The following is a 55,712-nucleotide window of genomic DNA, read 5'->3' on the forward strand; positions in this document are numbered from 1 at the left end:
ACGCGCCTCAAGACCATCACGACCCGCTGGCCCACCGGTATCCGCGCCGGGGCTGATTTCGTCATGCCCACGATGGAATAGGACTGCATCGTTGTCGACCGGTGCGCTCCGGCGCCGATCGTGTCCAGGCCCATCGCGCGAGTACGCAGTGCCGATCACCTTATCGGCTGAATCAAATCTGCCGAGGATCAAGCCGGTGTTCACAGCCTGACGACCAATACCCATTCGCGAAGGACTGGTTCCGGGCGTAGAACGGACAGACGGGTTTCGACCCGATCACGCCGTAGGAGCGTGTTGGCTGGACACTTGAAATCGGACGCTCACGGCGTAGCAGGCATGCGGCTTTGTCGTAGAGCGAATTTTTAGATCCAAGCCTTTCAGTGGCCGTCAGGTGTGCTGGAGAATGTAGAGCCGGAGAGCCCCGGCGGCATTTAGCATGTGGGCGCGCATGCGCTTAGCGGCAGCATCACCGTCGCCCTCCATAATCGCTGCGAGGATCTCGCCGTGTTCGAGGTGCGAGCTGTGGATGCGTTCCCCGTGGCGAAGCTGTGTACGCCGAAAGGCTGACAGCCGCGTGCGGATTGCGACCGCCTGCTCTGCGAGAAAGCCGTTGTGCGTGCTCTGATAGAGCGTCTCGTGGAAGGCCCGGTTAAGCCCATCATAGACGTCGTAATCCCCGTCCCGGGCGGCCGGAAACGATTGCCGGTGCAGGTCCATGAGGGTGCTGAGTTCGAGGGGCTGGATGCGGTGCGTCGCCATGCGGACGCACATGGCCTCGATCTCCGCCGTCGCCTCGAACATCTCCATGATCCGATCGGGAGTGATCGGCGTGACGACGACGCCGCGGCGCGGACAAACCTCTACGAGGCCGCTAAGCGCGAGTTGCCGAAGGGCTTCACGCACGGGCGTCCGCGAGGCTCCGAACTGCTCGGCGATCTGCTGTTCGTCGATCGTTGTGCCGGCAGCGAGCGTCCCGGACGCGATCTCGTCCGTCAACACATTGCGAATGCGGTCTGAGAGGAGTTCGCGCGCCTCGACCTGGCTCTTCATGAAGTGCTCGTAATGATGGGCATATGCTTTGGATTGACGTGCTCGTTCATCGGAAACGGCCTTTCTGACGGGAGGGAAACCGGCCGGCGCGGGCTCGGCGCGGGGTACGCAACGAAGGGGGGAGGGGGGTCAGCGCCGCTTTGGCAGGCGCTTGAAGCTGCTTTGACGCTCCACCTGCGGGGCCGCCTTGGCCTTCGCTAGGTCACGCGAGAAGTGCGGAAAGAGCGACAGCGCCTCGCGCAGATGATCCACGTTGACCGTCCGGCTACCAGCCGCCTCGGCGACGGCACGGGCGATGGGCAGCACCTTGCCGATGCCGTCCGCGTGATGGGTCTCGGCGAGGGTGCGGCACAGCCGGAGCGCTTCCGGGTCCTCGACGGCATACTGGCCAGCGAGTAGGTCCGCGTCCGCGTCGAGGATGCAATCGATCTCTTCCCGGATCGGCAGGCGCCTAGCGATCTGCCGGATGGCGGCCTTCTGCGAGTTGACGAATTTCAGCACCTCGTCGTTGCCGAGGAACAGCATCTGGACGTGGGCCTGCTCGCTGATCGCCAACAGGTCGCGCGCCACGCGGTCGGCAAGGTTCTGTGCCTCGTCGAACAGTAGGACGGGAAATTCGCTGGCTCGGCTGCACAGGAGCTTCATCGTCGCAGTGACGCTGTACATGGTGCCCACACCGACGTGAGGAGCGACCTCCTCCAGCAGCGCCATGGTCGAGTTGCCCATCACGCCGGTGACGGTCACGAGGCCAACGGGCGGCCCTTCCATCGTGCCCGAGCGGCGGACCGCCTCCTCCAACGCACGCGTCTTACCGACGCCAGGCGCCCCGGTGATGAGCCCGTTATGTCCGAACCTTACACAGCGATCGATCGTGTCGAGCACGACACGGGCCGCCGAGGTCATGACGAACGGGGTGTCCCGGCTGGCGTGAGCCTGACGGCGGGCTGCGAACGCCTCTTTCTGGGCGGCTTCGGCCGCGCGCTTTGCAGCGATCTCCGCACGCTTCTGTGCGATCCGCTCCTGACACAGGCGCTCTTCGCGCTCTTCCTCCTCGCGCTGCAATCTATCCGCGAGGATGCCGCGCTGGACGCTGAGGGGAAGGTGGGCGTACTTGGGATCGAGCATGGGGGTGAGGTCGTTCATCACAAGCCTCTGGCGCGTTCGATGCGTTCCAAGGTGGCCCTAAGCTTGGCCTGTTTCTCCTCGCGGTCGTGGTTGCGCCGCTCGGTCGGGCTTTCCATGATGCGCCGGCCGATCTCGGCGCGGTCTCCACCTAGCTCGATCGTGCCCTTGCTCGCCGGCACCGGCGGCGCGGACTGACGGCGACCGGAGGCGACCATCTCAGCCACCACATCGATGCGATTAAGGTCGGCCGCTTCCGACCGGATCGCGTCGCGAGCCACACCCTTGCGGCGGGCGGCCTCGGCGGCCCCGGCCGGATCGAGACGGGAATAAACCTGATCGGGGCGGGCGATGCCGATCAGCGCGCCCTTAACCGTAAACACCGGCACGGCTGGCCAGCACAGGTACTTCGGCAGGCGAATGCAGACCCTGTCGCCGGTGTGGCGGGCCAGCTCGTCGCAGTAGAACCATTCTCCGCCGACGGTAATCTTGCCGTCCCGAACCGTGCGCGTGGCCTCGTCCGAGAAAGCCATCATCAGGGCCAGGTCGTTCACGTCTGTGCGCTGCCAGCCGGCAGCGACCGCCTTCGCGTAGACTTGCTCTGGCGAGCGGTCGTCGAGTTCGCCGGTCTGCCGCTGCGTGTTGTAGAAGTTGAGCAGTCCAACGAAGTCGTTGGCGAAGTTGTCGAAGCTGCCGTTGAAAGGGGAGGGCGCTTTGCCGAGGTTCGCCCGCCGGGAGTTCATGCGGTCGCCGCCGATGTAGCCAGTCATCGGTGAGAGGATCTTCTGCTCGATGACGCGGAACGCCCCTTCAAGGATACCCTTGGCTGCCGCGTTGTAGGCGGTCGCCCGGATCAGCGCCCTGCCCCGGCCGAAGTCCTCGTAGTCCAGGCCGGCGAGCTTCAAGGCATCCGGCAGGAACTTGGCAAAGCCGTACTCGGAGCCGTTGTCGAGGTAGAGCTTCGCCGGCATGCCCCAGCACGGGTCCTGCGTCATAGCGATGAAGCTATCGATGACGTCGCTGTTGCGGATCGCCGTGCCGGGCTCGCACAGCACGAGGTCTATGCGCACGCGCCGGGTGCTGGCATCGAGCCAGGAGATGCCTTTGGGCGTCGCCAGCGTGCCGTTTGGGCGGGCGACATAGACATCGAAATGGTGGACATCGCCGTAGACGAGTTCCATCGGCGCGAACCCGGCCGAGGTTAGGCGGACGCGCGGGCGCTGATCGTCCCACGCCTTGATGTCTGTGCGGTACTGATGGACGCGCCGGGCGCTCCGGCCGGCCTCGACGACGCCTTTGGGCAGTTCGCAAGCTGGCATGATCTCGCCGGAGGTGCCGCTGATCCCGGCTTTGAGGGTGAGGTCGGCAAGGTATTCGCCGGCAAGGCGCTGGACGACACTGTAGGCCGCCCCGCCGCCCCATAGGTCGCGAATGTGCTGCCGGACCTTGCGGGCGATCTCGGCGCGCAGAGCATCATCCAAGCCGGCGGTAGCAGCGTCCCAACGCTTGGTGAGGATCAGCCGGCTCTCCGGCTTCGTCTCACGGCGCTTGCGCATCAGCGCCTTCAGGCCGCCGGCCGTCGCCTTGCTGACCTTGCGTTCGATGTCCCGTAGGCTCGGTGTGAACCATACACCGTGCGGGCTGCAAACCTCAGCACCAGCCAGCGCCTCCATCGCGGAGCGTCGCTCACGTGAGCCCTTCCGGTGCGTCAGAGCGGGCCAGAGGAAATGGGCCCACCACTCGGCCGCTTGAACGGCCTTTACTGACGGGTTCAACTGCCCTTCAACAGGCGTTTGCACGGTCTGAAGGCGGAGCTGAAGTGCCGGGGGGAGGGTGGTTGCGAGGACCCTCCACGAAGCCCCGGCCCTCCCTCCCCGTCCGTGGCAGACGCGAACCGTCAGACAAGAGCCCCGCCACAGTTGTGCTTTTCCCGAGGCGATCCGAGCAAAGGCGTGCCGAACCTTGCGTTCAGAAATCCCAGCGGCCTGAGCTACTTCGGCGGCGCTGACCCAACCATCCATGTCAGGCAGCCGTATCCAGGACGTCCCGAATAATTTGGGCCCTGATGGCTACAGCTTTGCGGCCTAGAGACCGCCCCTTGAGCGCTTTGTAGGCGAGCTGACGACAGATGCCGCGGTTCTTGAGGTACGTGTTGAGGGAACTGCCTCGCGAAATAAGGACCGAACGCACCCGCACATACTCGGCCTCATAGGCTTGCGCGGTATCGTGCAACACGATGTCCATGATAGGCTCCGACGATGTAGCCGAAACGGAAACACTCCTGTAGCCAATATGTCAACTTCATTCGATCGAGACCCATCGGTTCCGCCTAGCACACAGGCGCAGAAGCTTAATGCTGCCGACGTACTTGATAGGATGAAAGAGATCTATGGAGTTGATACAGATACCGCACTAGCTGATGCGCTGCATACTACCAGACAAAATGTATCAAAGTGGAGATCGCGAAACTCCATCCCGTATGCTGAGGCGGTAGCTGCCTCGTACATGCGGAACGTCTCAATAGATTATATTTTAATGGGTCGTGGCGGCACAGAACGAGGGCAGGGGGCAGTTCAAGAACTAGATATAGGACTTCTCCGAGCGATACTTCTCAGTTTTCTGGCCTTTGATTGCATCAAGATCATAGGCGGAGATACAGTTTCCGAATTGAATGAAATGGCTAAAGCCATAGCGTTCCGATACAAGCGGGCAGCTGAGGCGGCCCAACACCTTCAGCACAACGACGGCCTCGATGCTGAGACAGCCCGCGCTGTAGCCGTTGCGGCAACTAAACTCATCTCCTCCGACGGGACTTTGTTTGGCCCGCGCCTCAACCCTGTTGACCAAAGCGCCGACGATTGAGTCGCCTGATAGCTACTGGGGTCCGCAATAGGGTCCGCAATCGACGATCGCTTGCCGACAAGGTCCGCAAGAATGTGTTTTGTTTCAGAGCGTTACGCATAATTGGCGACTTCTCTCTTGGTTGCCTAGGGCCCGCAATGCTGCTGGCACAAGCCTGTGTGTTTGCACGCTTTTTCGCGATCACCGCCAATTATCGACGACAAGCACGCTGCCAACTTCGCCGCGCCGCCCCAGGACCCCGGTCCGGCCCCCGAAACGCCGTTCGCATAAGATATATTATGGAACCTGAGGGCGCAGATCCGGGGCAGGGGACCCGTGCTCACGAACGGTTCACCCATTCCCGTCACGGCGTATTCATGCAATCTCCACACCGCCGATTCACGCAACCGACAGTTCCCGGGTACGGAACGGCCACCGTTGGTGCTAAACCGCTGGCGGATGTCACAATTCCTCCCCATAATACATGATACCGGGCGCCGTCCGAGCGGATGCCCGCCCGAATCGATCCTCTCCAGAGCGAACGCGATGCCGATTTTTGCGCGCCCTTCCGCAGCCTTGAGCCTGGCCATGCTGGCCCTCGGATCCGTCTCGCTCGCCGCCGGCCTGCCGGCCCGGGCGCAGGCCGAGCCGCAGCGGACCGCCCTGGTGCAGCAGCCCCAGGCCGCCGCGGCGGAGCCTTCGGCCCGACCGGTCGTCCGGACGGCGATCCCGCGCCGGGCGCTCGCCCGCCTTCCCCGCCTCGCCGGCCTCATCGCCCAGGGCCAGGCCATCCGCATCGTGGCCTTCGGCTCGTCCTCGACCGAGGGCTCCGGCGCCTCCTCGCCGGCCACCACCTACCCGGCCCAGCTCCAGCGCGACCTCGCGGCCCGGCTGAGCGTGACGGGTGCGGAGCATTCCTCCGTCACGGTGCTGAACCGCGGCAAGGGCGGCGACGATTCCGAGGCCATGGCCCGGCGGCTGGAGCACGACGTGCTCGCCGACAAGCCGGACCTCGTGATCTGGCAGACCGGCAGCAACGACCCGATGAGCGGCGTCAGCGTCGAGCGCTTCGCCGAGCTCACCCGGGCCGGCATCCTCGCCATGCGGGCCACCGGGGCCGACGTGGTCCTGATGGACCAGCAATGGTGCAAGAAGCTCTCGACCACCGACGGGGCCGAGGCCTACGGCGCCGCCCTGCACGCCATCGCCACCGAACTCAACGTGCCGGTGATCCGGCGCAACGCGATGATGCGGGCCTGGGCCGCGCAGGGGCTGCTGACCCCGACCCAGATGATCGGCCCCGACGGGCTGCACATGACCGATGCCGGCTACGACCGCCTGGCCCGGGCCGCCACCGCGCAGCTCCTGGCCAATGCGGGCCTGCCGCAGGATGCCGGCGCCCAGAACTGAGGCCGGACCGGGGAGGCGGCCGGGCCGCCCTCCTCCGCGCGCCGCTCACGGATCCAGCGTGACGCTCAGGCCGTCATAGGCCGGCACGACGTTCGGCGGCAGCTTGGCCGCCAGGGTCGCGTAGTCGAGATCCGTGTGCAGGTTCGTCAGGATGGCCCGGCGCGGGCGCACCGTCTCGATCAGCGCCAGGGCATCCGAGACCGAGTAGTGCGTCGGGTGCGGGGTCTCCCGCAGGGCGTCGATGATCAGCAGGTCGAGGCCGTGCAGCCGCGCCTGCGACGCCTCCGGCATCAGGCTGACGTCGGGCGCGTAGGCCGCCGGGCCGAAGCGGAAGCCGAGGGCCGCCTCGTTGCCGTGCTCCATGCCGAAGGGCAGGGCCGTGACCGCGCCGCCCGGCCCCTCCACCACCGTCGTCTCCCCGTCCGCCAGGTCGTGCATGTCGAGGATCGGCGGATACTCGCTGCCGGGGGGCGTCTCGAAACAGTAGCCGAACCGCGCCTCCAGGAGGCTGCGCGTCCGGGCATCGGCGAAGACCGGGATGCGCCGGCGCATGTGGATCACCAGGGCGCGCACGTCGTCGATGCCGTGGGTGTGGTCGGCATGGGCGTGGGTGAACAGGATCGCGTCGAGGCGCTGGACCGCCGCGTCGAGCAATTGCTCGCGCAGGTCCGGCGCGGTGTCGACGAGGAGGGTGGTGGCCGTCCCGGCATCGCCCTGCCGTTCCACCAGGAGCGAGCAGCGCCGGCGCCGGTTGCGCGCCTCCCGGGGGTCGCAGGCGCCCCAGCCGTAGCCCACGCGGGGCACCCCGCCGGATGAGCCGCAGCCGAGGATCGTCAATCGCAATGCGCCCATCGGCACCTCCGCCCCGTTGGTACCGGAGGGGGCCTGGGCCTGTCACGCCCGATCCGGCCCCCCTCCCCGGCTCAGGTCGCGGCCTTGTGGAACAGGCGGTGGAAATTGGCCGTCGTCAGCGCGGCGAAGTCGGCCACATCCATCTCGAGGGTCTGGGCGAGGGAGCGGGCGGTGTCCGCCGTGTAGGCCGGCTCGTTGGTGCGGCCGCGATGCGGCTCGGGCGCCAGGAAGGGGGCGTCGGTCTCCACCAGGAGCCGGTCGGGCGGCACCGACCGGGCGATCGCCCGCAGGTCGTGGGAGCGCCGGAAGGTGACGATGCCGGAGAAGGACACGCAGAAGCCGAGTTCGACGCCGACCTCGGCGAGGCGCGCGCCCGACGAGAAGCAGTGCAGGACGGCCGTGAAGGCGCCGCGCGCCATCTCGTCGACCAGGATGGCCTCCATCTCCGCATCGGCGTCGCGGGAATGGATGACCAGCGGCAGGCCGGTCTCGCGGGCGGCCGCGATGTGGCGGCGGAAGACCCGCTCCTGCACCGCCTCGGGGGCGGCGTTGTCGTAGTGGAAGTCGAGGCCCGACTCGCCGATGCCGACGCAGCGGGGGTGGTGCGTGCGCGCCACGATGGCCTCGGTCGGCACGTTGGGCTCCTCGCCCGCCCCGTCCGGGTGGGTGCCGACGGTGTGCCAGATCTCCGGGTTGGCCTCGGACAGGGCCTCGTAGGTCCGGGCCCTGGCGACCCGCGTGGAGATGGTCAGCATCCGGGTCACGCCGGCGGCGCGGGCCCGGGCGATGACATTGGGCAGATCCTCCGAAAAATTCGGAAAATCGAGGTGGCAGTGGCTGTCGACCAGCATGAGGGGAGACTCGGGATTCCTGGAAGTTTCAGAGCCGGCGGCCGCTCGGACCGCGGGAGAGCCGGGCCTCAGCCCGCGCCGTCCTTTGCCCTGACGTAGCTCTTCAGCACGGCGTTGATCTGGGATTGGTAGCCTTTACCGAGACTTCGGAAATGCCGCAGCACCTCCAAATCGAGGCGCAGCGTGATCTGCTCCTTGGTCTCGGGCTTGGCAACCGGCAGCATGTCCCAGAAGCCGGGGGGGATTGCGCCCGCATCCGGATCCTGCGCAGCGCGGCGCGCGGCCTCGTCGTCGCTCATCGCCTTGAAAGTCGTGCTCAGAGGCTCGGCGGGGGGCATGGCATCAAGGCTGTCAAACCGCACCGTCGTCGTGGAGTCGGAGATCTTGGTGTCAGAGATCTCCGATCCGGAAATCTCGGGCCTGGATGTAGACTTCGCGTTCATGCCGTCCTGCCTTCCATGCCGAGATGATCCGGATATCGTCCCCGCGCGGGGTATGGATCACGCAGGGCACGCTCCCGTCGTACTCCCCGAGGCTGATGAAGCGCGGCTCGCCATAGGAGCGCCGCCGGTCCTCACAGGTCAGTACAAACCCGCGAAAGACCTCGTCGGCCTGTCGGAATCCGATCCGGTGCTTGACCTGATTGGCCGCATCCTTGTCCGGGTCCCATTGAAAGCCCATTCCGTACCGTCGTTACGAAACGTAGTGCGCGGAAGCTCGCATGACCAGCCCTCAGGTCGAAGACGCCTCCGGCTCGACGAAGCGCGGGAACAGGCCGACGGGGGCGGGGAGCGGCGTACCGGGCACGAGGCGGCCACCCTCCCCCACATCGGTCAGGCGGCGCCTGTCCGCCGGAACGGCGAGGAGGTCGAGGAGCCTGGCGCCGGAGCCCGGCATGAAGGGCTGCACCAGGATGCCGATGGCCCGCAGGGTCTCGGCCACGACGTAGAGCGAGGCCGCCATCCGGGCCGGATCGGATTTCCGCAGCACCCAGGGCTTCTGCGCGTCGAAGTAGCGGTCGGCGGCGGTGATCACGGCCCAGATCTCGGCCAGCGCCGTGTGCAGGGCGAGCTTGTCCATCGCCGCCCGCACGGTGGCGGGCAGCGCGTCGGCCAGGGCCAGCAGCGCCCGGTCGTCCTCCGTGAGGACGCCGTGCTCGGGAACCGTCCCGGACAGGTTCTTGGCGATCATCGAGAGCGAGCGCTGGGCGAGGTTGCCGAGGCCGTTCGAGAGGTCCGCTGTGTAGCGGGTGATGATCGCCTCGTGGCTGTAGTTGCCGTCGCCGCCGAAGGGCACCTCGCGCAGCACGAAGTGGCGCACCGCGTCGACCCCGTAGGTCGCGATCAGGTCCATCGGGTCGACGACGTTGCCGAGCGACTTCGACATCTTCTCACCCTTGGAGAGCAGGAAGCCGTGGCCGAAGACGCGCTTGGGCAGGGCCAGGCCGGCCGACATCAGGAAGGCCGGCCAGTACACCGCGTGGAAGCGGACGATGTCCTTGCCGATGACGTGCAGGTCCATCGGCCAGAATGCCCGGCGTGGATCGGCGTCGTCGGGAAAGCCCGTGACGGTGAGGTAGTTCGTCAGCGCGTCGACCCAGACATACATGACGTGGTCGGGATGGCCCGGCACCGGCACGCCCCAGTCGAAATTGGTGCGGCTCACCGAGAAGTCCTTGAGGCCGGAGCGGACGAAGCTCGCGACCTCGTTGCGCCGGGTCTCGGGGCCGATGAAGTCTGCTTGCGCCTCGTAGAGGGCGAGGAGCCGATCCTGGTAGGCCGAGAGCCGGAACAGGAAGTTCTCCTCCTCCATCCAGGTCACCGGCGTGCCGGTGGCCTTGGCCACGGGGACGCCGTCGGGACCAGTCTCGAGCTCGTCCTCGGCGTAGTAGGCCTCGTCGCGCACCGAGTACCAGCCGGCATATTTCGACAGGTAGAGGTCGCCGTTGGCCTCCATCCGGCGCCACAATTCCTGGGCGGCGGCATAGTGCTCGGGCTCGGTGGTGCGGATGAAGCGGTCGTGGCTGCAGCCCAGGGCCTCGGCCATGGCGCGGAAGCGCGCGGACATGTCGTCGACGAGTTCGCGCGGGGTGATCCCCGCCTTGGCGGCCGTCTGCTGGATCTTGACGCCGTGCTCGTCGGTGCCCGTGGAGAACAGCACGTCGTAGCCGTCGAGGCGCTTGAAGCGGGCGATCGCGTCCGTGGCGATCACCTCGTAGGCGTGGCCGATATGCGGCGCGCCGTTGGGATAGGAGATCGCGGTGGAGAGACCGAAGGTCTTCGCGGTTGCCGGGTTGGTGGCGGTCACGTCGAGGGATTCCCCGGATGCAGGGTTCACAGGATCAGGCCCCGGAATCGGGTCCTGGGATCACAGGACGGCGGGAGTCTACCATGCCGCGTCAGGCGGCGTCGCGGAGCGCGCCGGCCAGGTCGCCGAACAGGGACAGGACCAGCGGCCGGCGGTCGAGATTGTAGGTCGCGGCCTCCCGCGCGGCGCGGGCGATCTTGTCACACACCTCGACCAGGGCCGCAAGGCGGGCGGGCGGCTCGTGGCGGCGCCGGTCGAGCTCGGCCGAGACGAAGCGGAACACCGTGTCGAGGCTGGCCGAAAAGAGCTCGTCGGATTCGCGTGCCGAGAGTTTCTCGGCCAGCGCCAGGATGCGGCGCCAGTCCGGATGGTCGAGGCGGGCGAGCAGGGTCTCGACCTCCGCGACGAGGCCGGCCCGGGCGGGGTCGAGCAGGGCGACGGCCTCGGCGACCGAGCCCTCCGCGAGCTGCGCCGCCCGGGCGAGGGCCTCCGGGGCGGGCTGCACGAAGGGCGGGGCGAAGCCGCCGATCACCCGCGCCACCTCGGCCTCCGCGAGCGGGCGCAGGGTCAGGGCCCGGCAGCGCGAGCGGATGGTCGGCAGGAGCCGCCCCGGCGCGTGGCTGACGATGAGGAACAGGCAGCGGGGCGGGGGCTCCTCCACCATCTTCAGGAGCGCGTTGGCGCTGTTGGCGTTGAGGTCCTCGGCGCTGTCGACGATGCAGATGCGGTAGCCCGCATTGCCGGCGGTGGAGCCGAACAGCGCGAGGGCGCCGCGGGCCGCATCCACCGAGATCCGGGTCGCCAGGGTCTTGGCGTTGGCCGGACGGGTCCGGCGCAGGGCCACGAGGTTGGGGTGCGACAGGGCCGCGACCTGGCGCGCCGCCGGATGGCCCGGATCGACGGCGAGGCTCGCGGGTGCGCCCGCGGCCGCCGGGTTGGCGATGAGCCAGCGGGCGACCCGGTAGGCCAGCGTCGCCTTGCCGATGCCGCGCGGGCCGCCGATGAGCCAGGCGTGGTGCAGGCGCCCCGCGGCGATCGACTCGACGAAGGCGGCCTCGGCCTCGGCATGGCCGACGAGGTCGGCCTGCTCGCGCGGGCGCGGGACCTCGGTCAGGTCGCCGGGCTCGACATCCTCGGGGGCGCGCTCAGGCCGCATCGCCGTGCTCCGTCCCGGGGCGGTCGTCGCTCCGGCCATTCTGCGCAGGCAGCAGTCCGGTCTGCGCAGGCAGCAGCCCGGGCAGGCGCTCGGCCACCACGGCGCGGATCGCGGCCTCGACGGCATCGGCGGGCAGGGCGGCCTCGACGATCGCGCAGCGCCCGGGCTCCTCCGCCGCGATGGCGAGGAAGGCGTTGCGCAGGCGGGCATGGAAGGCGAGGGCCTCGGCCTCGAAGCGGTCGACCGCGCCGTCGGACCCCGCGTCGCGGCGCGCCCGGGCCCGGGCGAGCCCGAGCTCCGGGTCGCAGTCGAGGATCAGGGTCAGGTCGGGACGGGTCGGGCCGACGACGACGCCCTCGAGGGCGCGCAGGGCGGCCGGGTCGAGGCCGCCGGCCGCGCCCTGGTAGGCCCGGGTCGAGTCGGCGAAGCGGTCGCAGAGCACGATCTCGCCCCGCGCCAGCGCCGGGCGGATCAGGGTGTCGAGGTGGTCGATCCGGGCGGCGGAGAACAGCAGCGCCTCGGCGAAGGGGCCGTAGGGCTTGGCCAGCCCCGCGAGCAGCGCCTCGCGGATGCGCTCGGCCTTGGCCGAGCCGCCGGGCTCGCGCGTCGTCAGCACGGGGCGGCCGGATTCCAGCCGGAGTCGCGCGGCGAGGCGGCGGATCTGCGTCGACTTGCCGACCCCCTCCCCGCCCTCGAAGGTGATGAAGGTCCCTCCCCGCGTCCCGGGCGCCGTCACGACTTCGCGCCGGCCTTCTCGAACGCCTTGCGGAACAGGCCGGTGCCGACCTCCCAGGCCGCGTCGAGCGCCCGCTGCGGGAGGGTGCCGGCCTCCACGGTCTCGCCGGCATAGAGGGGCTGGTCGAGGGCCTGGGTGTCGCCGCGGGTGATGCGCAGGCGGCCGACCTCGCGGCCCTGCTCCACCGGGGCGACGAGGGGTCCCTGGTAGACCACCCGGGCGGTGATCTTGTCGCCGGAGCCGCGCGGCAGCAGCACGCGCACGGCCTTCCTGGCGACGAGGGGCACGCTGCCGGCCGCGCCGCCATACACCGAGGCCTCCGCCACGGTCTCGCCGGCGCCGAAGACCTGGCGCGGCTCGAAGGCGCGGAAGCCCCACTCCATCAGCTTGCGCGATTCCGCCGCCCGGTCGCGGGCGGTCTTGAGGCCGCTCACCACCATGATCAGGCGCTGCCCGTTCTGCACCGCCGAGCCGGTCAGGCCGTAGCCGGATTCCTCGAGGTAGCCGGTCTTCAGCCCATCGGCGCCGATGTCGAGGGTGAGCAGCGGATTGCGGTTCTGCTGCTTGATCTTGTTCCAGGTGAACTCGCGCTCGGCGAAGATCTTGTACAGGTCCGGGTAGGTCTCGATCAGGTGCAGGGCGAGCTTGGCGAGGTCGCGCGCGGTCACCTTCTGGTCGGGGGCCGAGTAGCCGGTCGCGTTGCGGAAGGTCGAGCGCGTCAGGCCGATCTCCCGGGCCCGGGCCGTCATCATGCGCCCGAAATTCTCCTCCGAGCCGGCGATGCCCTCGCCGATGGCGATGGCGGCATCGTTGCCCGACTGCACGATGAGACCGCGCAGCAGGTCGGACAGCTTGATGCGGCTGTTGAGCTGGGCGAACATCGAGGAGCCGCCGCCCCCCGCCCCGCCCCGGCGCCAGGCGTCCTCGGTGATCTGGAACTCCGAGTCCATGGTGAGCCGGCCCTGCCGGATCTCGTTGAACACGATCTCGGTGGTCATCAGCTTGGCCATGCTGGCCGGGGAGAAGAGCTCGTCGGCGCCCTTCTCGAACAGCACCGAGCCGGAATCGGCATCGATCAGGATCGCGTGGGGCGCCGCCGTCTGGAAGCTCTGGGCCAGGGCCGAGCCCGCCGCGAACAGGCTCAGAGCCGCGGCCAGGACGAGGCCCGACACCGCCGCGCGCGCCGATCCGGTCCGACCCGCGAGGACCACTCTCACACTCATACCCTGTCTCACGCCCTGCCTCACGCCGACCCGCGCATCGCCCCCACGATCAAGCGTGACGTTACAGGCATTCGCCGCCGAGATCGAACGCAAATCACGCGGGATTCCCATCGCGCGTCGATGCGTCCTGCCGGCCACGGACGCCCCGCGGGTCAGCGGGCCTCCGCGAATTGGGCGCGGGTCCGGGCCGGGGCCTTGGCCGCGACGGCCGTGCGCGCCGCGGAGGGAGCCTTGGAAGAAGCGGCGGCCTTGGCCGCGCCATCCGACTTGCCGAGATCGGCGGACTTGCCGAGGTCGGCCGACCGGCCGGAGGGCACGGCTTTCGCGACCAGCACGGGCTTGGCGGCCGGTACGGGCTTGGCGAGCGGCCCGGGCTTGGCGGCCGTCAGCGCCTGGGCGCCGACAGGCGTCTGGGCGGCGGCCATGCGGGGGGCGGGCCGCGCCCCCGCCCGGGCCGGGGAGACGTCGGCCGCCAGCCTGGCGAGGGAGGCCTTCGAGGCCGGCGCTCCCGGGGTCGCGGCGAAGCGGGCGGCGGCGCGTGGGTCGGCCTTGGCCGGCATCGCACCGGCCTGGGCGAATTTCGGTGCTCCCTTGCCGGTCTGCGGCGCCGCGGCGAGGCGGCTCGCGGCGGCGTGCGGCTCGGGCCTCGCCCCGGCGAGCCGCAGCGGCGGCGGAGTCAGGCTCAGGGGCGCGGGCCGGGGGGCGGCCAGGGTCTGGTGCGGTTCGGACGGGCCGTGCCGCACGGGCCGGAACCCGTCGGCCCGCACCGCCGTCGGCTGCAGCGCGGCCGGGACCGCCACGGTGGCGGCGCTCGCCACCAGGATGGGGGCCGGCTTGACCGGACGGGGGGCCGGAGCCGCCTCGGCCGTCTCGGCGGCATTCTCGCCGGCGGACGGCCGGTCGTCGGCCTCCTTGAAGGCCAGGGCCGGGCGGCTCGCCCGGGCGAGGCGCTCCGAGGAGACCTGCGGCGCGTCCGGGCCGAGATCGGCCAGCATGACCGGTGCCGCGCCGCGGATGGCGGCGGGCTGGCCGTCGGTGCGCAGGGTGGCGAGGAGCTTGCGGTCGTCGCTGCCGGCGGTGGAAGCCTTGCCGGCATACTCGACGCGCACCCGCGCGGTGCCGCTGCGGCGGAATTCCAGGGCCTCGGCCACCTCCTCGGAGACGTCCATCAGGCGGTTGGCATGGTAGGGGCCGCGATCGTTCACCCGCACGATCATCGAGTGGCCGTTGGCGAGGTTGGTGACGCGGGCGTAGCTCGGCAGCGGCAGGGTGGGGTGCGCGGCTGCGATGGAGTGGCGGTCGAACACCTCGCCGTTGGCGGTCATGCGCCCGTGGAAGGCCGAGCCGTACCAGGAGGCGAGGCCCTCGCGGACGTAGCCCTTGGCATCCTCGCGCGGGACGTAGGTGCGCCCCGCCACCACGTAGGGCTTGCCCGAGAAGCGGCGTCCGCCGCCCTTCGGGATCACGTCGCCCTCGTTGTAGAGGCGCGGACTGGCCTTCACGCCGTATTTCGGATCGAGGCTGGAGCCGCCGCCTGCGGTCCCGGCGAGCTTCTGCGGGGATTGCGCGCAGTTGGCGGTCGTGAGCGCCACGGCCGAGACCGCCAGCAGCCGCCAGAGCGGCAGCGGGGCCGCCCCCGGGTGTCCCGGCTTCGTCTTACGCGCCATCGCGATGATCCGCCTCAGCCCCCGCCCCGATCCACACGATACGCTTGAGAGGGACCACCGGCGGGCGAGAGCAGGACCGGATGGGCCCCCGGGAGCGGCGCGCCCCTCCCGAGACGGGCGAGAATGTCCGGGTGACGTAAAGGAAGGCTGAACGGGATCGGCTTTCGGCGGCCGGACGGAGCGGCGACGGAGGCCACGACCAAGCCTCGTGCGGCGCACGCGCTTTCTCCGGCAAGCCCCTGAACAACGGAGACAAAGAGCTTTCGCCTTGATCGCGCCCAGGGTTCGTCCGGCGCGGCGTGAGGCTGACCCGAAACATCGAGAAACCCCGGCAAATCATTGCCGGGGCTCTGGGTTTCGTCCTAGCGGCCGTCCGGCTCGTTGAGCTGGTCGATCGAGCGGGCGCCACGCTGCTTGAACAGGAGGTCGAGGGCCTCGAGCATCAGGCCGTGCATCTTGGCGCGCTCCGCGTGGGCGATGTCGCGCAGCTGATCGTAGACCGGCGGCTCCAGGTAGACCGACATCTGCCGGGCGCGCTGCTTCAGGGTGGCGTTGGGGCGCCGGAGGGCGGGGGCGCCCGTGTCGAGCTGGACGATTTCGGCGGTCTGCTGGAGTTTGCCCGACGGGGTCGAGGCGGCAACGATGGAGGCGAGGCTGAGCTTAGGCGGCTTTGGCATGCTTGCTCACCTGCATGCGCTTCTCGATCCAGCTCCAGAGCTTTCGCACCTCGAAGGCGGCCTGACCCTTCGGGTTGAACTCGGTGACGCCCTGCCCGACGCCGATGGCGTCCTGGTGGTCCGTGCGGGCGACGATGTTGACGTCCGGCAGGATGCCGAGCACGGCGAGGCCGTCGGCGGCGTCGCGGATCCGGTAGGAGCGCGGCGGGGTCTGGTTCAGCACGAAGGCGAACTTCTTCTCGAGCCGGTAGATCGCCGCCAGGGTCGGCTTGAAGGCGCGCAGGTCCGCCGGCGTCGGGCGGCACGGGATGATGCAGAGGTCGGCGGCGCGGATCGCCGAGAGGGTGCCGGCGGAATCGACGCCGGGGGTGTCGATGAAGACATAGTCGTAGGCGGATTCGCGCAGCTGGGCCATCACGCCCTCGATCTGCGTCGCGTCGATCTGCGCCACTTCCGGGCCCTCGGCGGTGCGATGGTCGAGCCAGTCGCTGACCGTGGCCTGGCGATCCATCTCGAGGATGCAGACCGAGAGGCCGCGCTCCTGGGCGGCGACCGCCAGGGAGATGCAGAGCGTGCTCTTGCCGCTCCCCCCCTTCTGGGTGACGAACGTGATGGCTTTCATCTTGGCATCCCTTCGCGAGCGTCGACGAGTTCGGGTGACGGTTGTGGCGGACGGATCCGGCAGTCCGGATCGCCGGCGGACGGGGCGGTGGCGCCCGTCCTGTGACCCAAGGATGCTGCGATCCCGGATGTCGCCGATCATGGTTAACCAACGGTTAAGCCCAGGCCGGCCGGCGAAGGACCGCAAGGAAATCTGAGGTTGCATTTCTTGCGGTCAGTGCGTCGGACACCCTTCACGCCTTCGCCGTTTCGCTCTACGATATTCGCGTGTCGGATGCCGCGCGTTGCCGAAACGGCAACCTCAGGTCGTCTCGATAGGTCCGATCCCGCCGCTGAGGAGGCCCATGACGCGATCCCCGCCGCCGGATTCGGAGGCCGACATCCCCGGCGGCCTGCAGGCGGCCCTGGCCGCCTCGGGCGTCGTCGGGGGCTGGGTGCACGACATCTGGGCGGACCGCCTCGTCGTCTCGGCCCCCGTCGCCCGGGCGCTCGGCTGGTCGCCGGAGGACGGCGCGCGGGGCGTGCCCCTGGCGTCCCTCCTCTGCCGCACCCACGAGGAGGACCGCGCGCGGGTCGACAACGCGCTCCACGCGGCGATCGCCCGCGGTGGCGCCTTCGCGCTGTCCTTCCGCACCCGGGCGCCGCGCCGGCTCGACCTGCGCGGGCGCATCGAGCCCGACGCCGCCGGCCGGCCGGTGCGGGCGCGCGGCATCGTCCTCGAACCCGCCGAGGACCACGTGGCCGGCGTCCGGGACCAGCATGCGGTGAACCGGATGGCCGAGCACGCCATCGCCCTGCGCGGGCTCGCCGACGATCTCGCCCGGCCCGGCCTGTCGCGCCTCCTCGACCGCCTGATGGTCGAGATCGGCCACGAGCTCGCCCGCCACCTCCGGGACGCCCAGGACGGCCGGCGGCACTGAACGGCCTCGCCGAAAGGCGAGGGGCAAGAGACAAGAGACGGGATCAGCGGGGCAGGGCCGTGGCCTCCCGCGCCGGGCGGATCCGGTGGCTTGCGAGGGCACGCAGGGCCGCCCCGGCCCCGGGTCGCGCCAGGGCTTCGCCGTAGGCGGCGATCAGGCCGGCGCAGTCGCGGGCGATCCGGGCCGGCGGCGTGGGCGGGTCGGCTTCCGCGCGGATCCCCGGCCCGGCCGCGCGGGCGAGGACGCGCGCCGCCGCGTCATCGGCCAGGATCTCATGCGCCGCCAGGAGATCGCCCTCCCCGCCGATGGCGAGGCAGGCGTCGGGGTCGGCGCGCCGCATCGCCCGCAGGAGCACGCGGCCCGCTTCGACCCAGGTGGCGTCGTCGGCGCCGCGCAGGATGCGGGCGAGCGTGCGCCCGGCCCGCGCCCGCAGGCGGTCGAGGGCCGCGCCCTCGGGCAGTCCGGCCCGATAGCCGTCGAGATAGGCGGCCGCGAGGGCGTCGAGGATCCCGCCCCGCTCCGCGAGGGCGTCGAGGAGCGGCAGCGCGCGCAGGATCGCCGCCCGGGCGCCGGCCGGGCTCGGATCGTCGTCGAGGGTGGAATCCGGGAAGCGGTCGGTGTCGACCAGTTCGGTGGCGACCCGCGCCTCGACCAGGCGGGCGGGGTCCGGGATCCACAGGCTGTCGGAGGCGACCCCGAGGGCCTGCGCGGCGAAGGCCGGGTCGACCCCGGCGGCCAGGTAGGCCGCCCGCTCGGCCGAGGCGTCGGCCTGCACCACCTGCCCGAACAGGCCGGGATCGTAGGGCGCGTGGAAGCCGAGGCGGCCGTTCGTCACGAGGTAGCGCCCGGCGCCCCGCACGAAGGCGAGCGTGCAGGCCGAGACGCAATAATCCGGGACGTAGGTGGCGAGGCCCCGGGCGGCGATGAGGTCGCCGATCGCCGCCGCCTCCTCGACGAGGCCGCCCTCGCTGGTGAGATGGATGCGCGTCACCTCCGGATGGGCGGCGAGCAGGGCGGCGAGGCGCGCGGCCGTCCCCGCCCCGATCTCCCCGGCGAACCGGATGTCGCGCCCGTGCGGCCCGAGGGCGATGCGCGCCGGGGGGCCGGGCACCTGCGTGTGGAAGTGCTCCTCCAAGCGCAGGGACAGGGCGGCGTAGGCCGAATTCAGGAGGGGGAGCGCCCAGGCGGCCGCCAGGACGGTGCAGGCGGCCAGCATCGCCCGGCGAATCCGCGCAAGCCCCCGCCCCCCGAACCTGCCCGCCCGAACCCCGTGTGCCGCCATCCGCAAGCCCTCCCGATCCCGGCCGGCGACAGTCGTCGTCCCGGCAGGATCGGCCGATTATTGGCCCCGCGAAGTCTCACGCAAACACCCTGCCAGTCCTGCGACAGTCACGGGCCGCACCTGGATTGGAGAAAAGGGATTTTTGTTGATGTGTCCCGCCCGCAACGGGGGAGGATCACCTGCCGGCCGGACCAGGGACCGGACGATCCTTCCGGCGGACGGTCGACTATGTCGCAGGCGGCCTCAGGCCGGCTCGGGGAACGCGGGCGACTCGGGGGACGCGGACGCCTCGGGCGAGCGCAGGAGGTAGGTGTCCATGATCCAGCCGTGACGGGCCCGGGCGGCCTCGCGGACGGCGCCGATCTCGGCGGCGACGTCGCCGAGGCGGCCCGAGACCAGGATCTCGTCGGCGGTGCCGAGGAAGGCGCCCCAGTAGATCGTCAGATCCGGGTCGAGGTGGTCGAAGCGGGGCCGGCCGTCGAGCATCACCACGGTGGCATCCGCGCCCTCGGGCAGCCCCCCGGCGATCTGCCGTCCGGTGGTGATGGTGATCGGCCCGCCGATGCGGTTGAGGGGAATCCGGTGGCCGGCCGCGAGCGCCTGGACGCTGGTGATGCCCGGGATCACCCGGACCGCGAGGTCGAGGGTCCCGCGGGCCAGGATGCGGTCGACGATCCGCAGGGTGCTGTCGTAGAGGGAGGGATCGCCCCAGACCAGGATGGCCCCGCAGCCCTCCGGGCCGAGTTCGCGCACGATCATCGCTTCGTAGAGGGCCGCCCGCGCGGCGTGCCAGGCCTCGACGGTGGCCCCGTAATCCGAGGGGTTGCGGTCGCGCTCGGGGTCCTGCGCCTCCACGAAGCGGTAGGGCTTCTCGGTGAGGTAGCGGGCGCAGATCTCCCGGCGCAGGTCCACGAGCTCGGCCTTCGCGCGGCCCTTGTCGAGGGCGAAGACCACGTCGACGGTGTTGAGGGCGCCGATCGCCTGGATCGTCATGTGCTCGGGATTGCCGGTGCCGATCCCGATCACCAGGAGAGTTCTCATCGCGCGCCGTCCTCCGCTCCCGCCCGAGCCGGGTCCCGGGCCGCCCGCTTAGAGCATGCGGCGGGCGAGGGGAACCGTCCACGCGGAGAAACCCCGTGCGTTCCCAGTCCCTTAGGGCAAGCCGGCGTGTCCGCCGGCACGCCGCGCGCGAAAACCGGCCTGTCGCCGCCCCGCCCCGTATGCTAAGCACGGCGCCGACATGACTCGCGTCCGGCACATGGCACTCTGGCTCGCTGCGGTGATCGCCCTGATCACCGTCGGCCTCGTGCCGTCCGGCGCCGAGGCCCATGGCGGCCATCCCCATGCCGCGGGCGTCGCCGCCCATGCCGCGGGCGTCGCCGCGACCGCCCTCCCCCCGGCCGGTTCGGCCGAGGTCCGGACAGGCGGCGAGGCCCGGGCGCTCGAGACCCGGGCGGTCGAGACCCGGATGCTCCTGCCCCAGGGCGCCATCCGGACGGTCGTCGTGCTGTCGGCCTCCCCGACCCGGACGCTGAGCACCGGCGCCTGCGACGGCACCGGCTGCAATGCCGGCTGCCGGAGCCCGAGCGCCTGCTGCACCGGAGCCGGGCTCGCCCCGGACAGCGACGAGGCGGCCGGCCCGCGCGGGCCCGGCGACCGCGCCCTGCCGCGTGCCCTCCCCGCCCGGACGGACGTCGTCCCGGAAGCCCTGCCCGAACCGCCCAGATTCCGCGCCTGACGCTGCCCCGCGTCCGCCAGGCCTTCGAGACTCCCCACGGGAGGCGCGAGGCCGGGACGCCGTTCCGTGTTCCCCGGCGAAAGAATCCTGGTCCATGTCCCGCTCCCTCGCGGCCGTCCTGCGCGCGCTCGCCCTCCTCGTCACCCTCGCACTCCTCGCCCCCCCGGCCCTGCCCATCCTGTCCGGGTCGGCCCAGGCCCACGAGGGCCACGATCATGGCGCGGAAGCGCCCCCCGCCCCGGCCGCGACCGCCCCGCGGGCGGAGGCCGTCTCCGAGCGTTTCGAGCTCGTCGCCGTGGTGCAGGGCACCGACCTCGTGCTCTACCTCGACGCCTTCGCCAGCAACGCCCCCGTCCCGGAGGCGAGCGTCGCCGTGATGACGCCGGAGGGCCGGCGCAAGGCCGCCGAGACGGCGCCCGGCACCTACCGCCTCGCGGCCCCCTGGCTCGCGACCGGGGACGACCACGACCTCGTCGTCGGCGTCTCCGCCGAGGGCCGCACCGATCTCCTCAACCTCGACCTCCACCTGCCCGCCCCGGCGGACGGGCCGGCCGCCGGGCCTTCGGCCCCGGGGGCCGCCGCCTCGGCCGCCACCCTGGCCGACCGCCTCGCCCGGCAGAACCCGGTCGCCCTCGCGGCCGGCGGCTTCCTGATGGGGCTCGGGGTGTTCGCCCTGGCGCGTCGGCGGCGCGCGGGTTCCGTCCTGGTCGGCCTCCTCGCGGTCGGGGCGACGCTGGCGCTCGCCCTCCTCCTCGGCGGCGCGGCGCAGGCCCATGAGGGCCACGGCCCGGACGCGAAGGAGCCGCCCCTCACCCCGGCGGCGCTGACCGGCGGCACCCTGATGGAACGGGCGCGGCGCCTGCCCGACGGCTCGGTCTTCGTGCCGAAGTCGCTCCAGCGCCTGCTGGCCCTGCGCACCGGCCTGACGGCAGAGGCGTCCGTCACCCGCAGCGCCGAGCTGCCGGGCCGGATCATCCCCGACCCGAATGCCAGCGGCGTGGTGCAATCCTCGGTCGGCGGCCGGCTGGCGCCACCGGAGCGGGGCTTTCCCCGCCTCGGCACGCGGGTGGCGCGCGGCGACGTGCTCGCCACCGTGACCCCGCCGGTCCAGGCGGTGGACGTCTCCGACATGCGCCAGCGCCAGGGCGAACTCGACCAGCAGATCGCCATCCTGGAGCGCCGGGTCGGGCGCTTCGAGAAGCTCTCCACCACCGGCGCGGTGGCGCAGACCCAGCTCGACGACGCCCGCTCGGAACTCGGCGGCCTGCGGGACCGCCGCGCCGCCCTCGACGCCATCCGGCGCGAGCCCGAAGCCCTCGTCGCCCCGGTCGACGGCGTGATCGCCGAGGCGAACGCGGTGGCGGGCGCCATGGCGGCGCCCGGCACGGTGGTCTACCGCATCGTCGACCCGGGCAGGCTCTGGGTCGAGGCCCTCAGCTTCGAGGCGCTGGCCGAGGGCAGCCGGGCCACCGCGCGGACGGGCGACGGCGGCACCCTGCAGCTCGCCTATCGGGGCACGGGGCTCGCCGACCGCAACCAGGCGGTGCCGGTCCAGTTCGCCGTCGAGGGCGACGGGCGGGGCCTGCGCCTGGGCCAGTTCGTCACCGTGCTGGCCCCCATCGGCCAGGCCCGTCCCGGCCTGCCGGTGGCGCGCTCCGGCGTGGTGCGGGCGGAGGGCGGCAGCCTCGTCTACGAGCATGTCAGCGCCGAGCGCTTCATGGGCCGCCCGGTGCGGGTGGCCCCGCTGGATGCCGACCGGATGCTGGTGGATGACGGGATCGCGGCCGGGCGCCGCGTCGTCGTCCAGGGCGCCGAACTCCTCGACCAGATCCGCTGAGAGGACAGGCCCCGATGTTCGAGACCATCGTCGCGCAGTCCCTGCGCAACCGCCTGCTCGTGCTGGCGCTCGCCGCCGCCCTGGTGCTGACCGGCCTCCTCGCCCTCACCCGCCTGCCCGTGGACGTGCTGCCGGACCTCAACCGGCCCACCGTCACGGTGATGACGGAGGCCGAGGGGCTCGCCCCCCCGGAGGTCGAGCAGCGCGTGACCTACCCGATCGAGACCCGGATGAACGGCCTGCCGGGCGTCACCCGGGTGCGCTCGGTCTCCGGCATCGGCCTGTCCATCGTCACCGTCGAGTTCGCCTGGGACGCCGACCTGTACCGGGCCCGCCAGTTCGTGGCCGAGCGCCTGGCGCTGGCCCGCTCGGAACTCCCCGCCACCGTGATGCCCCAGATGGGGCCGGTCTCCTCCATCATGGGCGGCATCCTGCTGGTGGCGGTGACCTCCGAGACCGCGACGCCGATGAGCTTGCGCGAGACCGCCGACTTCACCATCCGGCCGCGCCTCCTCGCGATCCCGGGGGTGGCGCAGGTCATCCCCATCGGCGGCGAGGTGCGCCAGTTCCGGGTGGCGCCGAACCCCGCCGCAATGCGGGCGCTGGGCGTCACCAACGCCAGCCTGACCCAGGCGCTGGAGGGCTTCGGCACCAATGCGGGCGGCGGCTTCACCGATGCGGGCGCCCGCGAGGTGCTGATCCGCGCCATCGGCCGGACCATCGACCTCGACGACCTGCGCAACCTCGTGGTGACCACTCCGGCCGGGCCGGTCTACCTGCGCCAGGTCGCGGAGGTGGATTTCGCCCCCCGCCCCCGGCGCGGCGACGGCGGCTACATGGGCAAGTCCGCCGTGATCGTCTCGGTGGAGAAGCAGCCGGGCATCGACACCGTGCGGCTGACGAAGACCGTGGAGGACGCGCTGGCCCAGCTCGGTCCCAGCCTGCCCCCCGGCATCGCGGCCGACAAGATCCTGTTCCGGCAGGCGGACTTCATCGAGACCTCCCTGCACAACGTGGTGCAGGTGCTGCTGGAGGCCGTCGCCGTGGTGGCGGTGGTGCTGTTCGCCTTCCTGATGAACGCGCGCACCACCCTGATCTCGCTCACCGCGATCCCGGTCTCGATCCTCGCCACGGCGGCGATCTTCTCCGCGCTGGGGCTGTCGATCAACACGATGACCCTCGGTGGGCTCGCCATCGCCATCGGCGAGCTCGTCGACGACGCGGTGGTGGATGTGGAGAACATCCTGCGGCGCCTGCGCGAGAACCGGCAGGAGGGCTCGCCGCGCTCGTCCTTCGCGGTGATCGTGGCGGCCTCCAACGAGGTCCGCTCCGGCATCGTCTACGCCACCGTGATCATCTGCCTCGTCTTCGTGCCGCTCTTCGCCCTCTCGGGCATCGAGGGCCGGCTCTTCGCGCCGCTCGGGCAGGCCTACATCATCGCGATCCTGTCGAGCCTCGTCGTCTCCCTCACCCTGACACCCGCCCTCGCCTCCTGGCTGCTCCCCGGGCTCAAGGGCCTGGAGGCGCCGGAGGGCCGGCTGATCCGCTGGCTCAAGGCCGGCAACGGCCGCCTGGTCGCGCTCGCCTTCGACCACCAGCGCCTCGTCATGGCCGGCGCCGTACTCGGCGTCGGCGCGGCGGCCTTCGCCGCCACCACGCTGCCGCGGGCCTTCCTGCCGGCGTTCAACGAGGGCTCCTTCACCGTCAACCTCGCCTTCACGCCGGGCATCTCGCTCGTCGAATCGAGCCGGATCGGCGCCATCGCGGAGGGGCTGGTGCTGGACATCCCGGAGGTGGACCGGGTCGGTCGCCGCACCGGCCGGGCCGAGCTCGACGAGCATGCCGAGGGCGTGCATTCCACCGATCTCGAGATCGGCATGAAAGCCGGCGGGCGGCCGCGCGAAGCCGTCGTGGCCGACCTGCGGGCGCGCCTCGGGGTGCTGCCGGTCTCGGTCAATATCGGCCAGCCGATCTCGCACCGCCTCGACCACATGCTCTCGGGAGTCAGGGCCGAGATCGCCCTCAAGCTGTTCGGCGAGGACCTCGACGGCCTGCGCCGCACGGCCGAAGCCCTCAAGGCGGAGTTCGAGACGATCCCCGGCATCACCGATCTCGCCATCGAGAAGCAGGTCCGCATCCCGCAGCTCGAGGTCCGGGTCGATTCCGGCCGCGCCGCCCTCTACGGCGTCGCCCCCGGCGCCGTGGTCGACGCGGTGAGCCGGCTGGCCAACGGGCGGGTGGTCTCCACCCTGGTCGACGGCCTGCGCCGCTACGACGTCACCCTGCGCCTGCCCGAATCCGGCCGCTCGGTGGCGGCCCTGCGCGAGCTCCTGATCGAGACGCCCAACGGCTGGGTCCCGGCCCATGCGCTCGCCGACATCACCGAGCGCGACGGTCCCAACCAGATCCTGCGCGAGAACGGGCGCCGGCGGCTCGTCGTACAGGCCAACACCCAGGCGGGGGCGGACGGCTCGGCCGTGGCCGCCGCCATCGCCGAGACCCTGGCGCGGACCACCCTGCCCCAGGGCATCACCGCGAACCTGGAGGGCGCGTTCCAGGCGCAGGGGGAAGCGACCCGCACCATCGGGCTCCTCAGCCTCGTCTCGCTGGCCCTGGTCTTCGCCCTGCTGGCGAGCCGATACCGCTCCGGCGTGCTGGCCCTCATCGTCATGGGCAACGTGCCACTGGCGCTGATCGGCAGCGTCACCGCCCTCTCCCTCACGGGGCTGCCGCTCTCGGTGGCCTCGATGATCGGCTTCGTGACGCTCACCGGCATCGTCGCCCGCAACGGCATCCTGAAGATCAGCCACATCCTCAATCTCGGGCTGACCGAGGGCCTGCCCTTCGGACCGGCCCTGGTGCTGCGGGCCAGCAACGAGCGGCTGGTGCCGGTGCTGATGACGGCGCTGGCGGCCGGCATCGCCCTGGTGCCGCTGCTGGTGGACGGCACGGCGCCCGGCAAGGAGATCCTCCACCCCGTCGCCGTGACCATCTTCGGCGGCCTGTTCAGCGCCACCCTGCTCGACGCGGTGCTCACCCCCGTCCTCGTCCTGCGCTTCGGCCGGGACGCCTTCGCCCGGCTGCAGGCGGCGCAGGCGCCGTCGGCCGATCCTGCCCCGGGCGCCCCCGCCCCGGCCCTCTTCTAGATTCCACGGAGACGAACCCCATGAAGACCACGCGCACCCTGCTCGCGACCCTCGCCCTCCTCGCCCTGACGGCCGCCGCCCCGGCGGCGGAGGACCATCACCACGACGGGGACGGCCACGACCACGGCCACGGCACCCCGGGCCACACGCACAAGGGGCAGGCGAAGGCCGGGGCCGCCTCCCCCGCCACCAAGGCGTTCCAGGAAGCCGCCATGCGCATGCACGGCGACATGGAGATCCGCTATTCCGGCGACGTCGACCGCGACTTCGCCGCCGGCATGATCCCCCACCATGCCGGCGCCGTCGCCATGGCCCGGGTCGCCCTGCAATATTCGAAGGACCCGGAGGTCCGGGCCCTGGCCGAGGGCATCGTGAAGACCCAGGAGGCCGAGGTCGCCCAGCTGCAGGCCATCCTGAAGCGCAAGGACGCGGAGGCGAAGGCCGCCGCGCGCTGACGGGCGCCCCCTGGTCGGGAACCGCCGCGGTTCTATCTGGAGCCTTTCCAGACAAGCCGGCCGAGGGCGCTTCCCGCATGAGCTTTCCCATCACGCTGACCGTGAACGGCACGCGCCGCAGCGTCGTCCTGGAGGATGCGCGCGTCACCCTCCTCGACCTCCTGCGCGAGCGCCTCGACCTCACCGGGGCCAAGAAGGGCTGCGACCGGGGCCAGTGCGGCGCCTGCACCATCCTGGTCGAGGGCGTCCGGGTGAATGCCTGCCTGGCGCTGGCCGTCAGCCATGACGGGGCGTCGATCACCACGATCGAGGGTCTTGCCGAGGGAGACGCCCTGCACCCGGTCCAGGCCGCCTTCCTCGAGCATGACGGCTTCCAGTGCGGCTTCTGCACGCCGGGCCAGATCCTGAGCGCGGTCGGGCTGATCCGGGAGGGCCAGACCGGGGGCGACCCCGAGCGGGTGCGCGAGGGCATGAGCGGAAATCTGTGCCGCTGCGGCGCCTATGCGGGCATCACGGAGGCGGTGCTCGCGGCCCACACGGTGATGACGGGACCGGACGTCCTGCCCGGCCGCCAGCTCGCGGAGGACGCGGCGTGAAGGTCTTCGACTACATCCGCGCCACGAGCATCGCCGAGGCGGTGGCCGCCGCCGGCCGGCCCGGTGCGGCCTATCTGGCCGCCGGCACCAACCTCGTCGACCTGATGAAGGGCGGGATCACCCGCCCCGACACCCTGGTGGACATCACCCGCCTGCCCGGCCTCGACCGCATCGAGCGCCGCGCCGACGGGTCGACCCGGATCGGCGCCCTGGTGCGCAACGCGGCCCTGGCGCACGATCCCGTCATCGCCAAGCGCTACCCGGCCCTGGCCGAAGCCCTGCTCTCGGGCGCCTCGGGGCAGCTGCGCAACGTCGCCACCACCGCCGGCAACCTGCTGCAGCGGACCCGCTGCCAGTATTTCACCGACACGGCCAGCGCCTGCAACAAGCGCGACCCCGGCGCCGGCTGCGCGGCGCGCGGCGGCGTCACGCGGAGCCACGCGGTGCTCGGCTGGAGCGAGCACTGCATCGCCACGCACCCGTCCGACTTCTGCGTGCCGCTCGCGGCGCTCGACGCCACCGTCGAGATCGAGGGGCCGGGCGGCGCCCGCTCCGTGCCCCTGGAGGCGTTCCACCGCCTGCCGGGCGACGCGCCTCAGCGCGAGACCGTGCTGGAGCCCGGCGACCTCGTCGTCGCCGTCACCCTGCCGCCCGAGGCGGAGCACTTCGCGGCCCACAGCCGCTACCTCAAGGTCCGCGAGCGCACCTCCTACGCCTTCGCGGTGGTCTCGGCGGCGGTCGGATTGCGGATGGACGGGGACAGGATCGGCCAGGCCCGCATCGCGCTCGGCAGCGTCGCCCTGAAGCCCTGGCGCGCGCGGGCGGCGGAAGACCTGCTGGCCGGTGCCGCCCCCACCCCCGAGGCCTTCGCCGAGGCGGCCGAGGCGGCGCTGGCGGAGGCCAGGCCCTCGGGCGACAACGCCTACAAGATCGCGCTCGCCCGCCGCATCGTCGTCCGCGCGCTCACCCTCGCGGCCGCCGGCACCCCGGACAGCGTGCCCGCCCTGCCCGCCAGCCCCTTCGCGACAAGCCCGCTCGCGACGAGCCCCCTCGCCCCTTCGGCCGGAGCCCCCGTCCATGCCTGAGCGTCAGCGCCACGGCGCCTCCATCGGCCAGCCCCTCACCCGGCGCGACGGCCATGCCAAGATCACGGGTGCCGCCCGCTACAGCGCGGATGTCAGGCCCGAGGGCCTGGCCCACGCGGTGATGGCGGTGAGTTCCGTGGCGCGCGGCCGGGTCGTCCATCTCGACGTCGCGGCGGCGCAAGCCCATCCGGGCGTGATCGCGGTGATGACCCCGGAGAACGCCCCGAAGCTCGCCAAGTCGCCGGACCTGAAGGACAATCCCTTCGCGTTCCGCCTCGACCTCCTGCAGAACGACGGCGTGCGCTACGCCAACCAGCCGATCGCGGTGGTCATCGCCGAGACCCTGGAGGCCGCCACCGAGGGCGCGGCCCTGCTCGCACCCCGCTACGAATCGGAAGCCGTCAGCGTCGCCCTCGGGTCCGGCGAGGTGTTCGCACCCGAGACCATCGGGGCCGGCTCCGCCACGAACGAGGGCTCGGGCGACATCGCCGCCGGCATGGCGGCGGCCGAGGCGCGGATCGAGGCGACCTACGACACGGCGGCGCAGTACCACAATGCCCTGGAGCCCCATTCCAGCGTGGCCCAGTGGGACGGCGACCGCCTGACGCTCCACACGCCGACCCAGGCGCTCTGGATCGCGAAGGGCCGGCTCGCCGGCCTGTTCGGCATCCCGCCCGAGAACATCCACGTGGTCTGCCCCTATCTCGGCGGCGGCTTCGGCTCGAAGGGCTTCATCGCCGCGCCGCAGGTCCTCGGGATCATGGCGGCGAAGCTCGTCGGGCGTCCGGTCAAGCTGGTGACCCGGCGCGAGCAGATGTTCGGTCCGGTCGGCCACCGCGCCGCCACGCGCCAGACCCTGAAGCTCGGCGCGTCGCGCGACGGGACCCTCACGGCCCTCGACCACCACACCCTGACCCTGACGAGCCGGCACGACGACTTCGTCGAGCCCTCCGGCATCCTCTCGCGCCACCTCTACGCGGCCGGCGCGATCGCGACCACGCACGCGGTCTCCCGGGCCGATATCGGCACGCCCATCTTCATGCGCGCGCCCGGCGAGGCCTCGGGCAGCGTCGCGGTGGAGAGCGCGCTGGACGAGCTGGCCCTGGAGCTCGACCTCGACCCCCTGGAGATCCGCCTGCGCAACTACGCGGAGGTCGAGCCGATCACCCACCGGCCGTTCTCCTCGAAGGCCCTGCGCGAATGCTACGCGCAAGGGGCGGCACGCTTCGGCTGGGCCTCCCGCCCGCGCCGGCCGCGCCAGATGCGCGACGCCGACGGGCTCCTGGTCGGCTGGGGCCTCGGCACCGCCACCTACCCGGCCGGGATGATGCAGGGCGAGGCCCGCGCCACCATCCGGGCCGACGGCAGCGCGCTCATCGAGACCGCCGCCCAGGACATGGGCCAGGGCGCCTGGACGGTGCTGGCGCAGATCGGCGCCGACGGGCTCGGGCTCCCGATCACCCAGGTCGAGCTGCGCATCGGGGATTCGAACCTGCCGAACGGCGGCCTGGCCGGCGGCTCCACCGGCACCGCCACCGGCGGCACGGCGGTCGACAACGCCGCCAAGGCCGCCATCGCCGCCCTGGCGGAGCTCGCCGTCAGCGACCGCGCCTCGCCCCTCTACGGCGCCGGCAATGCCGGCGTCACGGCCGCCGACGGCCGCCTCGCGCGCCGGGACGACCCCGCCCGCTCCGAATCCTTCGGCGCGATCCTGGCCCGCGCCGGCAGGATCTCCGTCGAAGCGAAGGGACAGGGCCAGGGCGACCCCGCCACGCGAAAGACCTACGCGATGCACGCGCACGGGGCGGTCTACGCGGAGGTGAAGGTCGATCCGGACCTGGGCCAGATCCGGGTGACGCGCCTCGTCGGCGCCTTCGCGGCCGGGCGGATCATCAACCCGCAGCTCGTGCGCAGCCAGTATTACGGCGGCATGATCTGGGGCGTGTCCCTGGCGCTGCACGAGCACGCGGTGCTCGATCCGCGCTCGGGCCGGGTGATGAACGGGAATCTGGCCGAGTACCACATCCCGGTGAATGCCGACGTGCCCGCCATGGAGGCGATCCTGGTGGAGGAGCACGACCCGCACGTGAACCCGCTGGGCATCAAGGGGGTGGGCGAGATCGGCATCACCGGCACCGCCGGCGCCATCGCCAACGCGGTCTGGCACGCCACCGGCGTGCGGGTGCGCGACATCCCGATTACCCTGGACCGGCTGCTGGGGTGAGGCGGAGGGCCGGGGCCGCCGCCTAGTCGCGGATCAGCTTGCCGGAATAGACCACCGGACCGGTCGGCTGCCCGGTGGGCGAGCCGCCGGCCGGCTCGACGGAGACCGCGAAGGTGCCGGCCGCCAGCGCGTCTCCCCTGGCCGGCAGGATCAGCGCCCTGGCGCCGGTGCCCACGAGGCCGAGGGTCCTGGGGGCAGCGCCGGCGCCGACGTACCAGAGCTCCAGGCTGTGCCCGGACGGGGTCTGCGCGCCCACCGGGCGCACCCGTGCGGTCCCGGCCCGGGTGTCGATGCTGACGAGGAGCGCCGGCGCCTCGCCGCCGCTGCTGACCACCGCGACGTAGCGCCCGTCGGCCTCGCCCGGCCCCGTGCCGGGACGCGGCCCGCCGATGGCGACGAACAGGGCGAGCCCGGCCGCCAGGGCGGCCGCGGTGCCGGCGGCCAGGCGCCAGCGCCGCAGGGATCCCTGCAGGGCGCCGATGCGGTCGTCGTTGGCGGCGGATCCGAGATCGCCTCCGGGTTGGACCTTCGTCGAGACGGCGGGAAGCGGACCGTCGGCCGCGAGCTGCCGGGCGATCGCCGGCCAGACGCCAGGCCCCGGCGCGACCGCGGGCGCCCCGAGGGCGAGGGGCGCCAGGCGGCGCTCCCAGGCGTCGCGCGCCGCGCGGGCGGCGGGGTCCACCGCGAGTTCGAGGTCCACGGCCGCGCGCTCGGGCAGCGGCAGCGTGCCGAGCACGTACTCGGCCAGGCGCAGGTCGCGCTCCTCCGGATCGGGGGTCATGGCGCACCGTCCAGGCAGCCGCGCAGGGTCGCGAGGCCGCGATGCAGCCAGGTCTTGATGGTGCTCACGGGGCGGTCGTAGCGCAGGGCGAGATCCTCCCGGGACTGGCCCTCGCAATAGGCCAGCACGATGCAGTCCCGGTGCAGCGCCTCGAGCCGGCCGAGGCAGGCCTGCAGCGCGTTGCGCCCGAGGATCGTGCCCTCGCTGTCGTGGGGGTCGGCCAGCCGCTCCACCCAATCCTCCCCGTCCTCGGTCGCCGGCCCCTGGACCTCGCTCCGCCGCCGCACCCCGTCGATCGCCCGGTTGCGGGCGATGGTACAGAGCCAGGCCAGCGGCCGTCCGGCCGCCGGGCTGTAGGAGGCGGCCTTCTGCCAGATGCGCAGGAACACGTCCTGCAGCACGTCCTCGGCCATGCCGCGATCCGACTGGATACGCAGGACGACGCCCAGAAGTTTCGGCGCCGTCCGGTCGTAGAGGACCCGCAGGGCGGCCTCGTCGCGCCGGCCGATGCGGGCGAGGAGGTCCGCCAGGACGGCCTCGCTGCCCGCGCCGTCCTCCGCCGAGGGACCATCAGGCAAGGGACCGCCACGCGGGGAACTGGCACGCAACGGCTGGGCTTCCTCTGTGTCCGACGCGAGCGCGGTCGGTCCGGGGGCGGTCCTTCGGGCGGGACCGTCTCAACACAGGTTAACCGAGGCCGCGCCGGGGCGCCACTGCGCGCCCCTCAGCGGCGCTCGTAGAGCAGGCGGGCGCGGATGGTGCCGTCGAGGGCCCGGATCTCCTCCAGCAGGCTCTCGGCGCCGGCATCGGTGACGTCGGTCTCCACCACCACGTACCCGACCTCGCCGTCGGTCTGGTAGAACTGCGCCGCGATGTTCACCCCGCGCCGGGCGAAGGTGTCGTTCAGGCGCCCCAGCATGCCCGGGATGTTGCGCTGGACGTGGATCAGACGCGTGCCGGTGGGGCGCGCCGGCAGCTGCACCTGCGGGAAGTTCACGGTGCCGATGGTCGAGCCGATGTCGGAGTAATCGACGAGCTTGCGCGCCACCTCGGAGCCGATGCGCTCCTGCGCCTCCTCCGTCGAGCCGCCGATATGCGGCGTCAGGATCACGTTGGGCAGGCCCTGGAGGGGACTGACGAAGCGCTCCTGGTTGGAGCCGGGCTCCACCGGGAACACGTCGACGGCGGCGCCCCGCAGGTGGCCGTCGCGCAGGGCGCCCGCCAGAGCGTCGAGGTCGACCACGGTGCCGCGCGCGTTGTTGATCAGGAAGGCGCCGGGCTTCATCGCCCGGATCTCGGCCTCGCCGATCATGTTGTGGGTCTCGGGCGTCTCCGGCACGTGGAGGGAGACCACGTCGCTCTGGGCCAGCAGGGTCTCCAGGCTGTCGGTGGGCTCGGTGTTGCCGTGGCGCAGCTTGTCGGTCTGGTCGTAGAACACCACCCGCATGCCCATCGCCTCGGCGAGCGTCGAGAGCTGCGAGCCGATATTGCCGTAGCCGACGATGCCCAGCGTCTTGCCGCGCACCTCCTGGGAGCCGGTGGCGGACTTGTCCCACTCGCCCGCATGGGCGCCCACCGAGCGCGGCACGATCCGGCGCAGCAGCATCACGATCTCGCCGATGACGAGCTCGGCCACCGAGCGGGTGTTCGAGTAGGGCGCGTTGAAGACCGGGATGCCGCGGTGGCGGGCGGCCTCGAGGTCGACCTGGTTGGTGCCCACCGAGAAGCAGCCCACCGCCAGCAGGCGCTCGCCATGGGCCAGGGCCGCCGCGTCGAGCTGCGTGCGCGAGCGGATGCCGAGGATGTGCGTGCCGCGCAGCGCCTCGTGCAGGGCCTCCCGGTCCAGCGCCTTGGGCACCCGCACGACGTTGGTATAGCCGGCGGCGGCGAAGAGCTCGGCGGCGCTGTCGTTGATGCCTTCGAGCAGCAGGACGCGGATCTTGTCCTTCGGGAAGGAGAGTCTTTCGGCCATGATCGTCTTCTTCTGGATGTCGCGCCCGGCGGGGCGGATGCGGCGCCGGGCCTTGGGGCTGCGCGCGGCCGTCGGGCGCACGGCGCGAGTCCCCGGATGGGCCGTGTGAGAGGCCAGTTCACGGGTCGGGTCAAGGCCCGGTCTTGAACATCGGCGGCGATTGTCAGGCCGCCCCCTTGACCCGGGGGGCCGGCGCCGGGATGCCGGGGCGATCCGTCTTCGAGCCCGTGGCCCGCCCCCGAGCCCCCGCACGAGGATCCCGTCGAGGAACCCGCCGAGGACCCCGCCCATGAGCCAGACAGCCGTGCCCGCCGACCTCCTCGGCCGCCTGGAATCTTGCCTCGGCCGGGGCGGCCTGCTCACGGGCGAGGAGGATCTCGCCCCCTACGCGGTCGATTGGCGCCGCCTCTTCCCCGGCCGGCCGGCCGCCGTGGCGCGCCCGGCCGGCACGGCCGAGGTCGCCGCCGTGATGGCGGCCTGCCACGCCGCCGGCGTGGCGGTGGTGCCCCAGGGTGGACATACCGGCCTTGCGGGCGGCGCAACGCCGGACGCCTCCGGGGGCCAGGTGGTGCTGTCGCTCGCCCGCATGAACGCGATCCGGCGGGTCGACCCCCTCGGGCTGACCCTGGAGGCGGAGGCCGGCTGCATCCTCAAGGTGGCGCAGGACGCGGCGGAGGCGGAAGGCCGCCTGCTTCCCGTCAGCCTCGCGGCGGAGGGCTCGGCCATGCTCGGCGGCGTCATCGCCACCAATGCGGGCGGCATCAACGTGCTGCGCTACGGCATGACCCGCAACCTCGTCCTCGGGCTCGAGGTGGTGCTGGCCGACGGCACCGTGGTCGACGGCCTGCGGGCGCTCCGCAAGGACAATGCGGGCTACGACTGGAAGCAGCTCTTCATCGGCAGCGAGGGCACGCTCGGCATCGTCACGGCCGCGATCCTGCGCCTCGTGCCGCGCCCGCGCCACACCGCCACGGCGCTCCTCGCGGTGCCGGATCCGGCGGCGGCCCTGCGCCTCCTCCGGGCGGCGCAGGACGCGCTCGGCGACACCATCCAGGCCTTCGAGCTGATCGCGGGCGCGTCCCTCGCCCTGGTGGCCGAGCATGCCGGCCTCGCGAGCCCGATCGGGCCGGCCCCCTGGACCGTGCTGATGGAGGCGGGCTCGAGCCTCGCGGGCCTGCGCGAGGCGGTGGAGACGCTGCTCGGCGAGGCCCTGGAGCGGGGCGACGCCACCGACGGCGTGCTCGCCGAATCCGGCCAGCAGGCCGCCGCCCTCTGGGCCCTGCGCGAGCACATCACCGAGGCCGAGGCCCGGGCCGGCAAGAGCGTCAAGCACGACGTCTCGGTGCCGATCCCGGCGATCCCGGATTTCCTGGCGGCGGCGGGCGAGGCCCTGGCGGCGGGCGCGCCGGGCACCCGGCCGAACATCTTCGGCCACATGGGCGACGGCAACATCCACTACAACGTGATCATCGGCCCCGCGCACGAATCGGACGCCATCAACCGCCTCGTCCACGACGCGGTGGCGCGGTTCGGAGGCAGCATCTCGGCCGAGCACGGCATCGGCCAGTACCGGGTCGACGAGCTCGTCCGCCACCGCCGGCCGGAGGAGATGGCGCTCGCCCGCAGGATCAAGGGCGCCCTCGACCCGCGGGGCCTGCTCAACCCCGGCAAGGTGCTGCGCGCCGTCCCCTGAGCGCGGGCCGGGCCGGCGGGAGACGCCGCGCAGTCGAGGGCCCGAGACTGTCGGAATCCGAGCCGGCGACCTATCTCCCGTCTCAACGACCACGCGACACGACGGCAGGAAAGACGCTCCCATGGCCTCGCCCGGTGACTGGAAGATCCCCGCATCCGCCCAGCCCAAGGCCGCCGATTACGGCTACGACCTCGAGCAGGCGCTCACCGCCATCGTGGCGCTCTCGACGCGGGTGCCGCCCGAGGCCTTCACCGCCGAGACGCTGGGCACCGAGCGGGCCGGCAACGGCGTCGTCATCGGCGAGGACGGGCTCGTCCTCACCATCGGCTACCTGGTGACCGAGGCGGATTCCGTCTGGCTCACCACCCATGACGGGCGCTCCGTGCCCGGCCACGTGGTCGGCTTCGACGCGGTCACCGGCTTCGGCCTCGTCCAGGCGCTGGGCGACCTGAAGATCAAGCCGCTGAAGCTCGGGCGCTCCGCTCCCGTCAAGATCGGCGACCGCGCCGTGATGGCCGGCGTCGGCGGCCGGGCGCGCAGCCTCGCCGTCGAGATCGTCGCCCGCCAGGAATTCGCCGGCTACTGGGAATACGTCCTCGACGAGGCCCTGTTCACCGCCCCCTCGCACCCGCACTGGGGCGGGGCGGCGCTGATCGGACCGGACGGGGCGCTCCTCGGCATCGGCTCGCTGCAACTGCAGCAGGGCGGCACGGCCGGACCGAAGACCATCAACATGATCGTGCCGATCGACCTCCTGACCCCGATCCTCGACGACCTCACCACCCGGGGCCGCGTCGACCGGCCGGTGCGCCCCTGGCTCGGCCTCTATGCCAGCGACGGCGAGGACGCCGTGGTGGTGATGGGATTGGCCGACGACGGCCCGGCCGAGGCGGCGGACCTGCGCCCGGGCGACGTCATCGTGGCGGTGGCGGGCGAGCCCGTCTCCGACCTCGCCGGCTTCTTCCGCCAGGTCTGGGCGCTGGGCGAGGCCGGCGTGCGGGTGCCGCTGACGATCCAGCGCGACGGCAAGCCCCTCAAGCTCTCGGTGACCTCCTCGGACCGCGCGCGCTTCCTGGTCTCGCCGCAGCTCCATTGATCCGGGCGTTCCAATGATCCAGGCCCTCCATTGATCGAAGTCCCCGGCGGGTTTATCCCGTGCCGATGACGGACAACGCCATCCACATCGTCGGCGGCGGCCTCGCCGGGTCGGAAGCTGCCTGGCAGATCGCCGAGAGCGGCCACGACGCGGTGCTCCACGAGATGCGCCCGGTGCGCGGCACCGAGGCCCATCACGGGGGCGACTTCGCCGAGCTCGTCTGCTCGAACTCGTTCCGCTCGGACGACGCCAACGGCAACGCCGTCGGCCTCCTGCACCAGGAGATGCGGACCCTCGGGTCGCTGATCCTGCGCGCGGCCGATGCGCATCAGGTCCCCGCCGGCGGCGCGCTGGCCGTCGACCGCGAGGGCTTCGCGAAGGCCGTCACCGCCGCGATCGAGGCCCATCCGCGCATCCGCATCGTGCGCGAGGAGGTCGAGGGCCTGCCGCCCGAGGCCTGGGGCCGGACCATCATCGCCACGGGTCCCCTCACCGCGCCCTCGCTGGCGCAGGGCATCCGCGAAGTCACCGGCGCCGAGTCCCTGGCCTTCTTCGATGCGATCGCGCCGATCGTGCATCGCGAGTCCATCGACATGGGCAAGGCCTGGTTCCAGTCGCGCTACGACAAGGTCGGGCCCGGCGGCACGGGCGCCGACTACATCAACTGCCCCATGGATCGCGCGCAGTACGACCGGTTCATCCAGGCCCTCGTCGAGGGGGACAAGATCGGGTTCAAGGAATGGGAGGCCTCGACCCCCTATTTCGACGGCTGCCTGCCGATCGAGGTCATGGCCGAGCGCGGCCCCGAGACCCTGCGCCATGGCCCGATGAAGCCGGTGGGCCTCACCAACCCGCACGACCCCACCGTGAAGGCCTGCGCCATCGTCCAGCTGCGCCAGGACAACGCGCTCGGCACCCTCTACAACATGGTCGGCTTCCAGACGAAGCTGACCTATTCCGAGCAGGTGCGGGTGTTCCGCACGATTCCGGGGCTCGAGAACGCCGAGTTCGCCCGCCTCGGCGGCCTGCACCGCAACACCTACCTCGACAGCCCCCGCCTCCTCGACGCGACCCTGCGGCTGAAGGCGCGGCCCTCCTTACGCTTCGCCGGCCAGATCACGGGCTGCGAGGGCTATGTCGAGAGCGCCGCCATCGGCCTGATGGCCGGCCGCTTCGCGGTGGCCGAGGCGCGCGGCGCGGCGCTCGCGCCCCTTCCCGCCACCACGGCGCTCGGCGCCCTGATCGGCCACATCACCGGCGGCCACATCGCCGCCGAGGAGGCCGGGACCCCGCGCTCGTTCCAGCCGATGAATGTGAATTTCGGCCTGTTCCCGCCCCTCGACCACGCCCCGAAGGGCGAGGGCGGCAAGCGCCTGAAGGGACCGGAGAAGGCGGTGGCCAAGAAGAAGGCCCTGACCGACCGGGCGCGCGCGGACCTCGCGGCCTGGCTGGGGCACGGACCGGCGCAGATCGCGGCCGAGTAGGTCTGCGAGGCGGCGCGCGCCCGAACAGGCCGGCCGCATCGAAATCGCTGCGCCCCCGCCGGCCCTGGCCTCGGCGAAACACTGCGCCCACCCTGGGATGAAAGCCCGAGGGCCGGACGCATCAGGTGAGGCACTCCGATGGCAGGCCATCCGGACCACGACCAGGGCGGCTCCCGGGCCGCCGCCGTCCTGCGGGTGACGAGCGGCAACTTCCTGGAGATGTTCGACTTCTTCGCGTTCGGGTTCTACGCCTCCTCCATCGCCAAGGCGTTCTTCCCCAGCGAGAGCGAATTCGCCTCCCTGATGCTGACCTTCATGACCTTCGGGGCCGGCTTCCTGATGCGCCCCCTCGGGGCGGTGCTGCTCGGGGCCTATGTCGACCGGGTCGGCCGGCGGAAGGGGCTCATCGTCACCCTGGCGATCATGGCCGCCGGCACGATCCTGATCGCCCTCGTGCCCGACTACGCCACGATCGGCCTCCTGGCGCCCGCCCTGGTCCTGATCGGCCGCCTGCTCCAGGGCTTCTCCGCCGGGGTCGAGCTCGGCGGCGTCTCGGTCTACCTCGCCGAGCTGGCGCCGCCCGGCCGCCAGGGCTTCTACGTCGCCTGGCAATCGGGCAGCCAGCAGGTGGCGATCATGGCGGCGGCGGCCATCGGCTACGCCCTCAACCGCCTGCTGGCGCCGGCCGAGATGGGCGCCTGGGGCTGGCGCATCCCCTTCCTGATCGGCTGCCTCCTGGTGCCGTTCCTGTTCTACGTCCGCCGCTCGCTGCAGGAGACCCCGGCCTTCCAGGCCCGCAAGGTCCATCCGCCGGTGGGCGAGGTGGTGCGCACCCTGGGGCGGAACTGGCGGATCGTGGGGCTCGGGATGCTGATGGTGGCGATGACCACGATCGCGTTCTACGCGATCACGGTCTACACCCCGACCTTCGGCAGGAGCGTGCTCAAGCTCTCCGACACCGACAGCCTGATCGTGACCTTCTGCGTCGCGGTCTCGAACCTGTTCTGGCTCCCCGTGATGGGGGCGCTCTCCGACCGGATCGGCCGGCGCCCGATCCTGCTGCTGTTCTCGGGCCTGACCCTCGTCACCGCCTATCCGGCCCTGGCCTGGCTCGTGGCGCACCCGAGCTTCGAGACCATGCTCGTGGTGCTGCTGTGGCTGTCCTTCCTCTACGGCAGCTACAACGGCGCCATGGTGGTGGCGCTCACCGAGATCGTGCCGCCGGCGGTGCGCACGGCCGGGTTCTCCCTGGCCTATTCCCTGGCGACCGCCCTCTTCGGCGGGATGACGCCGCTGATCTCGACCTCGCTCATCGCGGCCACCGCCAACGCGGCGGCTCCCGGCCTCTGGATGGCCTTCGGGGGGGCCTGCGGCCTCTTCGCCACCGTGGTGATCTACCGGCAACTGGCCCGCGCACAGGGACTGGGCGCTGCGACCCGGGTCACGCCGGCGCGACCGTGAAGATCCGGCGTCCGGGCAGCTGGCCCGCATCGCCGGTATCGCGAAACCCGACCTTGCGCAGGAGGCCGACCGAGGCCGCGTTCTCGGGCCGGCACTGGGCGATGATGAAGCGGTGGGGGAAGCGCGTGCGCAGCAGGCCCACCGCGGCGGTCACCGCCTCGGTGCCGAGCCCCCGTCCCCGGGCCGCGCCGCCGACCCAGTAGCCGACCTCGACGGCGTGGTCGCCGCGCAGGTGCAGGCCGACGATCGCCGCGAGCGCGCCGTCCGCCCGCTGCCAGGCGCCCAGGAAGCAGTCCTTCGTCACCTTGGCCGGACCGATGAGCTGGCGCGCGTCCTTCAGGGTGAAGGGCGCGGGCAGGAAGTCGACCGCCCCGGTGATGGCGGGGTCGTCGGTCAGCGCGCGCAGGGCCTCCGCGTCGGACGGCACCAGCGGCGCGAGTCGCAGCCGCGCGGTCTCGACCGGCTTGAGATTCGCGAGGCTGTAGCGCGCGGCGAGCTTGCGGAAGAACATGTCTCCCACTTGGCCCGCGGCGGGCCGCGACACAAGGCGCAGCAGGCCCGGACACGCAAAAGCCCGCCCCGGGCGATCCGGGGCGGGCTCTCGCGTCGGCAGGTGCGTTCGACGGGGATCCTACGGGTGGATCACCATCGCGCTGAACGGATGCACGTAGGCCTGCAGCATCACGAGGCCGCCCACGAGGCAGGCCAGCACGATCGAGTGCCAGAACACGAAGCGCAGGATCTTGCCCTCCTGGCCGAAATAGCCGGTGGCGGTGGAGGCGACGACGATCGACTGGGCGTCGATCATCTTGCCCATCACGCCGCCCGACGAGTTCGCCGAGGCCATGAGGATGCCCGACAGGCCGAGCTGCTCCGAGGTGATCTTCTGGAGGCCGCCGAAGAGCACGTTCGAGGCCGTGTCCGAACCGGTCAGGGCGACGCCGAGCCAGCCGAGCAGGGTCCCGAAGAACGGGTAGAGGATGCCGGTGCCCGCGAAGGCGAGGCCGAGGGTGGCGTCCACGCCGGCGTAGCGGGTGAGCACGCCCAGCGCCAGCATCGCCGCGATGGTGATGAGCGAGTAGCGCAGCACCCAGATCGTCTCGAGATAGGCCGTCACCAGGCGCAGGGGCGAGAAGCGCATGATGAGGCCGGAGATGAGCGCGGCGAAGAGCACCCCGGTGCCGGTGTAGGACATGTAGGTGAAGGAGAAGACGGCGGCTTCCGGATGGGCTTTCGCCACCACCGGCGGCACCTTCATGATCACGTTGTGCAGGCCCGGCACCTCGTACTTCCAGGTGAAGAGCGGGTTGACGATGCCCTTGAACCAGCCGGTGCCCCAGATCGCCACGATCACCGAGAGGATGATCCACGGCACCCAGGCCATCATGATCTCGCGGGAGGTCGCGGTGCGGCCGCCGAGATCCACCTTGGGCAGGTCGCCGGGCACGGCGGCGCCGAGCGAGACGGGACGGCCGCCGTTGACGTAGCCGATCGACGGGTCGTTGCCGCGCAGGGCCGGGGAGGTCCAGATCTCCTTGGGCTGCCAGACCTTGAGGAAGGCCACCAGGGCGGCCATCGAGATCAGGGAGGCGCCGATGTCGACGATCCAGGGGTTCACGTAGTTCGAGATCAGGAACTGGGCCGCCGCGAAGGAGCCGCCGCAGACCAGGATCGGCGGCCAGATCTTCATCATGCCGCGGAAGCCCGCGAACACCCAGATCAGCCAGAACGGCACGAGGATCGAGAAGAACGGCAGCTGCCGGCCGATCATCGCGCCGAGGATGTAGGGGTCGTAGCCCGTCACCGAGGCGAGGCCCTGGATGGGCGCGCCGAGCGCCCCGTAGGCCACCGGCGCCGTGTTGGCGATGAGCGAGAGGCCCGACGCCGCCAGCGGCGAGAAGCCGAGGCCGATCAGGATCGCGCCCGTCACCGCCACCGGGGTGCCGAAGCCGCCCGCGCCCTCGAAGAAGGCGCCGAAGGCGAAGGCCACCAGCAGCAGCTGGAGCCGCCGGTCGGTGGTGATGCCCGCCACCGATTGCTGCAGGGTGGCGAACCAGCCCTTCTCCACCGTCAGGCGGTAGAGGAAGATGACGTTCAGGATGATCCAGCCGATGGGGAACAGCCCGAGCGCCACGCCGTAGGCGGAGGCGCGGGTGGCCAGGTCCGCCGGCATGCCGAACAGGAAGACGGCGACGCAGAAGGCCAGCACGAGGGAGAGCACGGCCGCGATATGGGCCTGCACCTTGCCGCTCGCGATCATGCCGAGCAGGGCGATGACGGGCAGCGAGGCCGCCAGGGTCGAGAGCCAGGCGTTCCCGAATGGGTCGTAGACCTGATTCCAGGTGGTCACTGTGTTCACGGGCGCCGTACTCCTCCAGGGCAGCCCGATCTCGTGCCGGGCCTTGTCACCGTTGCTAGCAGAGCAATTCGGCAGGCTCAACGCGGTTAATCATGTATTCAGAGGGTGTTGCCCGTCGATCCGCCTCCGGCGCCGCGTCGCCCGCGCGTTTTCTCGCCCCGGTCTACGCCGCCGCAGCGCGCGCATTCCTGCCGGGACCAGCGGAACATGCCCCTCCGGCGCTCACTTCCCTGTCGAGACCCCGAGCGACCGGAAACGGAGATTTGATCTATGTTTATGCGCGTCGACAAGCTGCAGGCCGAGCTACCCGCCCCGAAGCGGAAGGACCCGAATGCCGCCGCGGCCCTGCAGGAACTGCTCGGAGGCAAGTACGGCGAGATGTCGACTCTGGGAAACTACATGTTCCAGAGCTTCAATTTCCGCAGCAAATCGAAGCTGCGTCCGTTCTATAGCCTCGTCGCCGCCATCACGGCCGAGGAACTCGGCCATGTCGAGCTCGTCAGCAACGGCGTGGCGATGCTCAACAACGGTCCCGACAACGACGGCGACGAGACGGACGGCGGCGACATCTCGAAGGCGCCGTTCGAGGACATGAAGGATATTCGGCTGGCGGCCGCCTTCCTGTCGAACGGCGGCGGCGTGACGCCGGTCAACAGCAACGGCGCTTCGTGGAACAACGACTTCATCACCACGACGGGCAACGTCGTGGTGGATCTGCTGCACAACTTCCACCTGGAATGCGGCGCCCGCCTGCACAAGCTGCGCGTCTACGAGACCCTCAAGGACCCGACGGGCCGCGAGGTCTGCGGCTACCTGCTGGTGCGCGGCTCGGTCCATGCCCACGCCTACGCCCTGGCCCTGAAGAAGATCACCGGCGTCGAGATCGAGAAGTTCCTGCCGACCCCGAACATCAACCTCGACAAGATCCCCGAATGCCAGAAATACCTGCAGGAGGGCTCGCACCGCCGGCTCTACACCTTCAGCCCGGGCGACTACACCGAGATGGCCGGCATCTGGGGCAACGGCGAGGTGGCGCTCCCGGGCGACCCGCCGGGCGAGCTCAGCGTCGTGGAGGGCATGCCGGAGGGCGGCAAGATCCACCAGCTCACCGGCGTGCCCTCCGCCTTCACCCCGGACTACGCCCCCGAGGAGATGTTCGAGATCGCCGAGAAGCTGACGAAGAAGGCCCGCTGAGGCGGAGCCCTCGGGATCGTCGACGGGGCGGCCCTTCGGAGCCGCCCTTTTTCGTGGCGCGTTTCAGCCCCGGCGGGAGGCGCGCCAGAGGGTCCAGAGCCGGCGCCAGCGCGGGATCTCAACCACCGTGTTGAGCGGGTCGTAGCCCGGCCGCTCCATGGCGGCGAGGTAGGGCTCGACCAGGGCCACGGGCAGGAAGGCGGGGCGCGCGGCCGGCGCGATGGTGGCGCGCGCCGCCTCGTAGGCCTTGAGGTGCCGGCGGGCGAGCGCCCGCAGGTCGGCGGCGGCGCGCAGCAGCCCGGGGCCGCCGCGGCCGGTGACGATGTCCTCGCGGGTGACGCCGTAGGTCTTGAGGATGTCGGCCGGCAGGTAGACCTGGCCGGCGCGGGCGTGCCAGGGCAGCGCCCGCAGGAGGCCCGTGACCCCGTAGGCGACCCCGGCATGCCCGGCGGCGGCCGCTCCGCCGGGCTCGACCCCGTCGGAGAGGACGAGGGCGCCGAGGCGGATCAGGGCCGAGACGGTCTCGCCGCAATAGCCCTCGAGGTCGTTCACCCGGGGCATCGGGTCCTCGTAGAGGTCGAAGACCCGGGCATCGATCAGATCCACGAAGGGCTGGCGTCCGAGCTTGCGCCGCACGATGGCGTCGTCCAGCGCCGCGGCCACGGGGTTGGCCTTCACGTCGCCGCGGGCCTCGCCCTGGAGGGCGTCCCGCCACCATTGCAGGCGGATCTCGCCGGCCATCGGGTTGGAGGCGGCCTCGCGCACCCGCGCGACGGTGAGGCTGAAGGCGATGAGGGCGAAGAGGTGGGGACGGGCGCTCGCGGGCGCGAAGAGGGTGGCGAAGTAGCGGTCGGGATCGCCCTCCCGGACCAGAGCCTCGCAATGCTGGAAGGCGAAGGCGAGGTTGCCCTCGGCCGGGCTGGTCCGGGTGTCCGAATCCGTCATGTCCGGCAATTCATCATGCGACCGCGATCAGGGCGGCGGCGACCTTGCGGTTCTCCGCCATGAGGATGTTGTAGGTGCGCGCCGCGGCCCCCGTCTGCATCACGTCGAGGCCGATGCCGCCCTCCTTGAGCCAGCGCCGGAGCGCATCAGGAAAAGGCGCGATGTCGAGCCCGGTTCCGACGAGGAGCAGTTCGACCGCCCCGGCCTCGGCGAGGATCGGGCGCAGCGCGGTCCGGTCGATGGCGCGGGGCTCGTTCACCTCCCAGGCCCGGATGCCCGACGGCGTCACCAGGATCGAGCCGCGATGCGACATCTCGGCGAAGCGGAAGCCGCCGTTCCCGTAGGCGTCGATGAGGTGGCGCCCGGGAACGAAGCCGTCGTGCAGGCTGCCGGAGGACGCCATAGCCACCCCTACTCCGCCGCCTGCGGCACGCGCCCGCCGGCCGGGCGCCCCTGCGCCTTCACCCCCGAGAGCATCAGGCCGAGATAGATCAGCACCGGCGTCGAGACGAAGATCGCCGAGTAGGTGCAGATCACCACGCCGGCCAGCATCACGATGGCGAAGCCGTTGATCGCCTCGCCGCCGAACAGCACCAGGGCCAGCAGCGACAGGAAGGCCGAGGTCGCGGTCATCACCGTGCGCGACATGGTGGAGTTGATCGAGAGGTTGAGGAGCTCCACCGTGGGGATGGTCTTGTAGCGCCGCATCAGCTCGCGGGTCCGGTCGAACACCACGACCGTTTCATTCAGCGAGTAGCCCACGATGGTCAGGATCGCGGCGATCGAGGTCATGTTGAACTCGATGCGGGTGATGACGAAGACGCCGAGCGTCAGCACGATGTCGTGCAGCGTGCCCACGATGGCGCCCAGCGCCAGTTCCCGCTCGAAGCGGAACCAGAGGTAGAACAGCACCGCGAGCACGGACAGCACGACGCCGATGGTGCCCGATTGCACGAGCTCGCCGGAGACGCGCGGTCCCACCGTCTCCGTGCGGCGGAATTCGTAATCGGCGTCGAAGGCGGCATGCGCCTTCTGCATCACAGCGGTCTGGCCCTGCTCGCCCGGCTGCAGGGGGAAGCGCACCAGGACGGTGCCCTCAGCCCCGAGCTCCTGCACCTCCGTCTCGCCGAAGCCGAAGCCGTTGGCTGTGTGGCGGACGGCGCCGACATCGGCCGTCTTCGACTTCGCCTGGAGCTCCACCAGGGTGCCGCCCTTGAAGTCGATGCCGAAATTCAGGCCGACGGTGAGGAACAGCACCACCGTCGCCACCGACAGGAACGCCGAGAGCGGGAAGGTGAGGCGCCGGAAGCGCATGAAGTCGACGTGCGACTCGTCGGGCCAGAGGCGGAGCAGGCGCATGATCGGTCTTTCGGCGATGAGGTCGGCCGGAGGCCCGCTGATCGCACACGCTGCCCCGGGCTCGCCGTCATTCCGGGGCGCCGAAGGCGAGCCCGGAATCCAGAACCACGGACGGCGCCCGTCCTGCCGCGTCGGTGCGTCTGGATCCCGGGCTCCGCTTCGCGGCCCCGGGATGACGCGGTGACGTGACGACCGTGCGGATCACGCGAAAACCGGATCGACCTCCCTTTGCAAGCAGTGAACGGACGGACAGCGAAGTTCAGAACGGCAGGGTCTTCAGAACGGCAAGGCCTTCAGAACGGCAAGGCCTTGGGCCGGGCCATGTTGTACCACAGGGCGATCATCATCCGGGTCAGGGTCACGGCGGTGATGACCGTCGTGAGGATGCCGAGGATGAAGACCACGGCGAAGCCCTTCACGGGGCCCGAGCCGAGGAAGAACAGGATCAGGGCGGCGATCGCCATGGTCGAGTTCGAATCGATGATGGTGGCGAAGGCCTTGTCGAAGCCGGCCTGGAGCGCCGAGACGATGGAGCGGCCCGCCCGCACCTCCTCGCGCACGCGCTCGTAGATCAGCACGTTGGAATCCACCGCCGTGCCGATGGTGAGCACGATGCCGGCGATGCCCGGCAGGGTCATGGTCGCCTCTAGCACCGACATCAGGCCGAGGATGAGGCCCACGTGCACGATGAGGGCGATGTTGGCGAAGAAGCCGAACACCCCGTAGGTGGCGAACATGAAGGCGATGACGAGGGCGCCGGCCACCAGGGTGGCGTACTTGCCGGCCTGGATCGAATCGCTGCCGAGGCCGGGGCCGACGACGCGGCGCTCGACCACGGTGAGCTTGGCCGGCAGCGCGCCGGCCCGCAGCAGGATCGAGAGCTCGTTGGCCTGGGCCACGGTGAAGTTGCCGGTGATCTGGCCGGAGCCGCCGGTGATCGGCGTGTTGATGCGGGGGGCCGAGACCACCTCGTTGTCGAGGACGATGGCCATGCGCCGGCCGACATTCTCCGAGGTCGCCTGGCCGAAGCTCTGGGCGCCCTTGAGGTTGAACTTGAAGCTGACCATCGGCTCCTGGGTCTGATGGTCGAAGGCCGGCTGGGCGTCGGTGAGGTCGGCGCCGGAGGCCATCACGCGGCGCTCGACGGGGACGCGGGCGCCCTTCTCGTCCTTGGAGGGCAGCAGGTCGACGTCGCCGGAGGGCGAATCCGCCAGCATGCGGAACTCGAGCTTGGCCGTCTTGCCGAGCTGGTCCTCCAGCTTCTGCGGATCCTGCAGGCCGGGGACCTGGACCAGGATGCGGTCGGCGCCCTGCTGCTGGATCGAGGGTTCCTTGGTGCCGCCGAAATCGATGCGGCGGCGGATGACCTCGATGGCCTGGGTCACGGCCCGGCGCGTCCGGTCGGTGAGGCCCGCATCCGTCAGGGTGAGCTGGATCACGCCCTCGGGCTTCTCGGCGATGGTGAGGGTCTGGCCGCCGCCCTGGCTGACCAGGGCGTTGGAGATCGGCTGCGAGAGCTCGCGCAGCTTCGGCAACACCTTGGCGCGGGCGGCCTCGTTCGAGATCCGGAGCTGGACGCCGCGCGGGATGATCTGGATGCCGCCCTCCGGCGTCACGCCGCCGGCCTCGCGCAGGACCCGGCGGACGTCGTCGCGCAGGGCCGTCGTCAGGGACTTGGCGAGGTCGTTCTGGTCGACCTCGAGGAGGAGCTGCGAGCCGCCCTGGAGGTCGAGGCCCAGCACGATCGCGCGCTGCGGCACGATCCAGCTCGGGAACCAGCCCGGCAGGGAGGCCATGAAGTGGCTGCGCTGCTCGGCCGAGAAGAAGCTCGGCACGGCGAGGCTGAGGCCGATCAGGATGACGGCCAGCGTCGTGACGATCTTGGTTCTCGAGAAGCGCAGCATCCGCCGGTACCGTCCTGTGTCCGTTTTTTCAGTGGCGATGCAGGCCGAAGGCGGCCCGCATGCCCGGGTCGCCGCCTCAGGCGGCCTTGACCGGCGCGCCCTTGACGCGGACTTCCGTGATCATCGTGCGCACGACCTTGACGCGGACGTTGGGCGCGATCTCGACCTCGATCTCCGAGGCCTCGTCGGCGACCTTGGTCACGCGGCCGACGATGCCGCCGCTGGTGACGACGGTGTCGTCGCGGCGCACGTTCTTGACCAGGTTCTGATGCTCCTTCACGCGGCGCTGCTGCGGGCGGAGGATCAGGAAGTACATGATGACGAAGATGAGGACGAACGGCACCACCTGCAAGGCGATGTCCGCTCCGCCAGCGGCCGAGGTGGCCCCTTGCGCGAAGGCGGGGGTGATCAAGCGGGTGACTCCTCAAGGATAAGGCCCGCGCCGCCAGACCCTCGGTCGAGGGGGCGTCCGGGCTTGTCAAAAAGCGCGCGGACTATAGCCAGGGACTAAGTGAAAGCAACGCCGCACGGGTGAGGCGAATGGGTCGCCGGCCCGCAAATCGCCGGCCGCGACGCGATTTATCGGGTTCATCGCGGCGCCCCGGCGCCGTAAAGCACGGCACACGCCGCTGCGCCCGAGTCCGAGGAACCGTCCATGACCGCCACGCCCCCCGCCGCCGACCCGGCCGCCCTCGCGGCGTTCCTGCCTGTGCTGGAGTTCCTGCCGGTGCTGGAGCGGATCGCCGCCGCCCTGGAGCGCGCCGCCCCCGCCCCCCGCGCGCCCGTCGACCTGAATGCGGCGGACGCCTTCCTGTGGGGGCCGGAGCGCCGGCTGATCCCGGTGCCACGCGTCAACCGGGTGGCGATCGGCCTCCTCACCGGCATCGACCGGGCCCGCGACACCCTGGTGGAGAACACCCAGCGCTTCGCCGACGGCCTGCCGGCCAACAACGCGCTGCTCTGGGGGGCGCGCGGCATGGGCAAGTCCTCGCTGGTCAAGGCGGCGCATGCGGAGATCAACGCCGCGCGGGCGCCCGGCGCCCCGCCCCTGAAGCTCGTGGAGATCCACCGCGAGGACATCGAGGCGCTGCCCGACCTGATGGCGACCCTGCGGGGCGACGCCCACCGCTGGATCGTCTTCTGCGACGACCTCTCCTTCGACGGCGACGACACCTCGTACAAGTCCCTGAAGACGGCGCTCGACGGCGGCATCGAGGGGCGGCCCGAGAACGTGCTGTTCTACGCCACCTCGAACCGACGCCACCTGCTGGCCCGGGACATGGTGGAGAACGAGCGCTCCACGGCGATCAACCCGGGCGAGGCGGTGGAGGAGAAGGTCTCCCTCTCCGACCGCTTCGGCCTCTGGCTCGGCTTCCACAAGTGCAGCCAGGACGAGTACCTGGCGATGATCCGCGCCTACGTGGCGCGGCACGGCCTCCGGGCCGATCCCGAAAGCGTCCGGGCCGAGGCCCTCGAATGGGCCACCACCCGGGGCTCGCGCTCGGGGCGCACCGCCTTCCAGTTCATCCAGGATCTGGCCGGACGCCTGGGGCAGCGGCTGGAGGGGTAGCGCTCCGTCGACGAAGAAAAGGGCAGGGAGCCTTCGCCCCCTGCCCTCGCGCACGGCCCGAGATCGGGCCGCGCCGGTCCGTCCGAGACGAACGATCAATCCTTGAGGTCGGCCGGGACCTTGCCGCCGTTCTCCTCGAGCTTCTTGATGACCTGCTTGTGCAGCCAGACGTTCATCGTGGCCGAGTCCTCCTTGTCGCCGGTGTAGTGCAGCTCGTCGGCGAGCTGCTTGCGGGCGGTGAGGCTCGAATCGAGGTCGAGGAGCTTCATCAGGTCGACGATCGAGGTGCGCCAGTTCAGGGACTGCGAATTCTTCGCGGCCATGCCGTTGAGCACCTCCTCGACGTCGACGGGGCCGCCGGCCGGGGCGCCGGTGCTGGTCGGGGTCGAGGCGGGGGCGTCCGAGCCGCCGGCGGAGGGCTGGGCGTTCGCCTCGGACGGCTTGGCCTGCGCGTCGCCGCCGCCGAAGGGATGGAGGATCTTGCTGACGATGCTGCCGAGGAGGCTCATAACAGTTCTTCCCTCAATCTCACGTCGGCGGCCGGTGCCGCGTCGGGGTGACAACGGGGTGGGTCGGCCCGCGTTCCCGCAACGGCACAGATCTGGTTGCGGCCTCGACGAGGCCGAACCGGGCTTCGACCAAGCGGGCCGGCCCCGCAACCCTTCGCCCGTGGGAGATTCGTCTTCTCTCGGGAGCCCCCGGGGGAGATGAAAGCGCCAAACATCCGGGACCGGACACCGAGGGGAGAGCGGATTCTTGCGCCGGGGCCCCGTGCATGCCACTGCGCGGCATCCTCGTTCCCGGCCCCGCCGCACGCCGCCTTGCGTGCGGGGCGGGGCCGCCCCTGACCGGACCCTTCCGATGCGCCCGACCCGCCGTGCCGCCACTCTGATCCTCGCCACCGCCCTCGCCGCCGGCGTGGGCCTCCTCGCCGCCGGGCCGGCCGCGGCACAGAGTGCCGCGCCGGTCGCGGTGCGCATCGGCGTCATCCCGGTGATCGGCGCGGCGCCGATCTTCGTGGCCAACGGCGAGGGCTGGCTCAAGGAGGCGGGCCTCGCCCCCACCTTCACCACCTTCGAATCCGGCCCGAACATGATCCAGGCCCTGGCCTCGGGCACCATCGACGTCTACGTCGCCGGCGTCGCGCCGCTCGCGGTGGCCCGCACCAAGGGCATCGACGTGCGCGTGGTGGCCTCCACGGCCATCGAGGAGATGGTGTTCGTGGCCGGCCCGAAGCTCGCCCCCTACTTCGCCGACGGCGCCGACAAAGGCGAGGCCTTCGCGAAGTTCCGGGCCAAGGAGGGCAAGGCCGCCCGCCTCGCGACCCAGCCGGCGGGCTCGGTGCCCAACACCACCCTGCAGCACTGGCTCTGGCAGGTGGCCAAGGCCGACAAGGCCAATGCCGAGGTGGTGGCGATGGGCATCGACGCGACCCAGCAGGCGATGCTGGCCGGGGCCGTGGACGGCGCCTCGATCCGCGAGCCCGCGCTCACCATCGTCCAGATGCGCAATCCCGCCATCAAGCTGATCGCCACCGGGGGCGAGATGTTCCCCGACCAGCCGGGCACCGTGGTGGGGGTGTTCGGCGCCTTCGCGGACAAGAACCCCGCCGCCGTGGAGGGCCTGGTCAAGGCCGTGGTCCGGGCCACCGAACTCCTGAAGAGCGACCCGGCCCGGGCGGCCAAGCCCGTGGAGGCGGCGCTCGGCAAGGGCATCACCGACACCGCCACCATCACCAGGGCGCTGACCTCGCCGGCCGCCCGGTTCACCGCCGACCCGCGCGCGATCATCGAGGCGACGAAGAAGATGCAGGCCTACCAGGTCTCCATCGGCACCCTCGACAAGGACGTGCCCCTGGAGGGCCTGTTCGAGCCGAAATACTACGAGGCCGCCACCAAGCGCTGAGGCGGCGCGGATCCCGAAGGGGGTCTCCCCGGGGCCTACTCGGCGGCGAACAGGCCCGGCAGGCCGGATTCCGGCGCCGCCGGCGTGCCGGGCCTCGCCTCCAGCGGCGCCTTGGGGTCGCCCGGCCCGGTCTCGCAGTTCAGGGCCGGCAGGGCGACGATGCGGTTGCCGCGGTAATCCATGCGGCACACGATGGTGCCGCGGGTCTCCACATAGGCGAGCAGGCGCTTGGCGCGGCCGGGCGAGCGGCTGCCGATGGCGCGCGCCAGGGCCTCGTCGCCGGGACAGGGCTCTCCGGCCAGCGCCGCGCGGGCGAGGAGCAGGAACAGGCCCTGGACCTCGTCCGGCAGGGTGGCGGCGACGCCCTGCGCCTCCTCCCAGCGCCCGTCCGCCTCGTCCGGGGCGACGTCGGCCCCGTCGAGCCCGGCCCGGGCGACGCCGAGGCGGCGGCGGAAGGCGGCCAGGCTGATGGCCTCGCCGTCGAGGCCGCGCATCCGGCAGCGCACGAGGAAGTCCTGGTAGATGACCGCCACCGGCTGGCCGCCGGCATCCGGGTCGGCGGCGATGCCGCGCAGGACCGCGTCGAGCCCGGCCCGGACCGCCTCCTCGCTCAGGGGCTCGGGCGCCTCCACCGGCTCGGGGCGGTAGGCGCTGAGCTCGCGCATGAGGTCGGCCGGCGTGGCCCGCGGCGTCGGCGGCGTGCGCGGCGCCGGGGCCCAGCCCTGCGCCGGCTCGTCGGGCGCGCGGGTCAGGATGAGGGCGCGCAGGTCCGCATCCGCCGGGGCGGGGAGCGGCACCAGCTTCGGGGACCCCGAGCGCGCCGAGGTCGTCACCGGGCCGATGCGCAGGGCGAGCGGCCGCCGGCTGACCGCCGGGCCGAGGGCCACGAACTCGCCGCGCGAGAGGTCGCGAAAGCGCTCGGCGCCGCGCCGGTCGAGGCCGAGGAGGTCGGCCGCCCGCGCCATGTCGATGTCCAGGAAGGTGCGGCCCATCAGGAAGTTGGTGGCCTCGGCCGCGACGTTCTTGGCGAGCTTGGCGAGGCGCTGCGTCGCGATGATGCCGGCCAAGCCCCGCTTGCGGCCCCGGCACATCAGGTTGGTCATGGCGCCGAGCGAGGCCTTGCGGGCCTCGTCCGAGACGTCGCCGGCCGCGGCGGGGGCGAAGATCTGCGCCTCGTCGACCACGACGAGGGCCGGGTGCCAGTGGGTGCGCTCGGCCTCGAACAGGCCGCCGAGGAAGGCGGCCGCCGCGCGCATCTGCGCCTCCATGTCCAGGCTCTCCAGGGTGAGTACCACCGAGACCCGGTGCGCCCGCACCCGCGCGGCGATGGCCTGGAGGTCCGCCTCCCCGTGGGCGCCGTCCACCACGACGTGGCCGTAGGCCTCGGCCAGCGTGACGAAGTCGCCCTCGGGGTCGATCACCACCTGCTGCACCGCGCCGGCGCTCTGCTCCAGCAGGCGCCGCAGCAGGTGCGACTTGCCCGAGCCCGAATTGCCCTGGACCAGGAGACGCGTGGCCAGGAGCTCCTCGAGATCGAGGCGCGCGGGCTCCGCCCCCGGCCCCATGCTCAGACCCATCTCGATGCCGACCGTCATGCCTGCTCCGGCTCCCGCGCCGGGGCTCGTCCCGGGCGCTCCTCAAGGCTCTCGCACGAAGGTCTTAACACGCGCGCCCTCCGGCAGGTCCGCCCGCCCGGGCCGGCATCCACAGGCCAGGGGCCGCAGCCCGCACCGGCCAGGGGCCGCATCCCGGACTTGGGCGGACCGGGAGAATGCCGGTTCGTTCCACGTCTGTTCGAATGGTCTCCGCCAATCCTGTGCATATTCCTAGGACTATGGGCATAGGCCGAAAGTCCTGGGACTTTCGACTTAGGAACGACGCTTCCGGGCTTCGATGCGGGAACGAAATCGGAACATGTGTTCGCGTGGAATCCGGCACGGCCCGGCATCGCCCCGCAGATCGGCACTAAGTTGCACACGAATCGGGGGGCGGCCCTTGCCGCACGGGTGGCCTGATCCAGGTAATCCGCCCATGAACCCGATCCTCGTCGTCGCCCTCGTCTGCGCCTCCACCGTCCAGGCCCCGGATTGCTCCCGCGAAACGGCCCTCGACATCATCACCGGCCCGGCCCACACCCTGCAGGAATGCCTGGTGCAGGGGCCGGTCCTCGCCGCCAGTGCCGGGCACGGCAACGAGACGGGCACCTACGTGAAGACGCGCTGCGAACCGCGGCGCTGAGCCGGCCGGAACGGAGCAGCCGATGGACGATGTCAGCCCCGAACGCGCGGTGATGATCCGCCTGCGGGCGCGCCTCGCGGTGGTGGAGCGCGCCGCCTGGTTCGGCCTCGTCCAGGCCATGCGGGCGCAGCCGGCCGAGACCGAGGCCTATCTCGCCGCCGAGCGGGCCAAGTGCGCGGAGGGCTTCGGCCGGCGCGGCTGGGCGGCCGACCTGACGGAGGCCGAGCGCCGCATGCTCGGCGCCGAGGTCGATGCGGGGCTCGCCGGCCTCGTCGCGGATGCCAAGGCCGAACTCGGCCAGACCTGAGCCGGCGATTCCCGGGCCGGCGATCCCGGAGCGGAAGCGCGGCCGGCTCTCATCCCCCGAAGCGGTCCGCCCAGGCCGGCGGCCCGGCCCAGCCGGGCGGCACCGTCGCCCGATGCACGCCGATCGCCACCGCGCGGGCCAGTGTGCGCGCCGCCGCGTCGCCGATCCGCGCGAGATCGAGGACGGGATCGGCGAGGGCGACCCGGCCGGTGGCCACGGCGAAGACGGCGTCGCCGTCCAGCGGCGTGTGCACGGGGTGGATCGACCGGGCGAGGCCGTCCTGGGCCATCACGGCGAGGCGGCGCGCCTGCGCCTTGGTGAGGACGGCGTCGGTGGCGACCACCGCCAGGGTGGTGCTGGCCCCAGGCCCGGACAGAGCCTTGCGCGGCCAGTCGAAGGCGTCGGCCGGCATCGCGGCGGGGGCGCCGAGGCCGCCGAACTCGTCGCCGATCTCGTAGGGGCCGGCCCAGAAATGCGGCCCCGCTCCCATCGTCACCCGGCCGAAGGCGTTCACCGCCACCAGGGCGCCGACCCGCACGGCCGAGCCCGCGACATCCCGCAAACCGTCCACGACCGCCGAGGCCGAGCCGATCCCGCCCTTCAGGTTCGCGGTGGCCGCCCCGGTCCCGGCCCCGACGGAGCCGAGGGCGACGTCGTGGGTCGCCGCCACCGCCGCCGCGTGGCCGAGGTCGCGGTAGGGCGAGAACCGGCCCCAGGCCTTGTCGCCGCCGTTGAGGAGGTCGAACAGGATCGCGGCCGGCACGATCGGCACCCGGGCCGGGCCGACGGCAAAGCCGCGCCCGGTCTCGGCGAGGTGGGCGACGACGCCCGCGGCGGCATCGAGGCCGAAGGCCGAGCCGCCGGACAGCACCAGGGCGTCGATGCGCTCCACGGTGCGCTCCGGGTCGAGGAGGTCGGTCTCGCGGGTGCCGGGGCCGCCGCCGCGCACGTCGACCCCGGCCACCACGGGCGCGTCGAACAGGAGCGCGGTGACGCCGCTGGCGAGGCGCGGATCGGTGGCGTGGCCGACCCGGATGCCGGCGATGTCGGTGATGCGGTTGCTCAGCATGGCGCCTCCGACCGGGCGGTTGCCTCCTGCAGGACGGGTCCAGGATCGCACGCGACGCGCGCCCTGACGAGGGGACCCTCAGGCCCCCCGCGCCTGCCGGGCGGCGCGGTAGGCGTCGACGGCGTAGATCGCCAGCGCCAGCCAGATCAACCCGAACAGCAGGGCGCGGTGCGGCTCCAGGCGCTCGCCGTAGACGAGGGTGCTGAGGATGAGGAGGCAGGAGGGGGCGAGGTACTGCATCAGCCCGAGCGTCGCCAGGGTGAGCCGCTCGGCGGCGGCCGCGAACCAGATCAGCGGCAGCGCCGTGGTGGCCCCGGTGAGCAGGACGAGGCCGGCCCGCACGGGGTCGCCCTGGATCACCGGCGGCGCGAAGGCCGCGAGGTAGATCAGCGCCACCGGCAGCAGCACCAGCGTCTCGGCGGCGAAGCCCACCATGGCGTCGACGCCGACGACCTTGCGGGCGAGCCCGTAGAGCGAGAAGCTGCCGGCCAGCGCCAGGGAGACCCAGGGCAGGCTCCCCGCCAGGGCGACGGCCAGGAGCACGGCGCCGGCGGCCAGCGCCACCGCCGCGGCCTGGACCGGCCGCAGGCGCTCGCCCAGCACCACGGCGCCCAGAGCCACGCTCATCAGCGGGTTGATGAAGTAGCCGAGGCTCGCGTCGAGCATGTGCCCGGACTGCACGGCCTGGAGGTAGAGGAGCCAGTTCACGCCGATCAGCCCGGCCGACAGGACGAGGAGCCCGTGCCGGCGCACCAGGGGGAAGGGGTTCCGGATCCGGCGGCGCAGGGCCGCCAGCAGCCCGGCGACGAGCAGGCTCGACCAGACGATGCGGTGGGCCAGGATGCTCGGGGCGGGCACGGCGTCGAGCAGGCGGAAATGCACCGGGACCACGAGGCCCCAGCTCAGATAGGCGCCGAGCGCGTAGATCAGACCCAAAGGCCGCCTCCCCTCGCCGGCGCTTGGCCGGCCCCTTGGCCGGCCCCTTGGCCAGCCGCCGGCCCGCGGCGGGACCGGGCGCGGCTTATAGCAGGCGCTCAGGGACCCGCCCGTGCGGGATGGCGCATGGCGGGGGCGCCCGGCGCGCTCAGCGCGTGCGGGCGAGGGTGACGGCGGGGTCGCCGCGCATGAGGGCGTTCAGGCGCTCGGTGTCGAAGCCCTCGGCGGTCTTCCTGGCCGGCTTCGGGGCCGGCGCGGCGGCGACCCTGGCCACGGGCTTGGCCGGAATCCGGCCCGTCGCCTCGCGGGCGGTGGTCTCCCGGGTGGCGGTCTCACGCGTGGTGGAGGCCTTGGGCACGGGGGGCCGGGTGACGGTCTGGCGGGCGACGGCGTCGCGCCCGAGGATGTCGCTGATCGAGGGGCCGGTCTCGGACGGGAGCGAGCCCGTCACGGTAGGCTCGGGCGGGCGGATCCGGGTGAGGGCGGCCACCGGCGCGGCGGAGGCCTTGGGCGCCGGATGGTCGAGCCGGTCGACGCAGGCGAAGGCGATGGTCAGGGCGCTGCCGCCGAAGACGCTGCCGACGACGATGTTCCGCAGGATACGCAAGGGACGGGCTTCCCGGATACGCGAGTACCGGGATGGATTTAGCGCATCGGCGTTAACGAACCGGAGCCCGCCCGGGCGCGCGACGTCCTGCGCCGGCACAACTTTCCCCGCTCACAGGATGCGGGCGAGGAATTCCCGGGTGCGGGGATGCGCGGGGCGATCGAAGAAGGCCTCGGGCGGCGCCACCTCGACGATCTGGCCCTCGTCCATGAACACCACCCGGTCGGCGACCCGCCGGGCGAAGCCCATCTCGTGGGTGACGCAGAGCATGGTCATGCCGCGGCCGGCCAGGTCCGTCATGGTGTCGAGCACCTCCTGCACCATCTCGGGGTCGAGGGCCGAGGTCGGCTCGTCGAACAGCATCACCGCCGGGTCGAGGCAGAGGGCGCGGGCGATGGCGACGCGCTGCTGCTGGCCGCCGGAGAGCTGGCCGGGATAGCGGGCGGCCAGATCCGCGATGGCGAGGCGCGCGAGCTCGTCCCGCGCCCGCGCCTCGGCGGCCCGGCGTCCGATCCCGCGCCCGTGGATCGGCGCCAGGGTGCAGTTCTCCAGGACGGTGAGGTGGGAAAACAGGTTGAAGTGCTGGAACACCATGCCGACGGCGCGGCGCACCGCCGGGATGCGGGCGGGGGTGAGGTCCTGGCCCTCGACCCGGATCGTGCCGCCCTGATAGGGCTCGAGGCCGTTGACGCAGCGGATCAGGGTCGACTTGCCCGAGCCCGAAGGGCCGCAGATCACGATCCTCTCGGACCGGGCGACCGTGAGCGAGACCGCGCGCAGGACGTGGGCGCTGCCGAACCACTTGTTCACGGCGCGGAATTCGACGGCGGGCGCGGTCATGCCCGGCCCCGCTCGCCGGCGGCCAGCCGCCGCTCGATGAAGGCGGCGTAGCGCGCCATCGAGAAGCAGATCGCGAGGTAGAACAGGGCCGCGAAGGCGTAGGCCGTGGCCGGAATCGTCGGCGCCGACCAGCGCGGATCGGCGCGGGCGGCCTCCAGCACCCGGATGAAGTCGGCGATGCCCACGATGGAGACGA

Annotated in this window: 53 protein-coding genes (1 of these 53 running past the window's edge); 19 read left to right on the plus strand and 34 right to left on the minus strand. The window is 71.7% G+C overall.

Annotated features, from left to right (window positions below; all coding sequences use genetic code 11):
* Positions 1–387: 387 nt before the first annotated feature.
* The 4 genes from AC0IWM_RS21700 to AC0IWM_RS21715 form a co-directional block, all read right to left on the minus strand.
* Positions 388–1,050, minus strand: a complete 663-nt coding sequence (locus tag AC0IWM_RS21700; protein WP_471758445.1) for a GntR family transcriptional regulator — start codon at positions 1,048–1,050, stop codon at positions 388–390.
* 129 nt (positions 1,051–1,179) lie between these two features.
* Positions 1,180–2,193: an AAA family ATPase gene (locus AC0IWM_RS21705; protein WP_471758447.1), complete on the minus strand. Its 1,014-nt coding sequence runs from the start codon at positions 2,191–2,193 to the stop codon at positions 1,180–1,182.
* The gene (locus AC0IWM_RS21710; protein WP_471758449.1) at positions 2,193–3,845 is read right to left on the minus strand and encodes a Mu transposase C-terminal domain-containing protein; all 1,653 of its coding nucleotides are present in this window, start codon (positions 3,843–3,845) and stop codon (positions 2,193–2,195) included. The genes AC0IWM_RS21705 and AC0IWM_RS21710 overlap by 1 nt, the downstream gene beginning before the upstream one ends.
* 349 nt (positions 3,846–4,194) lie before the next feature.
* Positions 4,195–4,416: a hypothetical protein gene (locus AC0IWM_RS21715; protein WP_471758451.1), complete on the minus strand. Its 222-nt coding sequence runs from the start codon at positions 4,414–4,416 to the stop codon at positions 4,195–4,197.
* Positions 4,417–4,464: 48 nt separating this feature from the next.
* Here AC0IWM_RS21715 and AC0IWM_RS21720 point away from each other — a divergent pair, with 48 nt between their 5' ends.
* Both AC0IWM_RS21720 and AC0IWM_RS21725 read left to right on the plus strand, forming a co-directional pair.
* The gene (locus AC0IWM_RS21720; RefSeq protein WP_471758453.1) at positions 4,465–5,034 is read left to right on the plus strand and encodes a helix-turn-helix domain-containing protein; all 570 of its coding nucleotides are present in this window, start codon (positions 4,465–4,467) and stop codon (positions 5,032–5,034) included.
* 567 nt (positions 5,035–5,601) lie between these two features.
* Positions 5,602–6,423: an SGNH/GDSL hydrolase family protein gene (locus AC0IWM_RS21725; protein WP_471758455.1), complete on the plus strand. Its 822-nt coding sequence runs from the start codon at positions 5,602–5,604 to the stop codon at positions 6,421–6,423.
* 45 nt (positions 6,424–6,468) lie between these two features.
* Here AC0IWM_RS21725 and AC0IWM_RS21730 read toward each other — a convergent pair whose 3' ends face one another.
* The 11 genes from AC0IWM_RS21730 to AC0IWM_RS21780 all read right to left on the minus strand — a co-directional run bounded on the left by AC0IWM_RS21730 (position 6,469) and on the right by AC0IWM_RS21780 (position 16,514).
* Positions 6,469–7,275: an MBL fold metallo-hydrolase gene (locus AC0IWM_RS21730; protein WP_471758457.1), complete on the minus strand. Its 807-nt coding sequence runs from the start codon at positions 7,273–7,275 to the stop codon at positions 6,469–6,471.
* 71 nt (positions 7,276–7,346) lie between these two features.
* Entirely contained in the window at positions 7,347–8,126 is a 780-nt protein-coding gene (locus AC0IWM_RS21735) for a TatD family hydrolase (protein WP_471758459.1), read from the minus strand.
* A gap of 68 nt (positions 8,127–8,194) precedes the next feature.
* Entirely contained in the window at positions 8,195–8,569 is a 375-nt protein-coding gene (locus AC0IWM_RS21740; protein WP_471758461.1) for a BrnA antitoxin family protein, read from the minus strand.
* Positions 8,517–8,807, minus strand: coding sequence for a BrnT family toxin (locus AC0IWM_RS21745; protein WP_471758463.1), 291 nt, complete (start codon positions 8,805–8,807; stop codon positions 8,517–8,519). The genes AC0IWM_RS21740 and AC0IWM_RS21745 overlap by 53 nt, the downstream gene beginning before the upstream one ends.
* Before the next feature lie 51 nt (positions 8,808–8,858).
* Complete coding sequence (gene metG, locus AC0IWM_RS21750; protein ID WP_471758465.1) at positions 8,859–10,433, minus strand: methionine--tRNA ligase; 1,575 nt, start codon at positions 10,431–10,433, stop codon at positions 8,859–8,861.
* A 91-nt stretch (positions 10,434–10,524) separates the two neighbouring features.
* On the minus strand, positions 10,525–11,589 hold the full coding sequence (locus tag AC0IWM_RS21755) for a DNA polymerase III subunit delta' (RefSeq protein ID WP_471758467.1): 1,065 nt from the start codon (positions 11,587–11,589) through the stop codon (positions 10,525–10,527).
* Complete coding sequence (gene tmk / locus AC0IWM_RS21760) at positions 11,579–12,325, minus strand: dTMP kinase (RefSeq protein ID WP_471758469.1); 747 nt, start codon at positions 12,323–12,325, stop codon at positions 11,579–11,581. Before tmk ends, AC0IWM_RS21755 begins: the two co-directional genes overlap by 11 nt.
* Positions 12,322–13,548, minus strand: a complete 1,227-nt coding sequence (locus AC0IWM_RS21765; RefSeq protein WP_471758471.1) for a D-alanyl-D-alanine carboxypeptidase family protein — start codon at positions 13,546–13,548, stop codon at positions 12,322–12,324. The genes tmk and AC0IWM_RS21765 overlap by 4 nt, the downstream gene beginning before the upstream one ends.
* A gap of 152 nt (positions 13,549–13,700) precedes the next feature.
* Positions 13,701–15,215, minus strand: coding sequence for a septal ring lytic transglycosylase RlpA family protein (locus AC0IWM_RS21770; protein WP_471758473.1), 1,515 nt, complete (start codon positions 15,213–15,215; stop codon positions 13,701–13,703).
* Positions 15,216–15,577: 362 nt separating this feature from the next.
* Positions 15,578–15,892, minus strand: coding sequence for a ribbon-helix-helix domain-containing protein (locus AC0IWM_RS21775; protein ID WP_471758475.1), 315 nt, complete (start codon positions 15,890–15,892; stop codon positions 15,578–15,580).
* Positions 15,876–16,514: a ParA family protein gene (locus AC0IWM_RS21780; protein WP_056468492.1), complete on the minus strand. Its 639-nt coding sequence runs from the start codon at positions 16,512–16,514 to the stop codon at positions 15,876–15,878. The genes AC0IWM_RS21775 and AC0IWM_RS21780 overlap by 17 nt, the downstream gene beginning before the upstream one ends.
* A 343-nt stretch (positions 16,515–16,857) precedes the next feature.
* On the opposite strand from AC0IWM_RS21780, the gene AC0IWM_RS21785 reads away from it, so the two are divergent.
* Positions 16,858–17,433 (plus strand): PAS domain-containing protein, encoded by a 576-nt coding sequence (locus tag AC0IWM_RS21785; protein ID WP_471758477.1) that lies wholly within the window; start codon positions 16,858–16,860, stop codon positions 17,431–17,433.
* Positions 17,434–17,476: 43 nt separating this feature from the next.
* On the opposite strand, the gene AC0IWM_RS21790 is transcribed toward AC0IWM_RS21785, so the two are convergent.
* Positions 17,477–18,649: a hypothetical protein gene (locus tag AC0IWM_RS21790; protein ID WP_471758479.1), complete on the minus strand. Its 1,173-nt coding sequence runs from the start codon at positions 18,647–18,649 to the stop codon at positions 17,477–17,479.
* 309 nt (positions 18,650–18,958) lie between these two features.
* Positions 18,959–19,756: a precorrin-6A synthase (deacetylating) gene (gene cobF / locus AC0IWM_RS21795; protein WP_471758481.1), complete on the minus strand. Its 798-nt coding sequence runs from the start codon at positions 19,754–19,756 to the stop codon at positions 18,959–18,961.
* Positions 19,757–19,973: 217 nt separating this feature from the next.
* On the opposite strand from cobF, the gene AC0IWM_RS21800 reads away from it, so the two are divergent.
* The 7 genes from AC0IWM_RS21800 to AC0IWM_RS21830 all read left to right on the plus strand — a co-directional run bounded on the left by AC0IWM_RS21800 (position 19,974) and on the right by AC0IWM_RS21830 (position 29,796).
* A complete protein-coding gene (locus AC0IWM_RS21800; protein WP_471758483.1) occupies positions 19,974–20,453 on the plus strand; it encodes a hypothetical protein in 480 nt (159 codons plus the stop codon).
* A gap of 94 nt (positions 20,454–20,547) precedes the next feature.
* Positions 20,548–22,290 carry an efflux RND transporter periplasmic adaptor subunit gene (locus AC0IWM_RS21805; protein WP_471758485.1) on the plus strand — a complete coding sequence of 581 codons (1,743 nt, stop codon included), beginning with the start codon at positions 20,548–20,550 and terminating at the stop codon, positions 22,288–22,290.
* A 14-nt stretch (positions 22,291–22,304) separates the two neighbouring features.
* On the plus strand, positions 22,305–25,436 hold the full coding sequence (locus AC0IWM_RS21810) for an efflux RND transporter permease subunit (protein ID WP_471758487.1): 3,132 nt from the start codon (positions 22,305–22,307) through the stop codon (positions 25,434–25,436).
* A gap of 20 nt (positions 25,437–25,456) precedes the next feature.
* Positions 25,457–25,891, plus strand: coding sequence for a CopM family metallochaperone (copM, locus tag AC0IWM_RS21815; protein WP_471758489.1), 435 nt, complete (start codon positions 25,457–25,459; stop codon positions 25,889–25,891).
* A 77-nt stretch (positions 25,892–25,968) separates the two neighbouring features.
* Positions 25,969–26,487, plus strand: a complete 519-nt coding sequence (locus tag AC0IWM_RS21820; protein ID WP_471758491.1) for a (2Fe-2S)-binding protein — start codon at positions 25,969–25,971, stop codon at positions 26,485–26,487.
* A complete protein-coding gene (locus tag AC0IWM_RS21825) occupies positions 26,484–27,572 on the plus strand; it encodes an FAD binding domain-containing protein (protein WP_471758493.1) in 1,089 nt (362 codons plus the stop codon). The genes AC0IWM_RS21820 and AC0IWM_RS21825 overlap by 4 nt, the downstream gene beginning before the upstream one ends.
* Complete coding sequence (locus AC0IWM_RS21830) at positions 27,565–29,796, plus strand: xanthine dehydrogenase family protein molybdopterin-binding subunit (protein ID WP_471758495.1); 2,232 nt, start codon at positions 27,565–27,567, stop codon at positions 29,794–29,796. The genes AC0IWM_RS21825 and AC0IWM_RS21830 overlap by 8 nt, the downstream gene beginning before the upstream one ends.
* Before the next feature lie 22 nt (positions 29,797–29,818).
* Here AC0IWM_RS21830 and AC0IWM_RS21835 read toward each other — a convergent pair whose 3' ends face one another.
* The 3 genes from AC0IWM_RS21835 to serA all read right to left on the minus strand — a co-directional run bounded on the left by AC0IWM_RS21835 (position 29,819) and on the right by serA (position 32,549).
* Positions 29,819–30,577 (minus strand): anti-sigma factor, encoded by a 759-nt coding sequence (locus AC0IWM_RS21835; protein ID WP_471758497.1) that lies wholly within the window; start codon positions 30,575–30,577, stop codon positions 29,819–29,821.
* On the minus strand, positions 30,574–31,155 hold the full coding sequence (locus tag AC0IWM_RS21840) for a sigma-70 family RNA polymerase sigma factor (protein WP_471758499.1): 582 nt from the start codon (positions 31,153–31,155) through the stop codon (positions 30,574–30,576). The genes AC0IWM_RS21835 and AC0IWM_RS21840 overlap by 4 nt, the downstream gene beginning before the upstream one ends.
* A gap of 146 nt (positions 31,156–31,301) precedes the next feature.
* On the minus strand, positions 31,302–32,549 hold the full coding sequence (serA, locus tag AC0IWM_RS21845) for a phosphoglycerate dehydrogenase (protein WP_056468689.1): 1,248 nt from the start codon (positions 32,547–32,549) through the stop codon (positions 31,302–31,304).
* A 289-nt stretch (positions 32,550–32,838) separates the two neighbouring features.
* On the opposite strand from serA, the gene AC0IWM_RS21850 reads away from it, so the two are divergent.
* From AC0IWM_RS21850 to tcuC, 4 genes are all read left to right on the plus strand, one after another.
* Complete coding sequence (locus AC0IWM_RS21850) at positions 32,839–34,242, plus strand: FAD-binding oxidoreductase (protein WP_471758501.1); 1,404 nt, start codon at positions 32,839–32,841, stop codon at positions 34,240–34,242.
* A 121-nt stretch (positions 34,243–34,363) separates the two neighbouring features.
* Positions 34,364–35,338, plus strand: coding sequence for a S1C family serine protease (locus AC0IWM_RS21855; protein ID WP_471758503.1), 975 nt, complete (start codon positions 34,364–34,366; stop codon positions 35,336–35,338).
* A gap of 65 nt (positions 35,339–35,403) precedes the next feature.
* Complete coding sequence (trmFO, locus tag AC0IWM_RS21860) at positions 35,404–36,822, plus strand: methylenetetrahydrofolate--tRNA-(uracil(54)-C(5))-methyltransferase (FADH(2)-oxidizing) TrmFO (RefSeq protein ID WP_471758505.1); 1,419 nt, start codon at positions 35,404–35,406, stop codon at positions 36,820–36,822.
* A 138-nt stretch (positions 36,823–36,960) separates the two neighbouring features.
* The gene (gene tcuC, locus AC0IWM_RS21865) at positions 36,961–38,283 is read left to right on the plus strand and encodes a tricarballylate/proton symporter TcuC (RefSeq protein ID WP_471758507.1); all 1,323 of its coding nucleotides are present in this window, start codon (positions 36,961–36,963) and stop codon (positions 38,281–38,283) included.
* Here tcuC and AC0IWM_RS21870 read toward each other — a convergent pair.
* Both AC0IWM_RS21870 and AC0IWM_RS21875 read right to left on the minus strand, forming a co-directional pair.
* On the minus strand, positions 38,264–38,794 hold the full coding sequence (locus AC0IWM_RS21870) for a GNAT family N-acetyltransferase (protein ID WP_471758509.1): 531 nt from the start codon (positions 38,792–38,794) through the stop codon (positions 38,264–38,266). The two genes, tcuC and AC0IWM_RS21870, sit on opposite strands and share 20 nt — an antisense overlap.
* A 120-nt stretch (positions 38,795–38,914) precedes the next feature.
* Positions 38,915–40,633, minus strand: a complete 1,719-nt coding sequence (locus AC0IWM_RS21875) for an L-lactate permease (protein WP_056468545.1) — start codon at positions 40,631–40,633, stop codon at positions 38,915–38,917.
* Positions 40,634–40,912: 279 nt separating this feature from the next.
* On the opposite strand from AC0IWM_RS21875, the gene AC0IWM_RS21880 reads away from it, so the two are divergent.
* Positions 40,913–41,836, plus strand: a complete 924-nt coding sequence (locus tag AC0IWM_RS21880; RefSeq protein ID WP_056468548.1) for a manganese catalase family protein — start codon at positions 40,913–40,915, stop codon at positions 41,834–41,836.
* 63 nt (positions 41,837–41,899) lie between these two features.
* On the opposite strand, the gene AC0IWM_RS21885 is transcribed toward AC0IWM_RS21880, so the two are convergent.
* From AC0IWM_RS21885 to yajC, 5 genes are all read right to left on the minus strand, one after another.
* Positions 41,900–42,781, minus strand: coding sequence for a phytoene/squalene synthase family protein (locus AC0IWM_RS21885; RefSeq protein ID WP_471758511.1), 882 nt, complete (start codon positions 42,779–42,781; stop codon positions 41,900–41,902).
* A 13-nt stretch (positions 42,782–42,794) separates the two neighbouring features.
* A complete protein-coding gene (locus AC0IWM_RS21890; protein WP_056468554.1) occupies positions 42,795–43,184 on the minus strand; it encodes an Mth938-like domain-containing protein in 390 nt (129 codons plus the stop codon).
* Positions 43,185–43,192: 8 nt separating this feature from the next.
* Positions 43,193–44,140 (minus strand): protein translocase subunit SecF, encoded by a 948-nt coding sequence (gene secF / locus AC0IWM_RS21895; RefSeq protein ID WP_471758513.1) that lies wholly within the window; start codon positions 44,138–44,140, stop codon positions 43,193–43,195.
* Between the two features lie 293 nt (positions 44,141–44,433).
* Positions 44,434–46,044, minus strand: coding sequence for a protein translocase subunit SecD (gene secD / locus AC0IWM_RS21900; protein WP_056468561.1), 1,611 nt, complete (start codon positions 46,042–46,044; stop codon positions 44,434–44,436).
* A gap of 76 nt (positions 46,045–46,120) precedes the next feature.
* Positions 46,121–46,456, minus strand: coding sequence for a preprotein translocase subunit YajC (yajC, locus tag AC0IWM_RS21905; protein ID WP_447676991.1), 336 nt, complete (start codon positions 46,454–46,456; stop codon positions 46,121–46,123).
* Between the two features lie 243 nt (positions 46,457–46,699).
* Between yajC and AC0IWM_RS21910 the strand changes: the two genes are divergently transcribed.
* Positions 46,700–47,614, plus strand: a complete 915-nt coding sequence (locus AC0IWM_RS21910; RefSeq protein WP_471758515.1) for an ATP-binding protein — start codon at positions 46,700–46,702, stop codon at positions 47,612–47,614.
* Positions 47,615–47,709: 95 nt separating this feature from the next.
* On the opposite strand, the gene AC0IWM_RS21915 is transcribed toward AC0IWM_RS21910, so the two are convergent.
* A complete protein-coding gene (locus AC0IWM_RS21915) occupies positions 47,710–48,123 on the minus strand; it encodes a DUF3597 domain-containing protein (protein WP_471758517.1) in 414 nt (137 codons plus the stop codon).
* Positions 48,124–48,475: 352 nt separating this feature from the next.
* Between AC0IWM_RS21915 and AC0IWM_RS21920 the strand changes: the two genes are divergently transcribed.
* A complete protein-coding gene (locus tag AC0IWM_RS21920; protein WP_471758519.1) occupies positions 48,476–49,519 on the plus strand; it encodes an ABC transporter substrate-binding protein in 1,044 nt (347 codons plus the stop codon).
* A 35-nt stretch (positions 49,520–49,554) separates the two neighbouring features.
* Here the strand turns inward: AC0IWM_RS21920 and AC0IWM_RS21925 are convergent, their stop codons facing one another.
* Positions 49,555–51,114, minus strand: a complete 1,560-nt coding sequence (locus tag AC0IWM_RS21925) for a helicase HerA domain-containing protein (RefSeq protein WP_471758522.1) — start codon at positions 51,112–51,114, stop codon at positions 49,555–49,557.
* A 436-nt stretch (positions 51,115–51,550) separates the two neighbouring features.
* Here AC0IWM_RS21925 and AC0IWM_RS21930 point away from each other — a divergent pair, with 436 nt between their 5' ends.
* Together AC0IWM_RS21930 and AC0IWM_RS21935 are read left to right on the plus strand one after the other, a co-directional pair.
* Positions 51,551–51,757 (plus strand): hypothetical protein, encoded by a 207-nt coding sequence (locus tag AC0IWM_RS21930; RefSeq protein ID WP_471758524.1) that lies wholly within the window; start codon positions 51,551–51,553, stop codon positions 51,755–51,757.
* A gap of 22 nt (positions 51,758–51,779) precedes the next feature.
* A complete protein-coding gene (locus AC0IWM_RS21935) occupies positions 51,780–52,064 on the plus strand; it encodes a hypothetical protein (protein ID WP_471758526.1) in 285 nt (94 codons plus the stop codon).
* A gap of 49 nt (positions 52,065–52,113) precedes the next feature.
* Here AC0IWM_RS21935 and AC0IWM_RS21940 read toward each other — a convergent pair whose 3' ends face one another.
* From AC0IWM_RS21940 to AC0IWM_RS21960, 5 genes are all read right to left on the minus strand, one after another.
* Positions 52,114–53,133, minus strand: a complete 1,020-nt coding sequence (locus AC0IWM_RS21940) for a P1 family peptidase (RefSeq protein WP_471758528.1) — start codon at positions 53,131–53,133, stop codon at positions 52,114–52,116.
* A 78-nt stretch (positions 53,134–53,211) separates the two neighbouring features.
* Positions 53,212–54,069, minus strand: a complete 858-nt coding sequence (gene rarD, locus AC0IWM_RS21945; RefSeq protein ID WP_471758530.1) for an EamA family transporter RarD — start codon at positions 54,067–54,069, stop codon at positions 53,212–53,214.
* Positions 54,070–54,217: 148 nt separating this feature from the next.
* Entirely contained in the window at positions 54,218–54,676 is a 459-nt protein-coding gene (locus AC0IWM_RS21950; protein WP_471758532.1) for a hypothetical protein, read from the minus strand.
* Positions 54,677–54,787: 111 nt separating this feature from the next.
* Positions 54,788–55,516: an amino acid ABC transporter ATP-binding protein gene (locus AC0IWM_RS21955; protein WP_471758534.1), complete on the minus strand. Its 729-nt coding sequence runs from the start codon at positions 55,514–55,516 to the stop codon at positions 54,788–54,790.
* Positions 55,513–55,712, minus strand: partial view of an amino acid ABC transporter permease gene (locus AC0IWM_RS21960; protein ID WP_471758536.1) — the 3' end only. 967 nt of this gene lie beyond the right edge of the window; only the last 200 of its 1,167 coding nucleotides appear in the window; its start codon lies beyond the right edge, outside the window; its stop codon occupies positions 55,513–55,515. Before AC0IWM_RS21960 ends, AC0IWM_RS21955 begins: the two co-directional genes overlap by 4 nt.

The organism is Methylobacterium sp. AC433 (assembly GCF_979253015.1).

Bases quoted from the DNA above. Each gene is read 5' to 3' on its own strand.
- AC0IWM_RS21700 (WP_471758445.1), bottom strand. From the start codon at position 1,050: ATGAAGAGCCAGGTCGAGGCGCGCGAACTCCTCTCAGACCGCATTCGC.
- AC0IWM_RS21705 (WP_471758447.1), bottom strand. From the start codon at position 2,193: ATGAACGACCTCACCCCCATGCTCGATCCCAAGTACGCCCACCTTCCC.
- AC0IWM_RS21710 (WP_471758449.1), bottom strand. From the start codon at position 3,845: ATGGAGGCGCTGGCTGGTGCTGAGGTTTGCAGCCCGCACGGTGTATGG.
- AC0IWM_RS21715 (WP_471758451.1), bottom strand. From the start codon at position 4,416: ATGGACATCGTGTTGCACGATACCGCGCAAGCCTATGAGGCCGAGTAT.
- AC0IWM_RS21720 (WP_471758453.1), top strand. From the start codon at position 4,465: ATGTCAACTTCATTCGATCGAGACCCATCGGTTCCGCCTAGCACACAG.
- AC0IWM_RS21725 (WP_471758455.1), top strand. From the start codon at position 5,602: ATGCTGGCCCTCGGATCCGTCTCGCTCGCCGCCGGCCTGCCGGCCCGG.
- AC0IWM_RS21730 (WP_471758457.1), bottom strand. From the start codon at position 7,275: ATGGGCGCATTGCGATTGACGATCCTCGGCTGCGGCTCATCCGGCGGG.
- AC0IWM_RS21735 (WP_471758459.1), bottom strand. From the start codon at position 8,126: ATGCTGGTCGACAGCCACTGCCACCTCGATTTTCCGAATTTTTCGGAG.
- AC0IWM_RS21740 (WP_471758461.1), bottom strand. From the start codon at position 8,569: ATGAACGCGAAGTCTACATCCAGGCCCGAGATTTCCGGATCGGAGATC.
- AC0IWM_RS21745 (WP_471758463.1), bottom strand. From the start codon at position 8,807: ATGGGCTTTCAATGGGACCCGGACAAGGATGCGGCCAATCAGGTCAAG.
- AC0IWM_RS21755 (WP_471758467.1), bottom strand. From the start codon at position 11,589: ATGCGGCCTGAGCGCGCCCCCGAGGATGTCGAGCCCGGCGACCTGACC.
- AC0IWM_RS21765 (WP_471758471.1), bottom strand. From the start codon at position 13,548: ATGAGTGTGAGAGTGGTCCTCGCGGGTCGGACCGGATCGGCGCGCGCG.
- AC0IWM_RS21770 (WP_471758473.1), bottom strand. From the start codon at position 15,215: ATGGCGCGTAAGACGAAGCCGGGACACCCGGGGGCGGCCCCGCTGCCG.
- AC0IWM_RS21775 (WP_471758475.1), bottom strand. From the start codon at position 15,892: ATGCCAAAGCCGCCTAAGCTCAGCCTCGCCTCCATCGTTGCCGCCTCG.
- AC0IWM_RS21780 (WP_056468492.1), bottom strand. From the start codon at position 16,514: ATGAAAGCCATCACGTTCGTCACCCAGAAGGGGGGGAGCGGCAAGAGC.
- AC0IWM_RS21785 (WP_471758477.1), top strand. From the start codon at position 16,858: ATGACGCGATCCCCGCCGCCGGATTCGGAGGCCGACATCCCCGGCGGC.
- AC0IWM_RS21790 (WP_471758479.1), bottom strand. From the start codon at position 18,649: ATGCTGGCCGCCTGCACCGTCCTGGCGGCCGCCTGGGCGCTCCCCCTC.
- cobF (WP_471758481.1), bottom strand. From the start codon at position 19,756: ATGAGAACTCTCCTGGTGATCGGGATCGGCACCGGCAATCCCGAGCAC.
- AC0IWM_RS21800 (WP_471758483.1), top strand. From the start codon at position 19,974: ATGGCACTCTGGCTCGCTGCGGTGATCGCCCTGATCACCGTCGGCCTC.
- AC0IWM_RS21805 (WP_471758485.1), top strand. From the start codon at position 20,548: ATGTCCCGCTCCCTCGCGGCCGTCCTGCGCGCGCTCGCCCTCCTCGTC.
- AC0IWM_RS21810 (WP_471758487.1), top strand. From the start codon at position 22,305: ATGTTCGAGACCATCGTCGCGCAGTCCCTGCGCAACCGCCTGCTCGTG.
- copM (WP_471758489.1), top strand. From the start codon at position 25,457: ATGAAGACCACGCGCACCCTGCTCGCGACCCTCGCCCTCCTCGCCCTG.
- AC0IWM_RS21820 (WP_471758491.1), top strand. From the start codon at position 25,969: ATGAGCTTTCCCATCACGCTGACCGTGAACGGCACGCGCCGCAGCGTC.
- AC0IWM_RS21830 (WP_471758495.1), top strand. From the start codon at position 27,565: ATGCCTGAGCGTCAGCGCCACGGCGCCTCCATCGGCCAGCCCCTCACC.
- AC0IWM_RS21835 (WP_471758497.1), bottom strand. From the start codon at position 30,577: ATGACCCCCGATCCGGAGGAGCGCGACCTGCGCCTGGCCGAGTACGTG.
- serA (WP_056468689.1), bottom strand. From the start codon at position 32,549: ATGGCCGAAAGACTCTCCTTCCCGAAGGACAAGATCCGCGTCCTGCTG.
- AC0IWM_RS21850 (WP_471758501.1), top strand. From the start codon at position 32,839: ATGAGCCAGACAGCCGTGCCCGCCGACCTCCTCGGCCGCCTGGAATCT.
- AC0IWM_RS21855 (WP_471758503.1), top strand. From the start codon at position 34,364: ATGGCCTCGCCCGGTGACTGGAAGATCCCCGCATCCGCCCAGCCCAAG.
- trmFO (WP_471758505.1), top strand. From the start codon at position 35,404: ATGACGGACAACGCCATCCACATCGTCGGCGGCGGCCTCGCCGGGTCG.
- tcuC (WP_471758507.1), top strand. From the start codon at position 36,961: ATGGCAGGCCATCCGGACCACGACCAGGGCGGCTCCCGGGCCGCCGCC.
- AC0IWM_RS21870 (WP_471758509.1), bottom strand. From the start codon at position 38,794: ATGTTCTTCCGCAAGCTCGCCGCGCGCTACAGCCTCGCGAATCTCAAG.
- AC0IWM_RS21880 (WP_056468548.1), top strand. From the start codon at position 40,913: ATGTTTATGCGCGTCGACAAGCTGCAGGCCGAGCTACCCGCCCCGAAG.
- AC0IWM_RS21885 (WP_471758511.1), bottom strand. From the start codon at position 42,781: ATGACGGATTCGGACACCCGGACCAGCCCGGCCGAGGGCAACCTCGCC.
- AC0IWM_RS21890 (WP_056468554.1), bottom strand. From the start codon at position 43,184: ATGGCGTCCTCCGGCAGCCTGCACGACGGCTTCGTTCCCGGGCGCCAC.
- secF (WP_471758513.1), bottom strand. From the start codon at position 44,140: ATGCGCCTGCTCCGCCTCTGGCCCGACGAGTCGCACGTCGACTTCATG.
- secD (WP_056468561.1), bottom strand. From the start codon at position 46,044: ATGCTGCGCTTCTCGAGAACCAAGATCGTCACGACGCTGGCCGTCATC.
- AC0IWM_RS21910 (WP_471758515.1), top strand. From the start codon at position 46,700: ATGACCGCCACGCCCCCCGCCGCCGACCCGGCCGCCCTCGCGGCGTTC.
- AC0IWM_RS21915 (WP_471758517.1), bottom strand. From the start codon at position 48,123: ATGAGCCTCCTCGGCAGCATCGTCAGCAAGATCCTCCATCCCTTCGGC.
- AC0IWM_RS21920 (WP_471758519.1), top strand. From the start codon at position 48,476: ATGCGCCCGACCCGCCGTGCCGCCACTCTGATCCTCGCCACCGCCCTC.
- AC0IWM_RS21925 (WP_471758522.1), bottom strand. From the start codon at position 51,114: ATGACGGTCGGCATCGAGATGGGTCTGAGCATGGGGCCGGGGGCGGAG.
- AC0IWM_RS21930 (WP_471758524.1), top strand. From the start codon at position 51,551: ATGAACCCGATCCTCGTCGTCGCCCTCGTCTGCGCCTCCACCGTCCAG.
- AC0IWM_RS21935 (WP_471758526.1), top strand. From the start codon at position 51,780: ATGGACGATGTCAGCCCCGAACGCGCGGTGATGATCCGCCTGCGGGCG.
- AC0IWM_RS21940 (WP_471758528.1), bottom strand. From the start codon at position 53,133: ATGCTGAGCAACCGCATCACCGACATCGCCGGCATCCGGGTCGGCCAC.
- AC0IWM_RS21955 (WP_471758534.1), bottom strand. From the start codon at position 55,516: ATGACCGCGCCCGCCGTCGAATTCCGCGCCGTGAACAAGTGGTTCGGC.